Annotated in this window: 59 protein-coding genes and 1 tRNA gene (2 of these 60 cut by a window edge); 19 read left to right on the top strand and 41 right to left on the bottom strand. The window is 52.0% G+C overall.

The window, feature by feature from the left end:
• The 5 genes from O1Q74_RS06515 to prmB form a co-directional block, all read right to left on the bottom strand.
• Positions 1 to 431, bottom strand: the 5' portion of a protein-coding gene (locus O1Q74_RS06515; RefSeq protein ID WP_271878794.1) for an elongation factor P hydroxylase. It extends 115 nt beyond the left edge of the window; 431 of the gene's 546 nt are visible here — the first part of the coding sequence; it begins with the start codon at positions 429 to 431; its stop codon lies off the left edge, out of view.
• A gap of 28 nt (positions 432 to 459) precedes the next feature.
• A complete protein-coding gene (locus O1Q74_RS06510; RefSeq protein WP_271877266.1) occupies positions 460 to 1260 on the bottom strand; it encodes a sulfite exporter TauE/SafE family protein in 801 nt (266 codons plus the stop codon).
• A 9-nt stretch (positions 1261 to 1269) separates the two neighbouring features.
• On the bottom strand, positions 1270 to 2115 hold the full coding sequence (gene mepA / locus O1Q74_RS06505) for a penicillin-insensitive murein endopeptidase (protein ID WP_271877264.1): 846 nt from the start codon (positions 2113 to 2115) through the stop codon (positions 1270 to 1272).
• Between the two features lie 6 nt (positions 2116 to 2121).
• Positions 2122 to 3207, bottom strand: coding sequence for a chorismate synthase (gene aroC / locus O1Q74_RS06500; protein ID WP_271877262.1), 1086 nt, complete (start codon positions 3205 to 3207; stop codon positions 2122 to 2124).
• 200 nt (positions 3208 to 3407) lie between these two features.
• Complete coding sequence (gene prmB, locus O1Q74_RS06495; protein WP_271877259.1) at positions 3408 to 4340, bottom strand: 50S ribosomal protein L3 N(5)-glutamine methyltransferase; 933 nt, start codon at positions 4338 to 4340, stop codon at positions 3408 to 3410.
• A 171-nt stretch (positions 4341 to 4511) separates the two neighbouring features.
• On the opposite strand from prmB, the gene smrB reads away from it, so the two are divergent.
• The gene (gene smrB, locus O1Q74_RS06490) at positions 4512 to 5054 is read left to right on the top strand and encodes an endonuclease SmrB (protein ID WP_014699114.1); all 543 of its coding nucleotides are present in this window, start codon (positions 4512 to 4514) and stop codon (positions 5052 to 5054) included.
• Between the two features lie 87 nt (positions 5055 to 5141).
• Here the strand turns inward: smrB and sixA are convergent, their stop codons facing one another.
• Positions 5142 to 5624 carry a phosphohistidine phosphatase SixA gene (gene sixA, locus O1Q74_RS06485; RefSeq protein ID WP_271877254.1) on the bottom strand — a complete coding sequence of 161 codons (483 nt, stop codon included), beginning with the start codon at positions 5622 to 5624 and terminating at the stop codon, positions 5142 to 5144.
• A 1218-nt stretch (positions 5625 to 6842) separates the two neighbouring features.
• Here sixA and O1Q74_RS06480 point away from each other — a divergent pair.
• A complete protein-coding gene (locus O1Q74_RS06480) occupies positions 6843 to 7391 on the top strand; it encodes a Csu type fimbrial protein (protein ID WP_271877251.1) in 549 nt (182 codons plus the stop codon).
• Between the two features lie 87 nt (positions 7392 to 7478).
• On the opposite strand, the gene O1Q74_RS06475 is transcribed toward O1Q74_RS06480, so the two are convergent.
• Positions 7479 to 7619 carry a hypothetical protein gene (locus tag O1Q74_RS06475; RefSeq protein WP_271879018.1) on the bottom strand — a complete coding sequence of 47 codons (141 nt, stop codon included), beginning with the start codon at positions 7617 to 7619 and terminating at the stop codon, positions 7479 to 7481.
• On the opposite strand from O1Q74_RS06475, the gene O1Q74_RS06470 reads away from it, so the two are divergent.
• From O1Q74_RS06470 to O1Q74_RS06455, 4 genes are read left to right on the top strand one after another with little or no spacing between them, the layout of a single operon-like run.
• Positions 7589 to 8125 (top strand): Csu type fimbrial protein, encoded by a 537-nt coding sequence (locus tag O1Q74_RS06470; protein WP_271877248.1) that lies wholly within the window; start codon positions 7589 to 7591, stop codon positions 8123 to 8125. The two genes, O1Q74_RS06475 and O1Q74_RS06470, sit on opposite strands and share 31 nt — an antisense overlap.
• Positions 8126 to 8149: 24 nt before the next feature.
• Complete coding sequence (locus O1Q74_RS06465) at positions 8150 to 8923, top strand: fimbrial biogenesis chaperone (protein WP_271877246.1); 774 nt, start codon at positions 8150 to 8152, stop codon at positions 8921 to 8923.
• A 58-nt stretch (positions 8924 to 8981) separates the two neighbouring features.
• Positions 8982 to 11351, top strand: a complete 2370-nt coding sequence (locus O1Q74_RS06460) for a fimbria/pilus outer membrane usher protein (RefSeq protein ID WP_271877244.1) — start codon at positions 8982 to 8984, stop codon at positions 11349 to 11351.
• Positions 11352 to 11355: 4 nt separating this feature from the next.
• Positions 11356 to 12366: a Csu type fimbrial protein gene (locus O1Q74_RS06455; protein ID WP_271878792.1), complete on the top strand. Its 1011-nt coding sequence runs from the start codon at positions 11356 to 11358 to the stop codon at positions 12364 to 12366.
• Here the strand turns inward: O1Q74_RS06455 and fadJ are convergent.
• The 3 genes from fadJ to O1Q74_RS06440 form a co-directional block, all read right to left on the bottom strand.
• On the bottom strand, positions 12359 to 14542 hold the full coding sequence (gene fadJ / locus O1Q74_RS06450; protein WP_271877240.1) for a fatty acid oxidation complex subunit alpha FadJ: 2184 nt from the start codon (positions 14540 to 14542) through the stop codon (positions 12359 to 12361). The genes O1Q74_RS06455 and fadJ overlap by 8 nt on opposite strands.
• Complete coding sequence (fadI, locus tag O1Q74_RS06445; protein WP_271877238.1) at positions 14539 to 15852, bottom strand: acetyl-CoA C-acyltransferase FadI; 1314 nt, start codon at positions 15850 to 15852, stop codon at positions 14539 to 14541. Before fadI ends, fadJ begins: the two co-directional genes overlap by 4 nt.
• A 271-nt stretch (positions 15853 to 16123) precedes the next feature.
• Entirely contained in the window at positions 16124 to 16420 is a 297-nt protein-coding gene (locus O1Q74_RS06440) for a YfcZ/YiiS family protein (protein ID WP_271877236.1), read from the bottom strand.
• Between the two features lie 389 nt (positions 16421 to 16809).
• Between O1Q74_RS06440 and fadL the strand changes: the two genes are divergently transcribed.
• Positions 16810 to 18120 carry a long-chain fatty acid transporter FadL gene (gene fadL, locus O1Q74_RS06435; protein ID WP_271877234.1) on the top strand — a complete coding sequence of 437 codons (1311 nt, stop codon included), beginning with the start codon at positions 16810 to 16812 and terminating at the stop codon, positions 18118 to 18120.
• A 170-nt stretch (positions 18121 to 18290) separates the two neighbouring features.
• Here fadL and mqo read toward each other — a convergent pair whose 3' ends face one another.
• Together mqo and mlaA are read right to left on the bottom strand one after the other, a co-directional pair.
• Positions 18291 to 19874, bottom strand: coding sequence for a malate dehydrogenase (quinone) (gene mqo, locus O1Q74_RS06430; protein ID WP_271877232.1), 1584 nt, complete (start codon positions 19872 to 19874; stop codon positions 18291 to 18293).
• Between the two features lie 363 nt (positions 19875 to 20237).
• The gene (gene mlaA, locus O1Q74_RS06425; protein ID WP_271877230.1) at positions 20238 to 20999 is read right to left on the bottom strand and encodes a phospholipid-binding lipoprotein MlaA; all 762 of its coding nucleotides are present in this window, start codon (positions 20997 to 20999) and stop codon (positions 20238 to 20240) included.
• A gap of 402 nt (positions 21000 to 21401) precedes the next feature.
• Here mlaA and O1Q74_RS06420 point away from each other — a divergent pair, with 402 nt between their 5' ends.
• From O1Q74_RS06420 to O1Q74_RS06405, 4 genes are all read left to right on the top strand, one after another.
• Entirely contained in the window at positions 21402 to 22325 is a 924-nt protein-coding gene (locus O1Q74_RS06420) for a formate/nitrite transporter family protein (protein WP_271877228.1), read from the top strand.
• Between the two features lie 85 nt (positions 22326 to 22410).
• Positions 22411 to 22485 (top strand) — tRNA-Arg (locus O1Q74_RS06415).
• 163 nt (positions 22486 to 22648) lie between these two features.
• Complete coding sequence (locus O1Q74_RS06410) at positions 22649 to 23116, top strand: tyrosine-type recombinase/integrase (protein ID WP_271877225.1); 468 nt, start codon at positions 22649 to 22651, stop codon at positions 23114 to 23116.
• Between the two features lie 26 nt (positions 23117 to 23142).
• Positions 23143 to 23388 (top strand): hypothetical protein, encoded by a 246-nt coding sequence (locus O1Q74_RS06405; RefSeq protein ID WP_271877222.1) that lies wholly within the window; start codon positions 23143 to 23145, stop codon positions 23386 to 23388.
• A gap of 293 nt (positions 23389 to 23681) precedes the next feature.
• Here O1Q74_RS06405 and O1Q74_RS06400 read toward each other — a convergent pair whose 3' ends face one another.
• From O1Q74_RS06400 to O1Q74_RS06390, 3 genes are read right to left on the bottom strand one after another with little or no spacing between them, the layout of a single operon-like run.
• Positions 23682 to 24065, bottom strand: coding sequence for an HVO_A0114 family putative DNA-binding protein (locus O1Q74_RS06400; protein ID WP_271877220.1), 384 nt, complete (start codon positions 24063 to 24065; stop codon positions 23682 to 23684).
• Positions 24062 to 24259, bottom strand: coding sequence for a hypothetical protein (locus O1Q74_RS06395; protein WP_271877218.1), 198 nt, complete (start codon positions 24257 to 24259; stop codon positions 24062 to 24064). Before O1Q74_RS06395 ends, O1Q74_RS06400 begins: the two co-directional genes overlap by 4 nt.
• Positions 24260 to 24294: 35 nt before the next feature.
• The gene (locus O1Q74_RS06390; protein WP_271877216.1) at positions 24295 to 24429 is read right to left on the bottom strand and encodes a hypothetical protein; all 135 of its coding nucleotides are present in this window, start codon (positions 24427 to 24429) and stop codon (positions 24295 to 24297) included.
• Between the two features lie 372 nt (positions 24430 to 24801).
• Here O1Q74_RS06390 and O1Q74_RS06385 point away from each other — a divergent pair, with 372 nt between their 5' ends.
• Entirely contained in the window at positions 24802 to 25014 is a 213-nt protein-coding gene (locus O1Q74_RS06385) for a helix-turn-helix transcriptional regulator (protein WP_271878790.1), read from the top strand.
• A gap of 5 nt (positions 25015 to 25019) precedes the next feature.
• On the top strand, positions 25020 to 25877 hold the full coding sequence (locus O1Q74_RS06380) for a hypothetical protein (RefSeq protein WP_271877213.1): 858 nt from the start codon (positions 25020 to 25022) through the stop codon (positions 25875 to 25877).
• Here O1Q74_RS06380 and O1Q74_RS06375 read toward each other — a convergent pair whose 3' ends face one another.
• The 3 genes from O1Q74_RS06375 to O1Q74_RS06365 all read right to left on the bottom strand — a co-directional run bounded on the left by O1Q74_RS06375 (position 25878) and on the right by O1Q74_RS06365 (position 28025).
• Positions 25878 to 26669 carry an NPP1 family protein gene (locus tag O1Q74_RS06375; RefSeq protein WP_271877211.1) on the bottom strand — a complete coding sequence of 264 codons (792 nt, stop codon included), beginning with the start codon at positions 26667 to 26669 and terminating at the stop codon, positions 25878 to 25880. It abuts the gene before it with no gap.
• A gap of 207 nt (positions 26670 to 26876) precedes the next feature.
• Complete coding sequence (locus tag O1Q74_RS06370) at positions 26877 to 27632, bottom strand: hypothetical protein (protein WP_271877209.1); 756 nt, start codon at positions 27630 to 27632, stop codon at positions 26877 to 26879.
• 126 nt (positions 27633 to 27758) lie between these two features.
• A complete protein-coding gene (locus O1Q74_RS06365; RefSeq protein WP_271877206.1) occupies positions 27759 to 28025 on the bottom strand; it encodes a hypothetical protein in 267 nt (88 codons plus the stop codon).
• A 530-nt stretch (positions 28026 to 28555) separates the two neighbouring features.
• On the opposite strand from O1Q74_RS06365, the gene O1Q74_RS06360 reads away from it, so the two are divergent.
• Complete coding sequence (locus O1Q74_RS06360) at positions 28556 to 29095, top strand: hypothetical protein (protein WP_271877202.1); 540 nt, start codon at positions 28556 to 28558, stop codon at positions 29093 to 29095.
• A gap of 106 nt (positions 29096 to 29201) precedes the next feature.
• Here the strand turns inward: O1Q74_RS06360 and O1Q74_RS06355 are convergent, their stop codons facing one another.
• The 6 genes from O1Q74_RS06355 to O1Q74_RS06330 all read right to left on the bottom strand — a co-directional run bounded on the left by O1Q74_RS06355 (position 29202) and on the right by O1Q74_RS06330 (position 34957).
• Positions 29202 to 29732, bottom strand: coding sequence for an alpha/beta hydrolase (locus O1Q74_RS06355; protein ID WP_271877198.1), 531 nt, complete (start codon positions 29730 to 29732; stop codon positions 29202 to 29204).
• 120 nt (positions 29733 to 29852) lie between these two features.
• Complete coding sequence (gene dbpA, locus O1Q74_RS06350) at positions 29853 to 31235, bottom strand: ATP-dependent RNA helicase DbpA (RefSeq protein WP_271877195.1); 1383 nt, start codon at positions 31233 to 31235, stop codon at positions 29853 to 29855.
• 120 nt (positions 31236 to 31355) lie between these two features.
• Positions 31356 to 32090: a molybdate ABC transporter substrate-binding protein gene (locus O1Q74_RS06345; RefSeq protein ID WP_180777611.1), complete on the bottom strand. Its 735-nt coding sequence runs from the start codon at positions 32088 to 32090 to the stop codon at positions 31356 to 31358.
• Positions 32087 to 32857 carry an ABC transporter ATP-binding protein gene (locus tag O1Q74_RS06340; protein ID WP_271877190.1) on the bottom strand — a complete coding sequence of 257 codons (771 nt, stop codon included), beginning with the start codon at positions 32855 to 32857 and terminating at the stop codon, positions 32087 to 32089. The genes O1Q74_RS06345 and O1Q74_RS06340 overlap by 4 nt, the downstream gene beginning before the upstream one ends.
• A gap of 1 nt (position 32858) precedes the next feature.
• On the bottom strand, positions 32859 to 33896 hold the full coding sequence (locus tag O1Q74_RS06335; RefSeq protein WP_271877188.1) for a FecCD family ABC transporter permease: 1038 nt from the start codon (positions 33894 to 33896) through the stop codon (positions 32859 to 32861).
• Positions 33893 to 34957 carry an ABC transporter substrate-binding protein gene (locus O1Q74_RS06330; RefSeq protein WP_271877186.1) on the bottom strand — a complete coding sequence of 355 codons (1065 nt, stop codon included), beginning with the start codon at positions 34955 to 34957 and terminating at the stop codon, positions 33893 to 33895. Before O1Q74_RS06330 ends, O1Q74_RS06335 begins: the two co-directional genes overlap by 4 nt.
• Before the next feature lie 334 nt (positions 34958 to 35291).
• On the opposite strand from O1Q74_RS06330, the gene O1Q74_RS06325 reads away from it, so the two are divergent.
• Together O1Q74_RS06325 and ypdK are read left to right on the top strand one after the other, a co-directional pair.
• On the top strand, positions 35292 to 36317 hold the full coding sequence (locus tag O1Q74_RS06325; RefSeq protein ID WP_271877184.1) for an LLM class flavin-dependent oxidoreductase: 1026 nt from the start codon (positions 35292 to 35294) through the stop codon (positions 36315 to 36317).
• Positions 36318 to 36674: 357 nt separating this feature from the next.
• Complete coding sequence (gene ypdK / locus O1Q74_RS06320) at positions 36675 to 36749, top strand: membrane protein YpdK (RefSeq protein ID WP_099606229.1); 75 nt, start codon at positions 36675 to 36677, stop codon at positions 36747 to 36749.
• A 142-nt stretch (positions 36750 to 36891) separates the two neighbouring features.
• Here the strand turns inward: ypdK and O1Q74_RS06315 are convergent, their stop codons facing one another.
• From O1Q74_RS06315 to O1Q74_RS06245, 15 genes are all read right to left on the bottom strand, one after another.
• Complete coding sequence (locus tag O1Q74_RS06315; protein ID WP_271877182.1) at positions 36892 to 37740, bottom strand: prepilin peptidase; 849 nt, start codon at positions 37738 to 37740, stop codon at positions 36892 to 36894.
• A 108-nt stretch (positions 37741 to 37848) separates the two neighbouring features.
• Positions 37849 to 38595: a type II secretion system protein N gene (locus tag O1Q74_RS06310; protein ID WP_271877180.1), complete on the bottom strand. Its 747-nt coding sequence runs from the start codon at positions 38593 to 38595 to the stop codon at positions 37849 to 37851.
• Complete coding sequence (locus O1Q74_RS06305; RefSeq protein ID WP_271877178.1) at positions 38585 to 39079, bottom strand: type II secretion system protein M; 495 nt, start codon at positions 39077 to 39079, stop codon at positions 38585 to 38587. Before O1Q74_RS06305 ends, O1Q74_RS06310 begins: the two co-directional genes overlap by 11 nt.
• Positions 39076 to 40353: a type II secretion system protein GspL gene (gspL, locus tag O1Q74_RS06300; protein WP_271877177.1), complete on the bottom strand. Its 1278-nt coding sequence runs from the start codon at positions 40351 to 40353 to the stop codon at positions 39076 to 39078. The genes O1Q74_RS06305 and gspL overlap by 4 nt, the downstream gene beginning before the upstream one ends.
• A complete protein-coding gene (gene gspK / locus O1Q74_RS06295; RefSeq protein ID WP_271877175.1) occupies positions 40350 to 41336 on the bottom strand; it encodes a type II secretion system minor pseudopilin GspK in 987 nt (328 codons plus the stop codon). The genes gspL and gspK overlap by 4 nt, the downstream gene beginning before the upstream one ends.
• The gene (gene gspJ / locus O1Q74_RS06290) at positions 41333 to 41983 is read right to left on the bottom strand and encodes a type II secretion system minor pseudopilin GspJ (RefSeq protein ID WP_271877173.1); all 651 of its coding nucleotides are present in this window, start codon (positions 41981 to 41983) and stop codon (positions 41333 to 41335) included. Before gspJ ends, gspK begins: the two co-directional genes overlap by 4 nt.
• Positions 41983 to 42348: a type II secretion system minor pseudopilin GspI gene (gspI, locus tag O1Q74_RS06285; RefSeq protein ID WP_271877171.1), complete on the bottom strand. Its 366-nt coding sequence runs from the start codon at positions 42346 to 42348 to the stop codon at positions 41983 to 41985. Before gspI ends, gspJ begins: the two co-directional genes overlap by 1 nt.
• A complete protein-coding gene (gene gspH / locus O1Q74_RS06280; protein ID WP_334311407.1) occupies positions 42345 to 42911 on the bottom strand; it encodes a type II secretion system minor pseudopilin GspH in 567 nt (188 codons plus the stop codon). Before gspH ends, gspI begins: the two co-directional genes overlap by 4 nt.
• 221 nt (positions 42912 to 43132) lie before the next feature.
• Complete coding sequence (gene gspG / locus O1Q74_RS06275; protein WP_271877167.1) at positions 43133 to 43597, bottom strand: type II secretion system major pseudopilin GspG; 465 nt, start codon at positions 43595 to 43597, stop codon at positions 43133 to 43135.
• Between the two features lie 32 nt (positions 43598 to 43629).
• Positions 43630 to 44856 (bottom strand): type II secretion system inner membrane protein GspF, encoded by a 1227-nt coding sequence (gene gspF, locus O1Q74_RS06270; RefSeq protein WP_271877164.1) that lies wholly within the window; start codon positions 44854 to 44856, stop codon positions 43630 to 43632.
• A gap of 1 nt (position 44857) precedes the next feature.
• Positions 44858 to 46354: a type II secretion system ATPase GspE gene (gspE, locus tag O1Q74_RS06265; protein WP_271877162.1), complete on the bottom strand. Its 1497-nt coding sequence runs from the start codon at positions 46352 to 46354 to the stop codon at positions 44858 to 44860.
• Positions 46351 to 48303 (bottom strand): type II secretion system secretin GspD, encoded by a 1953-nt coding sequence (gene gspD, locus O1Q74_RS06260; RefSeq protein ID WP_271878785.1) that lies wholly within the window; start codon positions 48301 to 48303, stop codon positions 46351 to 46353. The genes gspE and gspD overlap by 4 nt, the downstream gene beginning before the upstream one ends.
• An 88-nt stretch (positions 48304 to 48391) precedes the next feature.
• Positions 48392 to 49270, bottom strand: a complete 879-nt coding sequence (gspC, locus tag O1Q74_RS06255) for a type II secretion system protein GspC (RefSeq protein WP_271877160.1) — start codon at positions 49268 to 49270, stop codon at positions 48392 to 48394.
• Positions 49271 to 49320: 50 nt separating this feature from the next.
• Positions 49321 to 51300: a glycoside hydrolase family 28 protein gene (locus O1Q74_RS06250; protein WP_271877157.1), complete on the bottom strand. Its 1980-nt coding sequence runs from the start codon at positions 51298 to 51300 to the stop codon at positions 49321 to 49323.
• 133 nt (positions 51301 to 51433) lie between these two features.
• Positions 51434 to 53002, bottom strand: a complete 1569-nt coding sequence (locus tag O1Q74_RS06245; protein ID WP_271877154.1) for a pectate lyase family protein — start codon at positions 53000 to 53002, stop codon at positions 51434 to 51436.
• Positions 53003 to 53541: 539 nt separating this feature from the next.
• On the opposite strand from O1Q74_RS06245, the gene gspB reads away from it, so the two are divergent.
• On the top strand, positions 53542 to 54111 hold the full coding sequence (gene gspB, locus O1Q74_RS06240) for a type II secretion system assembly factor GspB (RefSeq protein WP_271877152.1): 570 nt from the start codon (positions 53542 to 53544) through the stop codon (positions 54109 to 54111).
• Here the strand turns inward: gspB and gspS are convergent.
• Both gspS and alaC read right to left on the bottom strand, forming a co-directional pair.
• Positions 54108 to 54521 (bottom strand): type II secretion system pilot lipoprotein GspS, encoded by a 414-nt coding sequence (gene gspS / locus O1Q74_RS06235; RefSeq protein WP_271877149.1) that lies wholly within the window; start codon positions 54519 to 54521, stop codon positions 54108 to 54110. The two genes, gspB and gspS, sit on opposite strands and share 4 nt — an antisense overlap.
• Before the next feature lie 120 nt (positions 54522 to 54641).
• Positions 54642 to 55883 (bottom strand): alanine transaminase, encoded by a 1242-nt coding sequence (gene alaC / locus O1Q74_RS06230; RefSeq protein ID WP_271877146.1) that lies wholly within the window; start codon positions 55881 to 55883, stop codon positions 54642 to 54644.
• Positions 55884 to 56237: 354 nt separating this feature from the next.
• Here alaC and dgcA point away from each other — a divergent pair, with 354 nt between their 5' ends.
• Complete coding sequence (gene dgcA / locus O1Q74_RS06225; protein ID WP_271877144.1) at positions 56238 to 57218, top strand: N-acetyl-D-Glu racemase DgcA; 981 nt, start codon at positions 56238 to 56240, stop codon at positions 57216 to 57218.
• A gap of 42 nt (positions 57219 to 57260) precedes the next feature.
• A protein-coding gene (locus O1Q74_RS06220) for a D-amino-acid transaminase (RefSeq protein WP_271877142.1) crosses the window boundary here: on the top strand, positions 57261 to 57671 show its start. The gene runs 450 nt beyond the window's last position; only the first 411 of its 861 coding nucleotides appear in the window; it begins with the start codon at positions 57261 to 57263; its stop codon lies beyond the right edge, outside the window.

The following is a 57671-nucleotide window of genomic DNA, read 5'->3' as shown; positions in this document are numbered from 1 at the left end:
TGCATCACCTGCGCATGCACACGCCGCTGAAAATCAATGCGGTCCGGTTCGCAGTCGCCGTTCAGGTTGTCGCAACTGACGTTAAACGGAAAGCCTGCGGCGACGCAGAACAGCCAGTCGAAAGCCTGGGGTTTGATTTCCACTCCCTCAAACTGACTTTGCGTCGCCGCATCGCGACCATCAGGGCAGTACCAGTAGCCGAAATCAACCTGCAAGCGCCGCTGGGCGCCGGCAATACACCAGTGAGAAATCTCGTGCAGCGCACTGGCATAAAAACCGTGAGCAAACACAATCCGGTGATACGGGATGTCATTATCCGCTGGCAGGTAAATCGGCTCATCGTCGCCTTTTACCAGGCGAGTATTGTATTCATCGCCAAAGCAATCATTAAAAATATCAATCAGTTGTTGATAATGGTGCGTCGTTGTCATGTTATCTGTTGTTATCATAAAATTGTTATCATAAAAACTGTCCCAGCCAGACAGCAATCGCGTGACCGTGGCTGTCATAAATCAGCTTGCCGCTCATGGTGGCGGAAACCAGCACCAGCATAGGACGAATCAGCTTTTGCCCTTTCGTCATCACCATTCTGGCACCGAGTCGCGCCCCAATAATCTGCCCTGCCAGCATGACACCGCCAACAACCCAAACAACCTGACCGCCCAGCATAAAAAACAGTAGCCCGCCGAAGTTGGAGGTAAAGTTCAGGATCTTGGCATTCGCTGTCGCTTTAGCCAGATTGAAGCCATACAAGGTAACAAACGCCAGCGCATAAAATGACCCCGCACCGGGGCCAAAGAAACCGTCATAAAAGCCGACGCAGCCGCCTGCCAGAATCGCAAACGGAAGTGGCGACAGGCGACGCTGCCGATCTTCATCGCCTATTTTTGGCGTTAATAAAAAGTAGAGGCCGATGCCAATGATCAGCACCGGCAGCAGCTGGCGCAGAAAATCGGCATGAATTTGCTGGATCAGCCAGGCACCAAAGGTCGACCCCGCAAACGTCAGCGCAATCGCCAGTTTCTGCTCGCCCAGATTCACCGCACGACGACGAATGAAATACAGGCTGGCGGAAAAGGATCCGCCGACGGCCTGAAGTTTATTCGTTGCCAGCGCCTGCGCCGGGGATAACCCCGCCGCCAGCAGGGCAGGTATCGTTAACAAACCGCCGCCACCCGCAATCGAATCAATAAACCCTGCCAACGCCCCGACAAAAAACAGCACGGCCAGCGTTTCTGGCCCAAGCACTAACCAATCCATCGTTATTTGTTATCTCGCGGCAAAATGTTTGTCGAGCAATGCCTGACAAGAAGGAGGCAACGGCGGCGGTGTAGTCTTGTCCGGTGCTTCGCTACTAGGCTGTTTCGGTTGGAACCAACTGGTTAATTCGGCACCGCATCCATCACCGAGTGGCGGATCGCTTTGTTCCTGACACTCCAGGCTGTCTGCCGGGCAGCGTAAACGCACGTGCATGTGCGCACGGTGTGCAAACCAGGGGCGAACTTTACGCAACCAGTCACGATCGTGTCCGGCTTCAGCACACAACTGTTTTTTAATCGCCGGATTGACGAAGATACGCGTCACATCGCTATCCAGCGCGGCGGTTTTGATCAGGGTCGTGATTTCTGGTCGCCAGACGCGCGAATTAACACTCAGCCCGCTGGCATTCACCAAATCGATAGGCTGCGGCTTCAGCAACTGCTGCTCGCTCCAGCGCTGTCTGGGCAATTGCAGCCAGATGTCCACATCCAGCCCGGATTGGTGACTGGCGTGGCCGCTGCTGAAACGTCCACCGACGGGCATCCCCATATCCCCCACCAGCACATTACCCGAGGTCGTACGCTTCACCTCGTTACTCAGGCGGTGAATAAACGCCAGCAGATCGGGGTGACCGAAATAGCGGCGCTGATCGACACGCATCACCTGATAATCCAGCGACTGCAACGGCAGCGGCTGGGCACCGATGATACAGCCATTGGAAAAACTCCCAATCGACTGCGGCGTGCCCGCAACCGGATGCGTGATCTCCTGCCAGGGCGTTTTCGCCCACGCGGCGTTCGACCACAGCGGCGCACTCAGCGCCAGCGCGAGAACCCCGATTAACCCTTGTTTCATTATGTTTTACCAGCGAGGAACCTGACTGTTCACATCCCCACACTGTGCGCGTTGGCGCAGCAGGTGATCCATTAACACAATCGCCATCATGGCTTCGGCAATCGGCACTGCACGAATACCCACACAGGGATCGTGACGGCCGCGCGTGACCATTTCAGTCGCTTCACCCTGACGGTTGATCGTTTTCCCCGGCACCATAATGCTGGAGGTCGGCTTTAACGCCAGATGCGCGACGATGTGCTGACCGCTGCTGATCCCGCCTAAAATGCCGCCAGCGTGGTTGCTCTGGAAACCGTCCGGCGTGATTTCATCACGGTTTTCGCTGCCGCGTTTGGTTACAACCGCAAAACCATCGCCAATTTCGACGCCTTTCACGGCATTGATGCTCATCAACGCATGGGCCAGATCGGCATCAAGACGATCAAACACTGGCTCACCTAATCCGGCGGGGACAGATTCCGCCACGACGCTCACCCTCGCACCAATGGAATCGCCCTCTTTTTTGAGCGCACGCATCAGTTCATCCAGGGCGTCCAGCTTATCGACATCCGGGCAAAAGAACGGGTTTTGCTCCACCTGCTCCCAATCTTTCAGCTCGCAGGTAACATCACCAATCTGCGACAGATAGCCGCGCACCTTCACACCGTATTGCTGTTGCAGGTATTTCTTCGCAATCGCCCCTGCGGCAACACGCATCGCGGTTTCGCGCGCGGAAGAGCGACCGCCGCCGCGATAATCGCGCAGGCCATATTTTTGTTCATAGGTGTAGTCGGCGTGACCGGGGCGAAAAACATCTTTAATCGCGCTGTAGTCCTGAGAACGCTGATCGGTGTTTTCAATCAGCAGACCTATGCTGGTCCCTGTGGTCACACCTTCAAAAACGCCGGACAGAATTTTAACCTGATCGGGCTCACGGCGCTGCGTCGTATAGCGGGATGTTCCCGGACGGCGGCGATCCAAATCGTGTTGCAGATCCGCTTCCGTCAGCGGGATCCCCGGCGGTACGCCATCAACAATACACCCCAGGGCAATACCGTGGGATTCACCAAATGTAGTGACGCGGAAAAATTGCCCAATACTGTTGCCTGCCATCACAACTCCTTCGCATGTGTTCTGTTTCTGCCTTACCGCCTAAACTCGTCATACTTCAAGCTGCTTGTACGTTGGCTGCCCTTACTCACCCCAGTCACTTACCTGTGTAAGCTCCTGGGGATTCGTACGGTTGCCGCCTTCACGCAACTCGAATTATTTAGAGTATAAACGGTAAGACTAATGAATATCGTTATGACCGTTTAATCACGGTAAGCGCTAAAATGATCTTTGCAATCAACCAGCTGTGATCGCGTTAGCATAAACACGCCGTCACCGCCGTTATCAAACTCCAGCCAGGTGAACGGGATTTCTGGGTATTGATCGATCAGGTGCACCATGCTGTTACCCACTTCGCAAATCAGCACGCCGTCGTCGCTAAGATAGTCTGGCGCACAGGCCAGAATACGCCGCACCAAATCCAGACCGTCGTTGCCCGCTGCCAACCCCAGTTCAGGTTCGAAGCGGAATTCCTGCGGCAGATCGGACATATCTTCTTCATCCACATACGGTGGATTGGTCACGATCAGATCATAGCGAATCGCCGGTAAATCGCAGAACAGGTCGGATCGGATTGGCGTCACGCGGTATTCCAGACCGTGCTGCTGAATATTCTGCTCGGTTACCGCCAGCGCATCGCCGGAGATATCCACAGCGTCAACTTCCGCTTCGGGGAATGCCTGCGCGCAGGCAATCGCAATACACCCGCTGCCCGTACACAGATCCAGAATGTGATTTGGCGCAGTTGGCAACTGCTCATCGAAATAGTTATTGATCAATTCACCGATAGGAGAGCGCGGCACCAGCACGCGTTCGTCAACGTAGAATTCCAGACCGCAGAACCAGGCCTTGTTAGTCAGATAAGCGACAGGAATACGCTCATTGACGCGGCGAATCACGCGTTCCACAATGCGCTGCCGCTCACTGGTGATCAAACGGGACGTGTACATATCTTCAGGAATATCGAGCGGCAAATACAGGCCAGGCAATACCAGCTGTATGGCTTCATCCCAGGGATTATCCGTCCCGTGACCGTAATAGACGTTGGCTGCGTTAAACCGGCTGACAGCCCAGCGCAACATATCCTGAATGGTATGAAGTTCACTGACGGCCTCATCGACGAAAATTTTGTCCAAGGGTGTCCTCCGCAGACAGTTCTGAACGGGAAATTGGCGCTTAGTTTGCCATGAAGCCCGCGACAAATCAGCAGATATAACCGACTGAACGCGCCCCGATACAGACTTTTATTTAGCGACAGCAGGCAGACAAGGTAAACTGATCGAATGTTGACGCAAGATGAATGAAATATGAGTAATAAATATTCGCTGAATGACGACGAATTACAGCTTTTTCGCACGTCAATCACTGGCACAAAAAAGTTGCGTCAGGATACCTATACCCACAAACCGCTGCGCAGGAAAATAGGCGAATTACCGGCAAAACGGGCATTGCAGGAGCAGGTTGATGCCAGTTTCTATTTTTCGGATGAATTTCAGCCCCAATTGGATGCAGAAGGCCCGACGCGCTATGTCCGCCCCGGTGCCAGCCACTATGAATTGAAGAAACTCCGCCGGGGAGACTATTCACCGGAGCTGTTTTTGGATCTGCACGGTTTGACGCAGCTTCAGGCGAAACAGGAATTGGGTGCACTGCTGGCGGCCTGCCGACGGGAGCACGTTTACTGCGCCTGCGTGATGCACGGGCACGGCAAACATATACTGAAACAGCAAACGCCGCTCTGGCTGGCGCAGCACCCTGACGTGCTGGCTTTTCATCAGGCACCGAAAGAGTTTGGGGGGAATGCCGCGCTGCTGGTGTTGGTCGCACTGGAGGCACCTTCGCTTGAGTAACCCAGTCCTTTGTCAACGAACGATGAGGCGTGTAAATTCGTTACACGCCTCATACCGTATGAATTCAGGCGTTCGGTGTTAGTCGTATCAGGGTTTTGCGGTCAGCTGTGCCGGACTGACTTGCCAGTGCAGAACACCATTGCCCGATTCCGCCTCCACCAGCACACAGGCGACAGCGGACGTGGCGAACATCGGAGCCGTTTCATTTCGGCATAATTCGGCGACCAGGTAGCCCACCAGCGGCAGATGCGAAACAACCAGAACCGCCCCCACCCCCTCTCGCGCCAGCGTTTGCAGATAATAACCGACAAGCTGGGCATCTCCGCCGGGCGTCAGTTCATTTAAGCAATCCGCTTCTTCCGGCAGCGGCAGAACATTCTTCACCACGTCGAGCGTTTGCTGGGCGCGCAAATAAGGACTCACCAAAACGCGCTCAATATCAATATTTCTCTCGTTCAACCAATACGCCATCTGGCGAGATTCATCGCGACCAGCGTCGCTCAGTGGCCGAACGGCATCACTCGCTGCATCAAGTACCGCATCACCATGACGCATTATCAACACTTGCATATCACACCGCTATGTTAATGAAATATATGGTATATCCTCATAACCCTGTCGGTATGAGGATTGGCTTTTCTGCAATTGGGCATGCCCGTAACATAAGCCATATAAGGTATAGTGTCTTGCTGTAGGTTACCTGAGTTTCTCGCTATGTAAACTCGCCTGAGATCAGGTTTCGGTAGAAAAACGCATCCTCGCCGCCTCTTACCACAGGCAACCAACCGTAGTCAGACAAAATACGACCGAATACTGTTGCAAAATTAACCACCTCAATGCCGCGTTTTTAGCCGATCCGTCGCCAAAGAGTCAATTATCATTATGAATCGATAAAATCAGAAGGCGCACTCAGCTTTCGGCTTTTCTCAATAAAATATTGATAAATAAAATATTTAAAGACATTTGAGAGATCATTCCCCATCCGAAGAAAATGACCATAATTTTAAAATGGTCATTATAATCAATTACAATAAAACGAATAAATAAGATATAGAATTCAAAAAACAAAAACAAATCAGCATAAAAAACCAAAAAAATAAAAAAAGTCAATTTTTTACACCTTTTTAACACATATTAATTTTGTGATATTGTTAAAAAACCACTCTACTTCTATCTTTATCTTAAATAGCGTTTTTACTATTCGTTTTATATAAATAAGGTCATTACACAGAATATAACGTCATATAATAAAAATAGATTGCTCTTCTATACCCTAAATAATTCGAGTGGCGTGAAGGCGGCAACCGAGCGAATCCCCAGGAGCTTACACAGGTAAGTGACTGGGGTGAGTAAGGGCGGCCAACGCACAAGCAGCTTGAAGTATGACGGGTATATTTATGGACGAATGTGCAATTCAGGATAAAGTCCGAAGAACCTCTCTTTTATTTATATGCCCGCCATTATTCACACCATGGAAGAAAAAACAGTAATACATTTCTTTGTAGATTATTTTCACCATACGGAAAGCACTGAAAATAGTAGTGATATATATTTCAGCAGTGCGATATTTTGTGTCTATGGTTTAGGCTGTCAGGAAAAAGAATATCTCTTTTGCATTTTCCCAAACATGTCGAAACTATGCCCTATAAATACCCGTACTGATTCAAACGACTCGTTATGATTTTTTTCGTAATAGTCACCCATGACGAGCAGTTTTCACGGAAACCACGGTACTTTCGTGAAGACACTTTCGATGAAAATAAGTGAGAGACCTATAAAGGAATCGTTATGAATTCTAAACGTATCACATTATCTATTCTGGCGACACTATTCACCACATTCGGCCTATCCCCCACAGCCAGCAGCGTGACGATTAATGGTCAGATTCCAGTATCACTTACCATTACCGCCGCCTGCACGGTCAACAACGGGGGAGGCGCAGGTACCACATGGGGAACAATAGACTTTGGCTCCCACTCCGATCTGACTACCGCGATAGATAGTCAGGCAACCAGCATCGGGGGCAACGGAATTACGGTCAGTTGCTCTGTAGGCACCCCCGCATCATTAAAGATAGGTGCAGGTGCAAACGCCACCGCCTCGCTACGCAGGCTGGCACCGGGTACAGGAACGTATAATGTCCCTTACCGTTTATATAGCGACTCAACCCGCACCACTGAAATACCGCTGAGTAGTACCACCGGCATTGCCATTGTGGCAACGGGCAACCCGCAAATGGTTCCGATTTATGCGCGTATTCAGCCGTCAGATCAGACCGTTCTGGCACCTACTGCTGGGTCTTATACCGACACCGTCACTGCAACTATCGAATGGTAATTTTTACAGGCCGGCACGCTCACATGTCGGCCTTTTTAGGATCATTGATCCACAAGAAATTGATCCGCAAGAAAAGGAGCCGTTATGTCACCACGCCTTATACGCGTTATCGCGTTTACTGACTGCACTCTGCCGTTCACCCTTGCGTTGGGTGTGTTGCACATCGCCATTCAGGCCCGGTAACCATTGGTATTGCGATGCGTTTTCCATCGGCATTAATTTTTTCATTTCTGCTGTCCGCCTCCATCATCCCCACGGTGGCGATGGCGCTCACCGTTAGCAGCACATTCGATGTCACGGCAACGATACAAAGAGGCTGTGTTTTTGGCACTAGCACGGCAAATAGTCAGCCCAATATGGGCACGCTTGACTTCGGAACGCGCAGCGCCACGGCGACCAACGTGGATGTCGCCAGCACGAGCGGCGGCGGCTCGATTGTTGCCACCTGCACACCAGGCACAAGCGCCACCATTGAACTGAGCTACGGTGCCAATGGCGGTAGCAGCGCACAGCGTTATCTGAAAAATGCAGCAGGAACACGTCTGTTGGCCTATCAGCTTTACCACGATGCTGCACGCACGCAGGTGTGGGGAACGGGAAGTCTGGCGCTCAGTATTGTCTCCTTTCCCGCCACAACCCAGACCTATACCGTCTATGCCCGCTATTTTGGCGGCACGCCTCTGCCTCCCGCAGGGGTTTATACCGATAACGTGACCGTCAGCCTGACTTATTAAAAACACAACAGGGTGAAGAGGAAAATGACATTTTTTATTCGGGCAATGGCCTTTTTATTAAGCGGTTTCAGCGCGTTTTGCTTTGCCGCCAGCTCTATCCTCGTGTGGCCGATTTATCAGGTGATTGAAGCCGATGAGAACAGCTCAGCGCTGTGGCTGGAAAACAAAGGCAATGCGCCCGTCGGTTTGCAAATCCGCATCATGTCCTGGAAGCAAATAGACTTTCAGGATCGTTATGCCGAACAAAGTAATGTGATTGCTACACCGCCGTTCATGACGCTGGAACCGGGTAAACGCAATATGGTGCGCCTGATTCGCGTCAACTCAGCCCCCACCAATACCGAACAGGCTTACCGCATCATCGTTGATGAGATTTCCGCGCCCTATCAACAAAATGCTCCGCAGATGGGGCTGCAATTCCAGATGCGCTATCTGCTGCCTCTGTTTCTTGATGGTGAAGGCGTCTGGACGCATAGTCGGCCAGAGAAACGACGCGCCAACGCCGAACCGACGCTGCCCGTACTCAGTTGGCGAATCAGCGCGGTGGGGGGGAGAAACTATCTGTATGTCCGCAACCGTGGCGTAGTGCACGCCCGCCTGAGTAACGTCTATTGGTCAGCCGACCAGAGCGGGAAAGGAAGCCGAATAAAGATAACCGACGGCTTTTTAGGCTATGTGCTACCGGGGCAAGAGATGCGCTGGCCGTTACCTGCTGGCGTATCCACCCCGAGCGCAGCGATGCAGCTCTTCACCAATCTGATCGATATCACCGATCCCATACTGATTAAACGCGAATGATGGATCGGTTAATAACAGAGGCGAGTCTGTTGGCTGTCCGGCCATGGTGAGATGTAGCATGACGCACAAAACAGGTGCCTTTCTCCTGCTCATGTGCGCCCCGCTTGCGCTGTTTTATTCTGCGACCCTTCTCGCGGAAGAGTATACCGATCTCCCCGCGCCCCCCAGCGCGATGCCCTCGCTCAGCGAATCCGTCTATTATTTAACACTTTCCGTCAACGGACAGAGCGATAACGCGGTAGTCCCTGTCACGTATCGTGCCGGGAACTATTATGTGGATGCGGCCGCGCTGCGCCAGAATCACATTCGCCTGTCAGAGCAAAGCGTGGGGCTGGTCAATATCAGCGATCTGCCAGACGTCACCGTCGATTACGATCAGGCCATACAGCAGCTAAAACTCACCGTGCCCATGCACTGGCTACCCGAGCAATCCGTTGAAGGCGGAGGGCAGGATACGGCACGTTTCCCCGCCCGCAGTAGCCCCGGCCTGCTATTCAACTATAACCTTTATTACACCTCGCCCCGCGGCAGTTCAGATTCGCTCAGCAGTTGGATGGAACAGCGCTTTTTCAGCCCCTACGGAACCTTATCCAATACGGGGATCTACTATTTCACATCGGGCAACAGCACCTCGCAGCAAGATGGCTATCAGCGCTTTGATACCTATTGGCGCTATAACGATAACGAACGCATGATCACCTATCAGGTTGGCGACCTGATTAGCAACGCCCTGACGTGGAGTAACTCGGTACGCATGGGCGGCCTGCGTGTCGCCCGCAATTTTGGCCTTCGCCCGGATATCGTGACCTATCCAATGCTGCAATACACCGGTACGGCCGCCGTACCCAGCACGCTTGACTTGTTTATTAACGGTTATAAAGCCAACAGCACGAACCTGAACGCGGGTCCGTTCACCCTCACCAATACGCCTTACCTGAATGGCGCAGGGGAAGCGACGGTGATTACCACGGACGCTCAAGGGCGGCAGGTTTCTACCACGATTCCTTTTTATGTCTCCAACGCGTTGCTGAGAGAGGGATTGAGCGATTTCGATCTGTCCGTTGGTGTTTTGCGCCGGGACTATGGCATACGGAATAATTCCTACACTGACGACCCTGCCGTCAGCGGTATCTATCGCTACGGATTGACCAATAAACTGACGCTATCGGCACATGGGGAGGCCGTACAGGATCTGTATCTGCTCGGCGCAGGGGGGGATTTTACCGTCGGCCGCTGGGGAACGCTGAGTTCTTCCTACAGCCAGAGCGAAAAGGAAGCCACCGGACACCAATACACCACAGGCTATTCTTACTACAGTTCCGCCTTTGGCCTGAGCGTTCAACACGCTAAACGCAGTGAGAAGTACCGCGATTTAGCCGCCGTACTCACGGAAGGCCGCCTCAGTCGGGAAAGCTATCAGGCGACGCTCAGCAGCCAGTTGTTTGGTGAAGGCAATGGCTCATTCGGCGTGGGTTACTTCGACATCCGCGCGTACGACTCAACCCGTACCCGTCTGCTGAATCTCTCTTTCAGCCGTCAGGTCTGGCAAGACAGCTCCATTTACCTCGCCTTTAACAAGGCACTGGGAGAAAACGGCTACAGCGCCCAGCTCCAGTTCGTGATGCCTTTTGGTAGAAACGGCAGCATCAATGCCGGCGTTCAGCGCGATAGCAATGGCGATTATTCACCGCGCGTAGGGGTAAACCGCACCGCGCCGACAGAAGGTGGATTTGGCTGGAACGCCGCCTATGGCGCGGGAAGAAACCCTTATCACCAGGGCTCACTGAACTGGCGCGGCCCTTATGCCATGATGGCTGGCGGAACCTATGGCAACGAAGGCGATACCACGCAGTGGGGGGAACTGAGCGGCTCGCTGATCTACATGAACGGAGGGCTTTTTCCCAGCAACCGCATCAACGACGCCTTTATTGTGGTCGATACCGAAGGATACCCCGATGTCCCGGTAAAATATGAAAACCAATTGGTAGGGAAAACCAACAAAAGCGGCCACTTACTCGTACCATGGGTGGTATCCAACTACCCCGCGAAACTGGAAATCGATACGTTACAACTGCCAGCCAACGTCACCACACCACAGGTGGAATCACACGTGTCGGTCAAAGAAGGCAGCGGCACCATCGTGAAATTCCCCATTCATGTCGTGCGTTCCGCCAACATCAGGCTGCGCAATTCGGAGGGCAACCCGCTCACCATCGGCACCTGGATCACCGACGAAATCAGCGGTGACACTACCATCAGCGGCTACGATGGTCTGGCCTACTTCGCCAATCTGGGAACCGCTAACCGCTTACGTTTTAAACAAGAAGACGGGCGGCTTTGCCGGGTGGAATTCTCACTGCCGGAATCACAGACCATGATGGCAACCATCGGCCCACTCACCTGCCAGACGACTGACCCAAAAGGATAACATGATGCTGACCACGATACCGACAATCCAGCACGTCTTCCCCGCCAATCGGCGATCCGCCTGCTGGCTACGTCTGGCTTTCTTGCTGGTAGCGCTGTATTACGCGCCTTCTAGCTACGCCGACTGTACCATTCCCCCGAGCTCTACCACGTTGGGGCCATATGCATCTTCCATTGTCGGCGTTAACGGCACACCGCAGGTCGTCCAGTCAGGGAGCGGTTTTCGCTGTACGGGAAGTCTGTTGAGTTTAGTCAGTACCAACACGATTACCGCCACCATACAGGCTGACAGCAACCCCAGCGGTACCACCATGCGAATGCGCAGGGGGACAAGCACCGATTATGTTCCCTACAGCCTGTGTATAGATTCTGGTTGCGGGACGCTCTATAACATCGGTTCGACCTACACATGGTCCCGCACAACACTTTTGGATCTATTCGGTCTCTTCAATTCACCTGATGGCACCATGCCACTCTTTATCCGAACCAGTATAGGCAACAATGTTGCCGCAGGGAGTTACACGGATACGGTCACCATCAAATGGGATTATAGTATTTGTACCCTTGGTCTACTGGGACTGTGTGCGTATGACACAGGAACATTAGTTTCCACCCTCAATATCACCATGAATATCACCAATGATTGCCAGATCACCAGTGCACCGAATATCAGCTTTGGCACAGCGGCGTTTCCCGCCGATTTTGCGGCAGTCAGCAATAGCCTCGGAGTGCGCTGTACGCTGCTGGGCGCGTATACCGTCAAGCTCGTCAGTACGCATCCCGACGATGCCAACTGGCGCAGAATGACGGCAACCGTCAGCGGCACCCCTTACTACCTGCAATATCAGCTCTACCGCACCGGTAATATCGCCTGGACCGAAACAAACGATTACAGCGGAACGGGTACGGGGATTACACAGAGTATCCCGTACACCGCCCGCATTAACGCCAGTCAGGCCAGCAAACCGGAGGGGGCGTATAAAGACACGGTGACGATCAACGTCACGATCAACTAGCGCTACCGTCCACATCGGTTGGCGGATAAAACGTCAGCCGTTCTTCCCGCATCGCGAGCAAACGTTCACAGGGGGCAAACCGATCGCCATACTGCTGTTGCAGCACCAGCAGCGTTTTCACCACCGTTTCCATTCCCAGACGATCCATGTAGTGGAATGGCCCTCCGAGGAAAGGGGGAAAACCAATGCCAAATACCGCGCCGATATCACCGTCGCGGGCACACTGGATTACCCCTTCGTCCAGACAACGCGCGGCCTCATTTAACATCATCATTACACCACGCTGACTGATGAGCGCGGGGTCGATATGGGCTTTCGGCGTCACATCCAGCAGCGGGTAAATCGAGCTATCGACCTCTCTCTCCACGTGCCAGAAACGGCGCGTTTTATTGTATCGATAGAACCCTTTCCCATTCTTACGTCCTTTGCGCCCGTCTTTCAGGATCGCATCAAACGCGGGCGGGGAGGTGAAGCGTTCGCCTAGCTCTTCACGTAATACCGGCACAATTTTGGTCGCAACATCGATGCCCACTTCATCAAGCAGCGCAAGCGGGCCGACGGGGAAACCAAAACGCACCAGCGCATAATCAATCGATTCAATCGGCTCCCCTTCCAACAGGCAGTAAGCCGCTTCGTTGATATAAGGCGCCAATATGCGGTTCACATAAAAACCGGCGCTGTCGCCCACGACGATCGCGGTTTTCCCCTGCTTTCTCGCCAGGGCAACCGTCGTTGCAACCGTCTCTGCACTGGTGTGAGCATGAGGAATCACCTCAACCAGCGGCATTTTGTCCACCGGACTAAAATAGTGCAGGCCAATAACCTGCTGCGGACGACGCGCGCCCTCCGCAATCTGGTGGATTGGCAGCGATGAGGTGTTTGACGCGAATATCGTATGCGGCGCGGCGTGATCTTCAATCTCCGCCACCATTTGCCGCTTCAGCGCCAGATCTTCAAAGACAGCCTCAATGACAATATCCGCATGTTCAAACCCGCGATAGTCCGTACTGCCAGAAATCAACGTCATCAACCGCTGACGCTCCGTCGGCTTCATTCGTTTACTCTGGACGCGCTTGGTCAGCAGTTGCCAGTTGTATTTCAACGCATGGTTGATGCCCTGCTCATTGATATCTTTAATACGCACCGGCAACTGCCCGCGCGTCGCCGTCACACTGGCGATCCCTCCCCCCATCAACCCACCGCCAAGAATGCCGACGTGGTGAATCGGCTTGGTATCAGAAGCCGCACCGGTAGTTTTCTTTAACGCGTTGGAAGCAAAGAACAGGTGGCGCAGCGCGGCAGATTCTGGCGTCATCACCAGCTTGCCGAACGCCCGCGCCTCCTGTCGGTATCCTTCTTCACGGCCCTTTTCCACTCCCCGGCGTACCACCTGAATAATTTTTTCGGTAGCCGGATAGTTGCCGTGTGTTTTCGCACGGGTTTTACGCTTCACCATCTTGAAAAGTACATGGCGAATGCCCGGACTGCTCAGCAGGCGCGACCGCCAGCCTAGCGGCTCCACTTTACGTTTTCCTTTTTTGAGCATCTCGACTGCGGTATCCAGCAGGATATCGTGCGGAACTGCCTCATCGACCAGCCCCTGCCGTAACGCCTGATTCGCGCGGAGATGGCGACCGGTCAGAATGAGATCGAGCGCGCTATCCAGACCAATCAACCGCGGCAAACGCTGCGTTCCGCCTGATCCGGGAAGGAGTCCAAGCTGCACTTCCGGTAACCCCAGCACCGTTTTTTCATCCAGCGAGCAAACGCGATAATCGCAGGCTAATGCCAGTTCCAGCCCGCCGCCCAGACAGGCACCGTGAATCGCGGCCACCACGGGGAACGGTAATGCAGCAATCTGCTCAAAGGTTTCCTGCCCCTGCTTTGCCAGATTTTCAGCCTGTTCAGCGCTGCGGCACTGATTCAACATGGTGATATCCGCACCCGCGATAAACGAATCAGGTTTGGAGGAAATCAGGATCAGCCCCCTGAGCGTCGCATGTTGTCGCGCCTGCTCGAAGACCGAAAGAATCTGCTGCGCAAATTCGCTTTTTAACGTGTTTACCTTCTCACCGGGCACGTCAATGCCGATCACACCGATATTATCCGGCCGAATCGTGAGGGAAAAGGCAGAGGGGCTTTCCGTTATGGCAGAGAAAGGCTGTTGATCGTTCATGGCGCCACCTCCAGTACCATTGCCGCACCCAGCCCGCCCGCCGCGCAGGCGGTGGTTAATCCCAGTCCGCCGCCGCGACGGCGCAGTTCATTCAGCGTTTGGGTAATCATCCTCGCGCCGGTGGCCGCAAAGGGGTGTCCATAGGCAATGGAGCCCCCCAGCACATTGAACTTAGCGCGATCTACCTCACCCAGCGCGGCATTCCTACCCAGTTGATGACGCGCGAACTCATCGCTGGCAAACAGTTTGAGGTTTGCCAGCGTCTGAGCGGCAAAGGCTTCGTGCATATCAATGAGCGTCAAATCAGCCAGCTTCACTCCAGCCCTTGCCAGCGCAAGCGGAGAGGCATAAGCCGGCCCCAGCAACATATCGCGCTGCACGCCGATGGCGCTGAATGCATAGCTGCGCAGGTAGCCTAACGGCGTAAGCCCCAGACTTTTCGCTTTGGATTCACTCATCATTAAAACGGCCGCCGCGCCATCCGTCAGCGGCGTACTGTTGGCCGCCGTGACCGAACCATGCCGGCGGTCAAACGCCGGGCGTAAACGGGAATACTGCTCCAGTGCGGAATCATGGCGCACATTGTTATCTTCGCTCAGCGCCTTCTCATAAGGTGGAACGTAAGCCGTCATCACTTCATCGCGCAGCACGCCGGATTCCCAGGCTTGAGCCGCCAGCTTGTGCGAACGGTGCGCCAACTCATCCTGCTCTTCACGCGTGATGCCGTAGGTTTTTGCCATCTGTTCAGCGGTGTCGCCCATACGCAACCCGGTGGAATACTCCGCCACGGCGGGGGCAACCGGCAGCAGGTCTTTCGGGCGCAGGCCGCTTAACAGCTTTAACTTCTGGCCCAGCGTTCTGGCTTTGTTCATATCCACCAGCGTTCTGGCCAACGCTTTGCTGACACCAATAGGCAGCACAGAAGAGGAATCCGTGCCACCAGCAATACCGACTTCCACCGTACCCGCCATAATACTTTCTGCCACGTTGGCAACCGCCTGAAAACTGGTCGCACAGGCGCGTGACACGCTGTAGGCATCGGTATGCACACTCATTCCCGTGCCAAGCACGATCTCTCTGGCGATATTCGGCGCTTCAGGCATTTGGACAACCTGTCCGAACACCACTAGCTCGATCAACGCAGGATCGATACCGGTGCGAACCAGTAATTCACTGGTGACGAGCTTCCCTAATTCGAGGGCCGGTACGCCATGGTAGGCCGTTGCCTGCCGGGCAAATGGGGTGCGTAATCCGCTCACGAACGCAATGCGATCGCCACGGCGGGTTATCAGAGGTAATACCTCACTCATAAACACTCCTGTTAACCGAAAATACTCCCGTTAACCAAAAATACTTCCGTTAGCCAAAAATAAATTGCGCGCACAACAGGTCAGACCTGATTTCATTGTTAACCAGATGGTTACATTACGCAAAGTCACGCAACACAAAAGTGTGAAGAGCAGCGAGTAGCAGCGAACAAAAGTGAAGAAATAGCAGCAACAGAAGGAATAGAGGCGAGGTAATGCATTAGTGGAAACCGTGACGGGCAGAAGCCACAGAAGGCTCCTGCCGGGACAAAAATTAACGCAGGCCGAGCTGGAAAATCATCGTTTCAGCCTGGCAACTGAACGTAAAATCGATGTCCAGTTTAACGCCACCGTCTACGTCTTCCAGTGTGCTAACGATGTCGCAAGGGTCAGACTCTACCGCACGCGCTTTTGCCGTCAGGGCGGCCAGCGCCGCTTCCGCGTCAGAACGATCGCCGAAAACCTTGCTGTAAGACGCTGTGCAATCTGTGTTATCCATGATTGTGCCAACATCGACACAGCAGCAGGCTGCGGTTTCTTCAGCACTGCATTTGTTGATTACGTTCGCCATGCTACTTTCCTCTTACTCTTAAGACGCGGGAGATTATGATCCAGTTCAAATATTTTCTATCTTCTTTATATTTTACTCCCTCATCCCAAAGCAGTGCCAGCACTTCATGCCAGCCAGTAATTTTAGTGATATCAATCACATTAAGGTGTTATACGGCAGTAAAAACCGAGTAATATCTCTTCACACAAATTAACTAAAACGTTAAGCAGATCTAAATTTTGCATCATTTTGGAAATATTCTTAATACACGAACGCAACATTATCGTATTCCCAACTTATACTTTGGCAACTGGTCTGATTTGTCAGGCTGAGTGCGCCCCCTACAATGCGCGTCCCTTGTTACCCCGTGTAACAACGTTAAATAACAAGCATATAAAGAGGTTTTGGTCATGAACCAGAAAAACCTGTTCAAACAATCCACAATTGCTGTTGCGGTGGCACTGTTTTCAGCAAATGTGTCAGCAGCTGGTTTCCAGCTAAATGAATACTCTTCATCGGGTCTGGGACGTGCATTTTCTGGTGAAGGTGCCGTAGCCGATAATGCGGCCTCCGGTAGCCGTAACCCGGCGACCATGACCATGTTTGACCGCCCGTCCTTCTCTGGTGGTGTTACCTATATCAACCCGGATATCGATGTTCAGGGCAAAAACTCCCTGACGGGGCAGAATACCAGCGCCAAGAATATCGCGCCGCACGCCTGGGTACCGAACCTGCATTTCATCATGCCGCTCAATGAGCAGTGGGCAATTGGTGCCTCTGCGACCACCAACTACGGTCTGGCGACGGAGTTCAATGATAACTATGCCGCGGGCTCTATCGGCGGGCAAACCGATTTGGTGACGTCGAATCTGAACCTGAGCGCCGCCTACCGTCTTAACCAGCATTTCAGCTTCGGGCTGGGTGTCAATGCTGTCTATGCTGATGCCAAGATTGTTCGCCGGGCAGGTGAATTGGCAAATGTACCTACCGCTGCGGGTGGATTACAAGGGGTGGTCGCTGGCCCTTCCTCAGAAGTGGCTCGTCTGGAAGGTAAAGAATGGGGATACGGCTGGAACGCAGGTATTCTGTATGAAGTGGACGAAAATAACCGATTCGGCCTGACCTATCGTTCTAAAGTCGATATCGACTTTAACGGCGATTACAGCAACAACCTCCCAACAGCAGCAACAGCATTGAACGGTACTGGTGGTGCGAAAATTCCTGGCAAGCTAACGCTCAACCTACCAGAGATGTGGGAGGCCTCAGCCTACCATCGCGTAGCACCGAAGTGGGCAGTGCACTACAGTCTGGCCTATACCAGTTGGAGCCAATTCCAGGAACTGAAAGCGACGGGCAGCAACGGCCAGACTCTGTTCCATAAAGATGAAAGCTTCCGTGATGCTTACCGTATCGCACTCGGTACCACCTACTATCATGACGATAACTGGACGTTCCGCGGCGGTATCGCGTTTGATGATAGCCCGGTACCCGCTGACAAACGTTCTATTTCCATCCCGGATCAGGATCGTTTCTGGTTGAGCGCAGGTACCACCTATGCATTTAATAAAGACGCGTCTGTGGACGTTGGCGTGTCCTACATGCACGGTAAACAAGTTGATATCAGCGAACCTATCTCTGATAGAGCAGGTTCGCCAAGCTACACGTTCAGCTCCAAAGGTAAAGCCTGGCTGTACGGCGTAAACTTCAACTATGCGTTCTAAAAACGATGCGTTCTAAATAAGAACAGACGTTCTTATTTCTCTACCGCATAGAATGTGATAAAGCAGGTAAGGCAACTTACCTGCTTTTTTATTGCTTGCATGTACCGATGCGAAAGCACAAAAAAAGGCCGCTTTCGCGGCCTTACATCGTTATTTCTGGCTAATACCGATTACTCAGATTTAACCTCAATATAGTCCAGGCCCAGCGTGCTGCTGGTGTAACTGCGGATTTTATTGGTCATTTCAATATTACCGTTCAGCTTCTGACCATAGGATGGAACGATCTCTTTCAGTTTGCCCTGCCATTCTGGCGTCGCCACTTTATCTTTAAACACTTTTTCCAGCAGGCTCAGCATAATCGGCGCGGCGGTAGACGCGCCCGGAGAAGCGCCCAGCAGTGCCGCAATCGAACCATCCTGAGAGCTGACGATTTCCGTACCCAGCTTCAGTACGCCGCCTTTCTCATCATCTTTCTTGATAATCTGCACGCGCTGGCCAGCAATCGCCAGTCTCCAGTCTTCTTTCTTCGCGTTAGGGAAGTATTCTTGCAGCGAGGCAAAACGATCATCGTCATCCATCATGACCTGACCGACCAGATACTTCACCAGATCGAAGTTATCCAGACCGACGTGCGTCATCGGCATAATGTTGGAGAAGGTCACGGAACCAACCAGATCCCACAGCGAACCGTTTTTCAGGAACTTGCTGGAGAAGGTAGCAAACGGCCCGAACAGTAGTACTGGCTTACCATCAAAAATACGCGTATCCAGATGAGGAACGGACATCGGCGGTGCACCCACGGAAGCTTTACCATAAACTTTTGCCATGTGGCGCTTCACGATTTCCGGGTTTTCTGTCACCAGGAACTCGCCACCAACCGGGAAGCCACCGTACAGATCGGCCTCAGGAATACCGGATTTCTGCAGCAGCGACAGTGCTGCCCCACCCGCACCGATAAAGACGAACTTCGCCTTAATCACGCTCTCTTTCTCGCCGTTCTTCAGATCGGCGTAAGTCACGCTCCAGGTGTTGTCCGCATTACGCTTGATATCACGCACTTCTGAATTCAGGTGCAGCGCAAAGTTGGACTTGGTTTTCATCGCACCAACCAACTGGCGGGTGATTTCACCGTAGTTCACGTCAGTACCGATAGGCATGCGGGTCGCCGCAATCTTCTGAGCCGGATCGCGACCTTCCATCACCAGCGGCGCCCACGTTTTGATCGTATCGGGATCGTCAGAGAACTCCATGCCACGGTACAGCGTGCTATGTTGCATCGCATCATAGCGGTGTTTCAGGAAAGCGGTGTTCTCATCCCCCCAGACAAAGGCAATGTGCGGCACGCTATTGATGAAAGAGTGCGGATTATTCAGCACGCCATTTTTCACCTGATAGGACCAGAACTGGCGTGAGACTTCAAAAGACTCGGTAATTTCCAGCGCTTTACTGATATTGATTGGGCCATCGGGATTATCCGGCGTGTAATTGAGTTCCATAAAGGCCGAGTGACCCGTACCGGCATTATTCCAACCGTTAGAACTCTCTTCCGCCACGTTGTCCATACGCTCAACCATATCGATAGACCAATCGGGTTGCAGTTCCTGTAAATACACGCCCAGCGTAGAGCTCATAATGCCCCCGCCGATCAGTACCACATCCGTTGTCTTCTCTGTCGTTTTAGCTTCTTCAGCCATCACCAGTGGGGCGTTAATCACCACGCTCAGGCAGAAGAACATAGCAAGTAGTTTTTTCATGCTTATATCTCTATTTTTATCAGTGCAGGTAAATAGAATTCCAGGCATTCATTAACACACGACCGCACCACCATCAGTCAAAGGCATCATTTTTATGACCTTTTTGTTAATCACCTTGCTAACAAAAAAATCAGCATGCTGACACATTTCAGCCGTGACGGGCATCAGTAGCGGTTAACGACGTTGCATTATTGTTATCTGACGAAAGGAAATAAATTTTAGTAAGTAAATAAATGGACAACAAAGTAATAACTTTTGAGAAACAAACCACAGGAGCAGTAGGGTAACAATAAGTTTAGCCATGTTTTATAAAAGCAACAGGCACCCGAAGGTGCCTGTGAAAGGGGGCGATACGATGCAACACTATTTCGCTGAATCGATCTCGTCGAGCGAGTCTTCAATCGCTGCCGCATTCGGGTTCTTCTGCGGGGTGATTTGCCCATCACTGGCAAGGAAATCATGCCGCTGGAAGTAGGCTTCACGCATCATCAGGTAAGGATCGGAAGAGTTACGCAGCAGACCGTCGGAATCTAACAATTGCGCTCGCCTTTCTATTCCTTCGATAGCCCATTTGCCCGCAGACATCCAGAGCGTCAGATAGCTCAGCATCGGATACAGCGTATCCACTACACCACCGCCGTCTTCACGGGGTGTCACGCTACCATAGCCGGGCACCACGACATAAGGCCCGTACCCCACGCCATAATTACCCAATGTGCTACCAAAGCGGCGAGACTCTTCTTTCGCCAGTTTCGGATTCGCCATTGACGCAACGTCAATCAGACCGCCCATCCCAAGTAAGGTATTCAGGAAGAACCGGTTAAAGTGAATCATCGCTTTATACGGTTTACCTTCAACAAAGTAGTTCACCATCGTTGCTGGCTCTTCCAGGTTGCTGAAGAAGTTTCCCAATCCGTTACGCGCAGGCGTCGGCACATAATCGCGCCAGGCAACAGCCGCAGGACGCACCAGATAAGGATCCAGAACGTCATAGTTAAAGCTGAACATGGTACGGTTAAAGCCTTCAAGCGGATCGGAACGACCTTCTTGATCGCGATCCCCGGAACTGGCGCAGCCGATCAGTAACACGCTGGCAAACACCACCCCACTCAGGCGGTAATTCATATCTGTTCTCCCTGATTTATAGTGTGCTATACCCGCGACCGAAAATGGGTATTCCCAGTATCAGCCCCAGCCTATCAGGCTGAGCGACAAGGACGGGATATCGGCCAACAGTGTAACATTTTATGGCTCCATCGCTACGTTGGCTTACGTATTACTGCATTTTCAGAGGTTTGCCATTTTTCTTATCGGGGCAACTCGCGGCATCGGTACGACACGCGTTCCAGCGTGGACGACAGCACGGTATTTCATCGCTCCCTTCACAGCATAGCACTCCCAGCCTAAATCAGTGAGCCACCCTGCCCATCCAATAATGTAAAAACTGACTACGCTTATCATCAGAGTTGTCGGTGTTCGCACCTCAACGTCAGTACCGTTAACCGCCCACTCGTCGAGAGAATCGCGATGAATCCATCTTCAGAATCCAGGCAAATCCGGCAAGAGAAAGACGTTGCGGTAGAGAGTGAGGAAAGCACGCAAGGAAAAGCGATCGATGTGGATGAAGATCATTTGCCTTCTCCTGCCGCCGCGATCCATGAAGAGATCCGTCAGGAGGGACAAAAAGAACTGGAACGCGATGCGATGGCGCTATTGTGGTCGGCAATTGCCGCAGGGATTTCCATGGGTACCTCATTCATGGCAGTCGGCATGCTCCACAACCCGTTGGTTGATGTACCCGGCGGCTTTCTACTGGAGTGTTTCGGTTACACCATCGGCTTTGTGATTGTCATTATGGCACGCCAGCAACTGTTTACCGAAAATACCGTCACGGCGGTGCTTCCCATCATGCATAAACCCACACGCAGCAATCTCTATCTGCTCGGTCGATTATGGTTCGTCGTGCTGACTGGTAATCTGATCGGTACAGCTTTGGCCGCCCTCGCCTTCACCTACATGCCCGTTTTTGATGGCGAAACGCGAGAGGCATTAGTTGATATCGCCATGAAGGTCATGAAAAACTCGCCAACAGAGATGTTCGCCAATGCCGTCGTCTCCGGCTGGATTATTGCTACTATGGTCTGGATGCTGCCGCGTGCCTACTCCGCCAAACTGTGGATTATTATCATCATGACCTGGATGATTGCTTTCAGTAACCTCACCCACATCGTCGCTGGTGCCTCAGAGATTTTCTACCTTGTGTTCATTGGCCAAATATCTTGGCAGGCGTTCATTTGGCCGTTTGCCTTGCCCACGCTGGTGGGGAATATCATCGGCGGCACCTTTATTTTCGCACTCATCAGCCATGCGAAAATTCGTAGCGACATGAGCCATCCATACCGCACAAAAACCCCAAAAAGGCATAAAAACGAGGAAAAAGAATGCCCGTAAGCACGCCGATTGCCGACACTTTGAGCAAACGCGCCGTTAAGTGCTTATTCTCAGAGTGAAAATGCGTATAATAGCTTGGCTTCACGTCTCCATAGTTAAATGGATATAACGAGCCCCTCCTAAGGGCTAGTTGCAGGTTCGATTCCTGCTGGGGACACCATTCGCAAGTTCGCACACCTCCGCCGAAGCCCACAAAATCCCTGTAAAAACAACAATCACACAAAATCATCGTTCGTCATCGTTCGCTAAAGTTCGTTGACTGCCTCAAACTTTTGCGGGCATATTGTGGGCACAGTTAAAAATGCCCGCTAGATTATGCCCACATGCTGACCGTCAAACAGATAGAAATCGCCAAGCCCAAGGATTCGGGCTACCGCCTTGCAGACTCAGGGGGATTATTCCTGTTTGTTACTCCTGCCGGAAAGAAGGTCTGGCGGTTGCGCTACCGGTTCGACGGGAAAGAAAAAACGCTGGTCATAGGTGAATATCCCGACATGTCTCTAACAGAGGCAAGAGCAAAAACAGCAGACGCAAAGATACTGGTAAAGTCTGGCTCTGATCCGGCAGAGGCAAAACAGCAGCGCAAGAAGAAAGAAAATCACAGCGACCAATTCGGCGTTATCTTCAAAGAATGGTATGCCCACAAGCGGCAAGTGTGGTCAGAGGGATACGCACTGGAACTGGGCCGCATGTTCGATGATGACATTCTGCCGATCATTGGGCATCTGCGCATGAAGGCGAATACAAGGCAGCGACGTGTCACCCGTTTGATTATGCCCTTTCCAGCCTGAATCGCGGTCATTATGACCATGACCCGTTGAATAGGCTGCGAGTGCTCCATGCGCTGGCAAAGGCTGAAGCGAAAGGCTATTTCCAGCCTAATGATCAGCAAAATTTAGAAATGTGGCGCTGGCTGGTGGCTTACGAGTTCATAAGGGAACAGCGGCGGATCAACGGTGTGCACAGTGCCACAGACAACGGCAGCATTACCCGTATTGATGGGCGACAGTTTAATGTATACGTGATCCACTACATGCCAGAGGAAGACACTACGCAGGAATAACCCCTACGTGCGAGAAAATGTGTTAGTTCAGTCAGTTCAGTTGGTTCAATTTATTAATTTCATTGTTTTATAAGGAAAATTTTTTCTATTTTGAACCCACACTGAACCAACAAAAATCACCGCTGAACCAACGCAATAAGGGCTATGTTGGTTCACATAAACCCAGTGCTGGCGCGGCTTAGCAGCCCGTGAACCAACTGAACCAACCGAACTGACACCTTTCTGCTGATCTATAGGGAAATTTGGCGGGAATAAAAAGACAGGGAGCAACAGCCCAGCAAGCTGGGCTACGTTCAGGCGGCTTTCGGTGAAAACTTCTCAATAAACTCCTGTTTCACCTGAATATCAAAATCAGTGAACATGGCTATCGGCTTAACGCTTCTGCCCACTTTTTCCAGCCTTACAAAACCATGCGAATTCAGTGTCTTGAGCGTCACGGATAAATTGCTTTTCTGACGACCAGACATTTCCGCCAGTTCGGTGAGGGTTTCGGGTTTTTGTTCATCCATAAGTCGCAGCAAAGCGATATTCTCATTATTGAGTACCTGCGCCAGCGCGTTCATGGAAGTAAACCAGACTTTCGGCTCCCCTTCTTCCGGCTTGTACTGACCTTTGACGATGGCAAGCATTCTTGCGCGGATCACGGCTTCAGGCATAACGCCAATCAGAGCTTTCATCGTATTAACCTCTTTTTTTCACGTTCTGCGATAACTTCATCTATTCGGGTAAAGAAATCTTCAAGTAACTGCGCGACAGACACAAACTCATACGGATAACCTTTATCCACAGGCGTTCGGTGTACATGGTCATAGACCAGACGACCCGAAAATTTCCCTTTCTTGGGCGGCTTAATGGCGTGTGCGTTATCCATTCCGAATACCCGTGTATTGTGCTTGTCATGCAACGTCAGCGCATACCGTGCGGGATGAAAGCCGTCGCTTTAACTTCCCAGGCATCCACTTTCCACCAGTATCCATCTTCTCGGTATACCGTCTCGCCATGCAATGACAGCAGGTAATCTAAAGCACTATCACGTTCCATATGTCACCCTACTATTGTTATGACCCAATCATAACAATAAGTATCCGCATGTCAAATCCAGCCAGACAATAATCCACATCCTTCTTGCCCCATTCATCAATACGCGCTAAATTCGCGAAAGATACCGGAGTATGCCTTAAAAGCTGCTCCGGTATTTTTTTGCCCAAAATCTGCCATAACCTCCAAGCCTGCATGGTTCGCCCAGCAGGCTTTTTTAATGGATAAATACGATGGAACCCAACGAATTAAACGATATGCGCCGCTATCTGGTTGATCACTTCAATCAACGGAACACGCTGGCATGAGCGAGAAAATATTACGTGAAAAGCGGTATGTGAAAAAGTCTCCCTTGATCGCGGCACATTGCGCGTGATGTGGGAAAACGACCAATTCCCTGCACCGTTCAGCATAACCGGAGGCCGTGCTATTGGCTGGCGTGAAGCTGATGTCGACGAATGGATCGTCAAACAGTCTAGAGCGAAACGCCGCGCGGCGGTGATCGCCCGTAGAGCCATGGAAAAGCCAGAACCGATCCTGCCAGAAGCAGTGAGCATGTTGGCACAACCTCTTTTTGAGCAGGAGTAAATACGATGTCATACGGCTTAATTGATATTACGGCACAAACGCGCCAGCAAGGGTTACAAGGTATGCAGAAGGCGGCAGGGCTGGAGCAGCAGCGGGAGGCCGCTAATGAACAGCTTAAATCTCAGCAGAAAAACGCCGACAGAAACTATGACATGGCGGTTAACACCCAGAACTGGCAAAAGCCTACCGATGAACGCGATTACAATAACCTGCTTCAACAGCAAGGTATCGAGCAGGAAAACAAAGTTCAGGATCGCGCACTGGACAAACGCCGCGTCGATATTTCAGCGGGAACCCTAGCCGTTTCCCAAGCGGGTGAAAAGCGGCAGCAGCGCCAGCAGCAACTACAGGAAATGACCACACGCTACGGGAATCCGGCTGAGGGCATCACGCTATCCGCCCGCGCCAACGATAAAGACACCGCAACCCGTTTATGGTCACAGCTTCCCCCTGATGCACAGCAGTTTTACACCGCGCTAAATCCTGATTTTCTGACCAATCCCAATGCCGCACAAAGCGCCTTATACCTCAAATCACGCGCACCCGCGCTGATGTCAGGGCAAATCAACCCAGATGACCCGAAAGTGATTGCCGCCACCAATAGCATTCTTCAGCCTGAATTAGCGATACGACCTGATGAACTGGCCGATGATGGCAAGCCAATGAAAGCGCGGGAGCTGACTCACATCATGCCCGATCCGCGCGGTGGCGATAATTTTTACTTTGGCGTGACCGTGACACGGGAAGATGGTTCCACCTATCAGGCTCCGATCACACGTAACCGCTCTACCGGCCCCAACGATCCACCGTTGCCGCTGCTGGAGCACAGAGAGGCATGCTTAACCATACCTCTTCGATCGTGATTATTTCGACGCCGCTATACTGGCATCTGTAAATTCCGGGTAACCGGCTGGTCGGCCATTATTCAAGTTATTCAGAAAATTATTGTCTTTAAGCGGAATAGAGGCTGAATCGTAGTCAAACGAGTTTAATCGGTTACGCAACTCTTGATTATTAATGCCATCACCATACATTGAATACCAGCTTATAATATCTGGTGTAACAAATTTATTGTATGGATTTTCCGCCTCTTCATTCGTTTTAGAAAAACGGAAGGCATGGGTTAATATGCCGTCTTTGTGATAAACAAATTTTAGATGACCATCCTGCTTATCTATACTCGACGCATCTTTGGTCGTTAATTTACCATGTGCACTGTAGCTACCATGTGTCACGACGCCATTCTTAGTCCAGATTGCAACATGTTCCCAATCATGACGATGGCCCGAATTTATTCCACTTAATATCTGGTCTTTCAAAAAATAGAGTGCATAGAAGCTACCGCAATAGCGAGAACCACCGGAATTAACACAGGCGTATCGGTGCAATGTATTTGATGAGTCGAGAAAGTTACTCCATCGGCACCCTCCCGTTATATTTCCTGATGGCTTCAATCCGCCATTCTGCAAACCGTTACGGCTTATGCCAGCACTTGGAAGACAGCCATCCGTATCAAAGTCAAATACCGGCGCAATCGCTCGCGCATCAATTCCTGATGGCAAAGCCTGATTCAGTTTAGGGAAATTATCTGCATGTGAAGAAAAAGTCGCGAACAATATTGAGCCTGCCAGAATCGTTTTTTTTCCTGAAAGCATATTAACTCCTTTATAAAAATAGTCCTTTTAAAAAAATGCAGCCATAGTCATGGACCATGGTTAAAGTGTAGGAAACAACACTTGTAACAAGAAAAAAAAGAAAAGGAAAATCATTTATTTCCAACAATAAAAACACATATATTTAGCCTGCAAAATAATTCAGATATTTATAGATAACATCAGGAAAGCCCCTACCGATTAGAGCTTTTATTCTCCGACCACGTTATAACGCTGCGTTGCCGTATCGAAACGATATTCCAGCAGAATATCGCCTCCGCCGTGGGAATAACAATTCAGCATAATGCTGCGATTATCTCCACCATTTTCAATATTCATATAAACCGGGGTCATGAAAAAGCCAAACTGACATTGCTGAAAATCAGGCTCAAGAAGCTGATCGACATTGCCATTCTTCTTGTTAATCGCCTTAATTCCCTCAACAACCATCCCCGTATCGCTGTTTTGATACACACCAACGAAGCTGTGAGTCGCCGTTTGCCCCCAGAAAGGAATATCGACTTGCCCTTCGATCTTGGCAGGCTGCGTGCTATCGTCAAAGGATGCCACACGGCGTAAGCTAACATCATAGCGCGCTTTCCCGTTCGACCACACGCCGCGGAGATCCTCCCCCGTTTCCGTCAATGCAAACGGGCAATGTGTTATGTCGGTGTCAGACTTAACACCCTGAACGATATACTTATCATAATCCTGCGGGGTATGGATTTCGCAAAGCTGAAGCGACGTTCCCGAGATGCGCCCATACAAAGGGATCGGCGCTCTGTATTTATCGTAAAAATAACTGCCCAGAAGGTTCTTCTCTTGGTCGATACTGTATTTCTGCAATGAGAAATGTACCGGATAAGGCCCGATTTGGCCCTCGTAGTTACTCACGACATACCAGCCGGCATGTGCGGTTGCCGTCCACAGTCCACAGGCTATTAAGGTTGATACCGCTAATTTCATCATATTCACCTTGTCTACCCGTCATCCTTCAAGCTGCTCGTGCGTGGGTTTATCTACAACTCGCATTGTGTTGGTTATCTGTAAATCATGAAGCAAAACCGTTCAAAAACGGCTTAGTTTATCAGGCTAATCATGGTGGCAGCAGGAGCAAATTTCCACCTCAGACACCGTCATCGCTGTTGTTCCCTCGCAATCCCATTCAATACGCAAGGGGAGCGATTCTGGCCCTGAGTGGTGCAAATATTTATTAACCGGACTTTCCGTCATACCGGTAATCACCTCGGTAGCGATGAGTTCATCACCAACAAAAACGCGGGCTGTCGCTTGTGACGCTTCACGCGTTTCACCAGATTGCCTATACAGATAGTTAACCGTTAGTTTAATGCTAGACATAAGGCTCCTTAAGACAGGAAAAAGACGAGGAAAACAGTGTATAGCGTTCCCCCGCGCTTGTAGAGCACATACGTTTCAAACGATATCACTGCATCATGCTAATACCATGATAATTTGCTATTTTTCAAAAATAGAGACATTTGGTCACATAAGATCGCACGATTGGTAATCAAAAGGTTAAATCTTATACCTTTTGGATATTAATGAAGCAGAAAAAACAGCCGATACCTTTTGCGATAGGTTTTTTTTAATGCAATTGCATTTTGCATAAATAGTGCTTGGCATAAATACTGTTTTACATTAACCGTGTTCTGAATGAACCACTTCGTTAACGTCATAGTGTTGAATAACAGGAAATTATACTCAGCAGATTGATGCCTCTTCTTTTCCAGGGAAGACGATTTCCCTGCAAGTGTTGATAGCCTGATATTTCAGCGATTGCGGTATTCGTACGTGGTTTTAACACACTAAAGTAACTCACTGGTAAAAGCCATTACCAGCATTAAATAGATATAAGAAGGAGTTATACTGTGGTGATCCCAGATATTCAAATAGTGAATGCAACAACCCCAGCGACCATGCCTCCTATTGGTGCTGCAGCCAACCCAACGGTCGTTGCAGCTATCAGCGCGGGAAATAAAACTGACACATCAACAAACTCCGACTCTCAAAATATGCAAGGCTCGAACGAGAGCACCAAAGTCACACTGTCTTCTCAAAAGAAACGGGCGTCTGAGGAGAATGATACCCTCCAGCCTGAACAGATCAAAACACAGCAGAAAGCCGCCACCGAATACTCTCTGGCAATGACAGGCATTCCTTTGTACAACGGCAAACTCATTTCCGTAGTTAAATACCCGGATGGCAACTCCGAAATGTTTGATGCTTTTACAGGAGAACGTATTACACAAGAAGATCTGGCACTCATGGGGGCACTTCATAGTTCCGGTGGGGAACAAGTATTACATTTTGAGAGCAAAACATCCTATAGCAATTTATCTGCGGCCGAAGTTTATCAGCAGATTCAGGAAATGTTGCACGGTTCGGGCAACATGGAAGAAGTGTCTTAATAAGAGATAAATGCCAAGACAAATAAACTCGTTGCCTTGGCATTAAAGAAAAATATAACGTTACCATTAATAATGGAACACGGCTACTCGATAGAAAATTGGCCTATTAACGACTAGCAATGAGTTTCTCTGAAAACTCAGCTAATCTTGTCAGGCCGTACTCCCATGAGCCAAACCCCGCATCTGCATTAATATGCCCCACCTCACCGACATCAATCAGTTCACTATCCCACGCATGCGCCCAGTATTGGGCGCGAATAAAACTCATCAATGGATCGTTATGGCTGGCAACGGTCAGTGCCGGAACCGGCAGCGGCGTAGCATGAATACGCTCGTCAATCTCAAAGCGCATGGGTTCGGCAGGCGCAACCAGCATCACACCAGCAATCCCTTCCTGACCTTGTTGCACCACATGACAGGAAGCCAGTGCGCCAAAGCTATGGCCGATCAGAATCACGAGCTGTGTACAGACGCTAAGCTCACGGCGGATCGCCAACACCCAACGATCCAGATCAGCCTGATACCATTCCCGCTGGCGTATACGGTGCCAGTGAGGAAAACGCCGTTCCCAATGGCTTTGCCAATGCTCGTCATCGCTGTCTCGCAGTCCCAGCACCAGCACCAGCACCAGCACCATTGTTAGCTGCTGGCTCGCTTCCGTCAGCCGCCGATCGATTTCTGTTGTCTGTACGCACTTAACACCCCGGTCTGTTACCCAGCGACGTCATCTTACACTGCCTGGTATATCAACCACTGGTTACTTTAACAATCTGGCCTTACAGCTTTTTCCTTTGATTTTACCTTTCTGGAACTGCTGAAACGCGCGTTTAGCACTGGCTTTACGGATAGCGACATACGCATGCAGCGGAAACATATCAATCTTCCCGACTTCTGCTGCCGTTAATCCCGCATCGCCGGTTAATGCGCCGAGGATATCGCCGGGACGGATTTTCGCTTTTCTGCCCCCATCAATACACAGCGTCATCATCTCAGGTTCCAGCGTAACCTCACCACTGCGATCAAGGCTATCCGCCGATGCCCATTTAATGCGCATACCGAGATAGTCTTCAATCAGATTAGCGCGGTTCATTTCCTGTGGCGTACACAGGCTGACGGCCAGCCCCTGCATACCCGCACGACCCGTTCTGCCAATGCGATGAACGTGGACTTCAGGATCGAAAGCCAGCTCAAAATTCACGACCAGTTCCAACTCTTTGATGTCGAGACCGCGGGCCGCCACATCGGTTGCCACCAGCACACGGCAACTGCGGTTAGCAAAGCGCACCAGAACCTGATCGCGATCGCGCTGTTCCAGATCGCCATGCAGCGCCAATACGCTAATCCCCCGCATATCCAGCGCGTCAAACACGCTTTGGCAGTCGCGCTTGGTGTTACAGAACACCACACAGGACGAAGGCTGATGATGACCCAGAATCGCAATCAACAGCGGCAGGCGCTGCTCTTTCGTCGTCTCATAGAAACGTTGTTCGATGGCCGACTCTTCCACATCATCAGCAACCTCAAAACGCTGCGGCTGACGCTGAACGCGCGCGCTGATCTGTTCGATCTCTTCCGGGTACGTGGCGGAAAATAACAGGGTTTGACGATCGGACGGCGTATAAGAAATCACATCATCAATCGCGTCAGTGAAACCCATGTCCAGCATGCGATCTGCTTCATCCAGCACCAGCACTTTCAGGCTATCCAGAGACAGTGACTGTTTGCGTAAATGGTCCTGAATACGTCCTGGTGTCCCGACAACAATATGTGGTGCGTGAACCAGCGAGTCGAGCTGCTGACCCATCGGCTGACCGCCGCATAGCGTAAGAATCTTAATGTTTTGCGCAAAACGAGCTAGACGACGCAGCGCTTTGCTGACCTGATCGGCCAGTTCACGCGTCGGGCACAGCACCAGCGCCTGCGTGGTAAAGTCGCTCACGACAATACGATCCAACAGCCCGATGCCGAATGCCGCCGTTTTGCCGCTACCGGTCTTCGCCTTGGCACGCACGTCTGCACCGCTCAGAACGGCTGGCAGCGTCGCCGCCTGAACAGGCGTCATTTCGGTATAGCCCAGTTCATTAAGATTGGATAACTGCTCTGCTGGCAGCGCGAGGGAAGAAAAAGAGGTTGTACTCACAGTGATTACTCTACCAAGGACGAGATAACGAAAGGTGACGCCGAGCCAAAGAGCGACGCAAATATGCCGCAATCATAGCAGAGTTCGTCATCGTTGACCGATTTACCTCTCGCTCCACGGCTAAAACAGTGAGGCGAATCCTTTGTTCACCAGAAAACTCTGCCCTTCAGGCGATAAAAGGTAGTTCGCCAGCAGCCGCGCCTCACGCCGAGCCGGTTTCATGATAGCCAACATGTATTCGGCATCGATACGATACGGATCGGGCAAATGAACCACATGCAGATCAGGTTGATTAAGCAGTAACGGCAGATAGCTGGCATAGCTAATATGCATATCGCTCTGCCCGCTCCGAATCAGGTAACTTGCGGCCGTCATGCCCGCCGGGATCGCCTGATCGAGCCCCCCGCCCACCAGCGGTTTCGCCTTGTCACGCAATTGATTCCCCCAGCCCCGATGTAAACGTTCGATGCGATCAAAGAGCTGGAACGCATAGTCCCCGCCGGGATCGCTGCCGGGCGTGGAAGTTGACAGCACAAAACGTGGGTCAAGGAGCGCCATCAGCCAGGATTGCGCGGTGAGCTCCGGCACGTTACGCATCACAATACAAAGATGGTTGCGCGTAAACACAGTGGTTTCCTCCGCCAGCCCCAGCGCTTTCAAGCGTAAAGGATGCGCGCAGTTTGCCGATGCGAAAATATCTACCGCGTCGCCATGTATTATTTTTTCACTCAGCAGTCCCGCTGGGCCAAAAGTCGGCGCGACATCCACCGCATAGCGTTCGCCGAACGTCGCCAACAAAGGCGTCAAGGCAAGGCGCAGGCTACCAGCCGCATATAAGCGAAGGGGATCGGTCATGGTAGCTCCGTCATCGTCAATATCGGTATCAGCGCACGATAAGGCTGCGGTGACATCTCCACGCAGACCTGCCACATAGGAATGCCGTACAAGCGCGATAGCGTTTCCTCCGTCACAACCTCATCACAGCGACCATAAAGGTAATGCTGATGATCCATCAGCAGCAGCGCCTGCTCCGCAATGGCCAGCGCGTGGGAGGGATCGTGTGTAGTCAGCAGGATGCTCAGGTGCTGCGTTTTAGCCAGATGCTTCAATAACCGCAGCACCTGCGCCTGATTTTGCACATCAAGCGCTGCCGTCGGTTCGTCCAGAATCAGCATTTGACACTCCGAGGCTAATGCACGCGCGATAAGCACGAGCTGCCGCTGTCCGCCGGACAACGCGCTAAACTCACATTCAGCAAGGGACGCGATCCCCAGCATGGTCAGCGCATTCCGGGCAACGGTGATGTCATGCGCGGAAGGCATGGCAAACAGCCGCACATGCGCCGCACGCCCCATCAGCACCATATCCAGAACACTGTAGGAAAACGGCGGTGTAAATATCTGCGGCACAAAGCCAATGTGCCCCTTGCGCTGGATCGTCCCGGAAAGCGGGGATAAGTGCCCCATCAGCGTATTCAGCAGCGTCGTTTTTCCTCTGCCGTTCGCGCCCAGAATCGCCGTAATCTCCCCTTCCCGACAGCACAAATTCAGCGGTGCAAAAAAGCCCTGCCCCTGGCGGTAGCCATACACCAGCCTTTCTGTCGATAACCTGATAGCAGGCATGCTAGCGTCCCCTCTCCTGCCGCTGCGTTTTATATAACAGCACGGCAAAAAGTGGCGCGCCAAGTAGCGCCGTCAGAATGCCTAACGGAATCTCGGCTTCACTGAGCGTGCGCGCCAGATCGTCCACCAGCACCATAAAGCCGCCGCCCAGCCACAATGACACCGGCAGCAGGCGACGATGATCGGCCCCCACCAACCGACGTGCGACATGGGGAATGACCAGCCCAATCCAGCCGATACTGCCGCTGACCGCCACCTGAGCGGCGACTATCGCGGCACACAAACTCAAAATCAACCAGCGCAAGGGCTGCACGACAACGCCCAATGCTTGCGCATCCTGTTCACCCATCGACAATACGTTGATGTGCCAACGCAGTCGCAGCAATAGTCCGCCCGCGAGACCTAGCGGCACCGCCGTTGCGACCAGCGAGTTCCAGTGTGCGGTGGCAAAACTGCCCAGCAGCCAGAAAACGATGCTTGGCAGCTTCTCTTCGGTATCCGCCAGATATTGCATCAGGCTGACCAGCGCGCCGAAAAAGCCGCTGAGGATGACACCGGCCAGAATCAGGATCAGCACGTTCTGCTTACCGAATGCGGCGGCCATCATGAAAATCAGCAAGAGCGCCAGCATGCCGAACGTAAATGCAGACAGCAGCAAAAACAGCGGCGTCCAGCTTAATAAAATCGCTAACGTGCCGCCGAAGGCCGCGCCAGCAGACACGCCGATAATATGCGGATCGACCAGCGGGTTACGGAAAACGCCTTGCAGCGTGGCCCCGCTCAGCGCCAGCGCCGCGCCCGCACACCAGGCTAATAGCACGCGAGGTAGGCGTACACTCCACACCACTTGCCGTTCGATATCCCCAAGCAGTGGTTTTTTTCCGAACAACAGATCGTTGCCAGACAGCGGTTCGACAAGAATCTGGACGATGCGCCACGGGGATAAGCTAAAACGCCCTATCCCCAGTGAACACACGGCAATCAACAGCGTGGACATCACCACCGTCAGCAGCGTGATCCGGTAGGTACGATAACTCATTGCGCTGCGGAGGCTTCCTCATGGTAGTCCATACGATAGAAGCGTTGGTAATACTCATCGGCGGCTTTTTGCATATCGATATCGGCAAAACGTTCAGGGTACAGCTTTTTCGCCATCCACAGTTCGCCAATCGCCAATGCTTCTGGCATCGGGTAACCCCAGGCTTTGGCGTATTCTGGCATCAGATACACACGATGCTGTTTCACCGCATCAATTGCCTGCCAGGCTGGATCGTTGACGATCTGCTTCACGACATCCGGGTAGCGGTCCTGTACGAAAATCACCTGCGGATTCCAGCTCAGTACATTTTCAATCGACACCTGTTTGAAGCCTTTTATCGATGCGGCCGCGACATTCAGCGCTCCCGCATGCGACATCATCAGGCCGGTATATTTCCCGGAACCGTAGGTTGTCAGGTCTGGGTTAGCCATATACACGCGGATTCGCTTCTCTTCTGGAATAGACGCTAAACGCGCGCTCACGTTTTGCCGCTGCGTAAACGTATAGTCAATCAGCGCCTCCGCCTGTTTCTGGCGCTCAACCACATCACCAATCAGCCGAATCCCTGCTTTGAGCCCTTCGTTATACGCCGTGTTTTCGTCGCTCATCGTAGGATTGATTTTGTCGGCTTCTCCCGGTTGATCCTGACGCAGCGAAATCGCCACGACAGGAATTCCCGTCCGCTCAATCTGCGCAATCATTTCCGGCGGTGCATAGTTAGCGACAAAAACCACTTGCGGCGACAGTTTCAACAGGCTTTCAATATTCACCTGAGTGAGATCGCCCGGCACCGGCAAATCCGCCAGACGCGGAGCCAGCCGCAAATAATGCTCACCCAGTTGTTTCTTCCAACTGGAAAGCACACCAACCACACTCTCTTGCGCATCCAGCTGTACCAGCAGGTTTAAGGTTTGATGCTGCAACACCACCACGCGATTAACATGATCAGGGATCGTCACATTACGCCCGAGCTGATCGGTCACCTGACGCGCCGCCCATGCGTTGGAAAACACCAAAAACAGCCCGGTAAACCACAGCGTGTAGCCAAATTTCTTTATCATGTTGGTATCCTGATTTTCGTTATGCATTAAATAATATAACGACAACGAAAAAGAAAATACTGATCTCGCTCATAATAATATTTAGATACCAATTTTGGGGTAGATAAGCCTGAGTGCGTTTTTCCTAAATAACAGGTGTGCTCTTTACGTGAACGCAGCCAGACATCCCAACCAAAAAGATTATTTATTCTGCTAACGTTTGGTCAGATAAACTGAATTATTACGTTAAAAAAATGATATTTATTCTCACTATTAATCGCGTAGAGTGATCCCATCATTGAATTTGTATACTCTTGCTGTGCAGAGCGAGCCTGAATATAAGGATAAATACCCTATGAAGAAGATCGGCTTTTTATCATTCGGCCACTGGGCACCCTCACAGCAGTCTGGCACGCGTTCCGCGGCTGATGCCTTACTGCAATCTATCGACCTCACTGTCGCCGCTGAGGAACTGGGCGCTGACGGGGCTTATTTCAGGGTGCACCACTTTGCTCGCCAGTTAGGTTCACCCTTTCCACTGCTGTCTGCGATTGGCGCGAAAACCAAAAGCATAGAGATTGGCACTGGCGTCATCGACATGCGCTACGAAAACCCGCTCTACATGGCTGAAAACGCCAGCGCCGCCGATCTGATCTCTGGCGGACGCTTACAGCTCGGCATCAGCCGTGGTTCGCCTGAGCAGGTGATCGATGGCTGGCGCTACTTTGGCTACCAGCCTACAGAAGGGGAATCAGAAGCGGGCATGGCACGGCGTCACACCGAAGTCCTGCTGGATGTACTGCGTGGCGAAGGGTTTGCAAAACCGAACCCGCAGCCAATGTTTCCGAATCCACCGGGTCTTTTGCGTCTGGAACCTTATTCTGATGGATTACGCGAACGCATCTGGTGGGGGGCAGGCTCGAATGCCACGGCAGTCTGGGCAGCGAAACTGGGCATGAACCTGCAAAGCTCAACGCTAAAAGACGATGAAACAGGCGAACCTTTTCATATCCAACAGGCACAGCAAATTCGCGCCTATCGGGCCGCCTGGACTGAAGCGGGGCATACACGTACGCCACGCGTTTCCGTCAGCCGCAGTATTTTTGCCCTGATGGATCATCGCGATCGCGCCTACTTTGGCGGTAGCAGTAACGATAGCGACAAAGTGGGTTTTCTGGATGAAAAAACGCGTGCGATCTTCGGGCGCAGCTATGCCGCCGAACCGGAAGCACTCATCCAGCAGTTAAAACAGGATGAAGCGATTGCCGAAGCGGATACGCTCTTGCTCACGGTGCCGAACCAACTGGGCGTGGATTACAATGCGCATGTTATTGAAGCGATCCTGAAACATATAGCCCCCGCAATGGGATGGAGAGAATAGGTCTGCTGTCTGACGCACTAAGGCCTGCTCAACAGGCGTCAAAAACCGAAGATAACAGCATCAGGAATCGGGGGAATTGAGGGCTATTTTCACGCCTATTCCCCCGTTTTTTCAGACGCTGAAAGGGCTCAACGCTTTTTAATGCTATTTTGAAAATATAGTTTCTGGACCTCTTGAATTCCCCCCCTCACTCGGCGTAGATTTAGCGCCGATCCCGTCATAACTGGTGTGATTCTGGTGATGACAACGGGAAAGATTACCCTTCGGTGACATAGCCGGCTGTGTAATGATTTCCTTCCATAATAAAACGCACAATCGGGATCGTTGCTGGCGTGGTTTCTGCTGGAGAATAAATCGGTGAAGTATTTTTTTATGGGTATCTCATTCTGTTTAGTCGTTTGGGTGAGTACCTTTATGCTGATGGTAGAATAACCTGTCATTTGCCCGACAAAGATTTATTCATTGAAGGGCACACACAGAGATAAAAAAGGCTGATGGTATTTATACCCTCAGCCTATTTTTATGCCTGCCGATCTTCATTCAGCCAATGATTCGGTATTACCTTCGTTATGCTCTACAGATTGAATCCGTTCATTACTACGCCGAACACGCCGCCTATTGCCAGCCAGGGGCCAAAGGCCAGCGGCTTAGCCGTATCCTCTTTACGCAACCCACGCCAAATAAGTGTCACGATCAGCCCACTCAGCGCCGCCACCAAAACCAAATTCGGCAATGCCTGCCAGCCCAGCCAAGCTCCCAGCGCGGCCAGTAACTTAAAATCACCATACCCTAGCGCCTCTTTGCCTGTGGCGTATTTAAATACCCAGTAAAGTAGCCACAGGGACAAATAGCCCGCCATGGCACCGACCACGGCATCACGTAATGGAACAAATGTCTCCGACAGGTTAAACAATAGCCCTATCCACAATAGCGACAGCGTAAGCACATCCGGCAGCAGCAGCGTTTTTATATCAATAACGGTCAACACCACCAGAAAGGACAGCAGGATCAACGCCCCCAACAGCGCCATACCGGGTAGCCACAGCAACCCCGCAGCCAGAAAAGCCAGCATGGTGATGACTTCCACCAACGGATACTGCACAGACACCGGCTGATGACAGCAGCGGGAGCGACCGCGTAGCCACAGCCAACTGAATAACGGGATGTTATCTTTCACCGCAATCGCCCGCTGACAGTGCGGGCAAGACGAAGGCGGCCACCACAGATTGTAACGCGCCTCAACACGATCAGAATCGGTAATCCTCGTCTGGAGTTCGATGTCCTGACGCCAACGCCGCTCCAGCATGATCGGCAGGCGGTAAATCACCACATTCAGAAAACTGCCAACCATCAATCCCAATACGCCAAGCGCACCAAACCACCATGCTGGAAACACCTGTGCGAACTCCCTTAAATCGTCCACGTTAGTCCCTGATTGTTGATAAAGAAAAGAGATAAGTTAGCGATCCATTTTTTGCAGCCAGCGACACCGTGATGACAACAAGCGTTTCTATTACAACGCTCGTCCTTGTTACAACAGGTATCCCTGAAAATTCAGCGTTCTGGCACCTTGTTCATCCGCTTTGCCAGTGGTCGCCAATAATTTTTTCATGGTCGCAGGCAAGCCGTTTCCGCTACTCAGTTGCCCCGTAAAACGGTATTCGCCTTTCGGGGTGACGCTGCCTTTACCAGACAGTTGCAAATGTGAGGAGGTCTGCCGCAGGCTCGCTTCAAGCGCCCCTTGCTGGCAGCGTAATGTAACCTGAGGTGTCGCGAGCACAAGCCCACCCAGCGGTGTTTTCACCCGCGCGCCAGGCCAGGTTATGTTGGCATCCAGAGACTGGCAGCCAGAATGGTTGACCGTCGCTTCTTGCAGGTTCAGTTGCACGTTTCCTTCTGCCCCGATTGGCACGATAAAACGCAGATGGCGGAACAAATAGTCCGCTGGCACAGAAAGCCGCCATTGATAAAACTGTGGCTGCTGCCAGCCGCGAATGATCCCGTGGCCTACAATGCCTTCTGGGTTTTGAAACGCAATTTTCAGCGCGGGCATAAAACCCGAGAAAGTGATGTTCCAATGCACATTGTCCAACGTTAACGTGCGCCAGCTAACCCGTTGCAGATTCCCCTGCCACAGCGTTCCAGCAGCTTCCGCTGCCACCATGCCAGCCGGCAGCGGCACCGCAGTAAGCAAACGGGCAGGCGCATAATATGCGAGGAACAGCCCATAGGCCAGAACCAGAGCGACACCCGTGCCAATGCCGGATTTACGCTTCATCCGCCCGTTCCAGCATCAGTCTGGTCACATCCACGACTCCAGGACTTTGCTCGACGGCATTCACATCCAGCGACAGCACTTTCACGCCGTTTTTCTGTTCCAGTTCGCTAAGCCAGCGCAGCAGGCTAGTAAAGTCGCTCTGGGCCAGCGTCACCGACGCCTGATTGCCCTGCGGTTGCAAGCGTACAACAGTCAGCCCGTAACGTTTGGTACTTTGCGAAATCAAAATCGGCAGACTGACACCGCGCTGACTATTCTCCCCCTGTAACTGATTGCCCCGCGGAATCGATGAGGCCTGTTTTTGCATCCAGTTGACGGTCTGTTGCTCGCGAGAAATCGTGCGTTCCCACTGTTCTTCCCGCAGTTGCCACGGCTGAAAAATAGCGTAATACACCAGACAGAGCAGGAGCACCGCCGCACACACGACCATCAGTTGACGCTCACGCTGGCTCATCGCCTGCCAGCGTTGCCGTAATTCATTCATTGCTGGCTCCTTAACGTTAAGCGGCCTTCAACCCGATCGTTTTCCTGCCGCATCTCCCCCGCCTGTACCTGATAATAAGCGGCTGCCTGCTGCTGAAACTGCTCTAACTCCTGATACGACGTGGCCTGCAACGCCAGCCGGAATTCTCCAGCGGAACCATCATAAGACAGTGACTGAATTTTGATGGCGCTATTCTGCGTCATCAGTTGCTGTAAGGGATTCAATTGCTCCAGTAGCCCTTTCCCCGCCCCTCCGGCTGCCGTGCTTTGCAGGTGCTGCTGCATCTGCGCGCGTGGGTTAACAACATTCGCCTCGGAAGGGAAAATCTGCCGATAGACGCGAACGCTTTCCTGCCGCCAATGCTCGGCCTGCTGATAAAGCTGATAGTGCGCCCAGCCAGCATCCGCCACGACCAACAGAAGGTAACAGGCAAAAGCAATCCCGACGCCACGCCACGGCAGCAGCGTGTTTTGCCAGGCTTTCTCCGGCGCATAATCGCCTTGCCGCAAATCGACCGAAGCAGGTAGCTGCGCCATGGCCGCCAGCGTGAAGAGATCCGTTTCGGGCTGGGCTTTCCACTCGCCCTCCTCCTGCCAGTCATACTGCGATAGCTCACCGCCTACCGATGCAGCACTGTAGCTGTATATCGCTGGCAGCGGCATAGACGCTTTCAGCAGGTCACCGCACCAGGAGGACTCCGCCGCCATGGTGTGGCCCGTCGGCTGGCGAAATAACCACATGTCATCATGCTGTAACGCGCTCCAGCCATCCTGATGCTTCGGCAATACGCGGGCATCGGGCAATAAGGTATCGACGTTGAGCCTCAGCGCATCACACTGCGATAGCCAACGCTGCATCCGGCTTTGTTCCACCACGGCGACCGTGCCGTCATCGCCATGAATTTCCAGCACGGCAAAATGCAGCTTTTCAATTTCCGTCGCCAGTTGATCTTCCAACATAAACGGCACGACTTGCGTTAGCTGACGCCGAGCCTGCCGGGGCAGCGTCAGGGCATAAAACGTCACGTCAGTTGCCGGAACCAAAACACGGGTGAAAGCCACGGACGGATACACCGCCAGCGCCTGACGAACCTGCTCTACGCTACCGCGTCCCTGACTCAGTAAACTTTCCCCATTGGATGAACGCACCTGCCATTCAATGTCTCCCAGTTCCTCTACCGGAAGACGTACAATAAGGCACGGATGTCGGACAACCGAACCTCGATTTAATGGGGCCTTCGCGGCTTTTCGCTTCCATTTTTCCGCTATTTTCATGGATTCACCGTCCTATATCCTCCATATTGTCGCTGCACGACCTGTACCTTTTGTCCACTCAGATGAAGCAAACTGCGCTGATGAAAATCACTGTCGCCAACACGCACCTGGAGTTTTACAAAGAACCATTCACTTTTCACTGCCAGCACTCGCTGCGCGGTATTTTTACTATTCGGGGGCAATAACCCGGTTTGTTGCAGGACCTCAAGGCCTGCCCATCCCGTACGAGGCCGCTGCTGCACCAGCGCTTTCGCCTGCGACATCGTCATTTCATTCAGGAATAAAGCAGATAACAGCGGGGCATCAAATTCAGTCAATGTGTTGATATTAATCGACATCGTATCCATCGGCAGCGCACAGACATAGGGCAATAACCGGCGATAGAGATCGCTGTCCATGCCATAAACTGCGCGTAATTCGCTGATTTCACTCATTCTCTGATTGGCAGTACGATAAGGCACTGGCAACGTGGCGTAGAGCTCATCTTCTGCACCGTTCGCCGACGGATAGTTATCCACGTCAATCCAGTCGCGCAACGCCGCAGTAATTTTCTCTGCACGATCCGCATCTTCGCCCAGATTTTTCAATAGCAAGCGGAAAACCTGCGCCGGATAAGGTGTCTTCACCACCGTGCTCTCGTTATCCACGCCTTGATTGATCGCATTCACATTAAAGCAGGTGCGCGCATCGCTAATCTGGCCGATGATTTCCCCTCCCTCCACCGGGAAACGATGCCCCGGCTGAGACCAGTTCTGCCCGACAAACGTGCGCCCCGGCATATTCTTCGCGTCGCTCAGTAATATCTGCCCGCTTAGCGTTTCCGCCCCCAAGGCATACCATTTCGCTTGTTGACGGCTCAAATGGCTTTCAGTGCGCAAAAACGCTTTGCCAGTGCGTTCCGTAATCACCGCAGCAATCGTCACCATTAATGCCAGAATCAGGAGCACCACCAGTAGCGCCGCGCCACGCTGACGCGACCTCATTTAACTGGCCCGGTGGTAATCAAGAACATACGCGACATTTCTCCGTAATCCCTTAAGGTCAGCACCACTTCAATCCCTTGTGGCAATTGCGTACTGTTATCCCAGCGATCGCGCCAGGTTTTATTGCTGAAAAAACGCAGGCGGAAACCGTCGACCTGCGTGAGAAGCGGTTTTACACCAGGATCGATCCCTTCAATGGGGTCAGGCACCACGTGGGTTAACCGTTCCAGAGTATGTTCCCGTAGCCGATAGGCCACAGGCTGAAGTTCAGAGCGTGGCAGTATGCCAAACGGGTTCTGCCAGCCATTACGCATAAAGCTGACGCCCCAGTCATCGCTTTTTAGCTGATCGCGACCGGCGTAAAATATCGAGGTACTGCCTCTGCTGCCGCGCGCGATCATCTGGGAGAAATCGCTGTCCATTTGTGAAAAGGCGCGCTGTATTTCGGCCAAACGCTCGGCCTTGCGCTGCGAAATTTCATCGTTACGCATCACCCCGTTCAGAACCTGAAAGGCACTGACGCTTAGCGCGGCAAAGATCGCGATCGCCAGGATCATCTCCAGCAGCGTAAACCCCTGCTGGCGTTTCTGGCGTCCTGCCTCTCGGCTCCGTCTTATTTGATCGCATGTCCCTATTTTATTAAACATTATTGCTTCACCACATAGGTACGCAGCGAAGCATCCGCGGCAAAAGCATCTTTATTACGCCGCACTTCCACATCCAGCGCTTTGGTCTGAGGGTCACCCGTCTCTACGCCTTGCCAGCGCCAATGCCAGCGCATGCCCGCGAACTGCGTTTCGCCTCTCACCCACGTGGCTTCCGGCCAGCGCTGTTCCAGTCGCAGTTGTACCTGCTGGTTTTCCGCCACCCAGCCAGCAAACGTCTTCTCTTCCAGTCGGCTCAGACTGCTTGCCTGTCTGGCTGTCGTTTGCAACACCGCAATGCCTGCAAGCGCGAAAACGCTTAGCGCGACCAGCACTTCCACCAGCGTCATCCCTTTTTGTCGTTTCATCGTTTCTTACCCTGACTCATCGACGTTAAAAATCGTCCGGTTCCATCCACCTGGAGCCAATTCGAGAGCGCTTTGTCTTTAGACGTAACGAGCAGACGGAAAGGCGTGATTTCGCCGCCGGGTAAAATCAGGATATCGGGGTCGTCGCCACTCTGCGTTTTCTCGACTTTCTTCCCATCAGCCTGCACTAGCTCAAGCCGGAATGCATCAGGCAGCGTTGCCGTTGTGCTCACCCGATGTGGTTGCCACGGCTGCCACTTGTAGCCCTGCCAGCGATCGCCGCTCGGGATCGGCATCCCTTCCGATGCCTCGGGTCGCTGGAGTTGATAAAACTGCCAGCGATCGGGATAGATGCGAACACCCAACATGTAGTCGTTAACCTGACTGCTTTCCGCGGCAAACTCTAACTGCGCCTGAAAACGAGCCAACTGCCACGCGCTGTCATTCTGGCGTTCGGGAGGAAACGCCATGACTACCATGCCAGCCGCGATGCCCGCCAGTAGCACGACCAGCATCATTTCCAGCAGAGTGAACCCCTGCTGCTTCCTCGTTTCCCGCTTCATTGCGCTTTGCCGTCCTTTTCCCGCCGCCATCGATAGCAACTATCCACAATTCCGTCTGCAACAGTCACCAGTAAAGACGGGAATATCGCCTAATGCCGATCGTTTAAGCATTGAGATACACGGGGCGACCACAGGGGTGAGGCCTCCCTGCGGGAACCTCCCCCTGTGTTTCCCCTAACAACGGGCTTAAGTCATCAATATTAGGTATACCGCCCATGTCTTTATTTCTTATCCAGGTTCCAGTTGCCGATATCATCTTCTGTTCCCGGCATGCCATCTGGCCCCAGAGAGAAGATATCCAGTTTGCCGTGCTGGCCGGGATTCATCAGTTGATACTCCGAACCCCATGGATCCTGCGGCAGGCGGCGAATATAGCCATCGGCTGGGTAGTTACGTGGCTCCGGTTGCACCGTCGGCTTCGTCACCAACGCTTTCAGTCCCTGCTCGGTGGACGGATAACGGTTGTTATCCAACTTATACATGTCGAGTGCGCTTTCGAGAGACACAATATCGCTGACGGCTTTTTGCCTGTCCGCCTTCTCCTTATTCCCCATCAGATTGGGCACGACCAGACTCGCCAGTACGCCAAGAATGACGATCACCACCATAATTTCCAACAGGGTAAAACCACGTTGGCTATGCTGACCATAACTATGCTTACCATAACTACGCTGAGACTGTTGCATCCTTACTTTTCCTCGTTCAATTATTGGTTCTCTTACGAACTCATTAACGTATTCAGTTGCAGAATCGGTTGTAAAATAGCCAGTACGATAAACAACACCACCGCCGCCATGCTGACCACCAGCAAAGGTTCAAATAACCCCAGCGCCAGCGTCATCTGCGAACTGAATTCCCGATCCTGATTATCCGCCGCTCGTTCCAGCATGCTGTCCAACTCGCCGCTACGTTCACCGCTGGCGATCATATGGCGCATCATGGGGGGAAAGAGCGCCGTCTGTTCCAGCGCTTTGTGCAGGCTGACCCCCTCACGTACCGCATCCGTCGCCAGCGCGAGCCGATGGCGGGCATAGTCGTTACTCATCACATCGCCGCTAATGCGCATCGCCTGCAACAGTGGCACCGCACTGGCGTTGAGAATACTAAGCGTCCGCGCGTAACGCGCCGTATTCAGGCCACGAGCGATACGGCCAAGCAGCGGTAAATACAGCAGACGTCGATGAAAACTGATACGTCGCTTTTCTTGCCGCAACATCACGCGAAGCGCCATAAACGCGGCCAGCAGCGCCAACACCACCCACGGCCCGAACGTGCGCACCGCATCGCTCATCCCCATCAACACGCGGGTAGAAAGCGGCAGCGCCTGCTTCATATGAATAAACTGCTCGACGACTTTCGGCACTACGACGGACAGCAAAATACTGACTACGGCAATCGCAACGACGGTTAGCACGCAGGGATAGATCATCGCCTGCTGGATGCGGCTGCGCATCTGCTGGCGCTGCTCGGTGTAGTCCGCCAGCCTATTCAGCACTTCATCAAGGTGGCCGGAGGTCTCGCCTGCGGCGACCATCGCGCAATACAACCGCTCAAAGCTGCCGGGAAAACACTTCATCGCATCGGCCAGCGAATGACCTTCCATCACCTTACTACGCACTGCGGCCATCAACTGGCTCAGATGCGGCTTTTCACTCTGTTTCGCCACCGCATCCAGCGCCTCTTCAAGCGGCAGCGACGCCGCCACCAGCGTAGCCAACTGCCGAGTTAATAACGCTAAATCTGAGGTGCTGATCCGAATTTTACGGCGGAGGGAGAATCCTGTAGAACCAGATTTCTGCTGGTCGCCGCGGCCTTCATCAACCGACAATGGCACCAGACCGCGCTCCCGCAATAGCTGACGAGCCTGTCTGGCGGAGTCGGCCTCCTGCGTGCCGCGGCATTTTTTCCCCTGTGCATCCAGCGCCTGATAGTGGTACTGTGCCATATCATTCCTCTTTGGTTACGCGGATCACTTCTTCCCAGGTCGTGAGCCCCGCCAGTACCTTTTCCACTCCGTCCTGACGGATAGTGGTTCGACTCTGCCCCAGAATCTGCGCAATCGCCATTTCACCGTCACTGCGATGGATCGCCGCGCGAACATCGTCATTGATCAAGACCAGTTCATGAATGCCGATACGTCCCCGATAGCCGGTATAGCTACACTGCGAGCAACCCACGGGGTTATGCAGCAGCGTACCCGGCGCGATCCCCATCTGTGCAGCCTGGACCGGGTCGACCGGATGCGGCTGGCTACAGTCAGAACACAACGTTCTAACCAGACGCTGGGCGAGCACACCCAGCAGAGAGGTTGAAAGTAGGAAAGGTTCGACACCCATATCCTGCAAACGAGACAGCGCGCCCAGCGCGCTATTGGTATGCAGTGTGGATAACACGAGGTGACCAGTCAGCGATGCCTGCACGGCAATCTGCGCCGTTTCACCATCACGAATTTCCCCTACCAGCACCACGTCCGGGTCCTGACGCAAAATGGCACGCAGCCCGCGGGCAAACGTCATATCCACCTTGGTATTGACCTGCGTTTGCCCAATGCCTTCCAGCTCATACTCGATGGGATCTTCCACCGTCATGATGTTACGTTCCGAGGCATTCAGGCGACTGAGCGCGGCATAAAGCGTGGTACTTTTCCCCGACCCTGTCGGGCCGGTGACCAGAATAATACCGTGTGGGCGATGGATCAGGCTGTCCAACCGCTGCCGATTACGCTCTGACATGCCCAACAGTTCAAGATCGAGCTTAACGCTATTTTTATCCAGCAAACGCAGCACGACGCGCTCACCGTAGTTCGACGGCAACGTGGAGACACGCACGTCAATCGCCCGCCCCCCCACTCTCAGCGCCATGCGGCCATCCTGCGGGATACGTTTTTCTGCAATATCCAGCTTCGCCATCACTTTGATACGCGATACCAGCAGTGACGCCAGCTTACGCTGTGGACGCAGGATTTCACGCAGTACGCCGTCGACACGGAAACGGATCAGCAAATAGCGCTCATAGGTCTCGATATGAATATCCGATGCCTTATCCTTAATCGCTTCGGTTAACATCGCATTGATCAGGCGGATAATCGGCGCATCGTCATCGGCGTCAAGCAAATCGTCGCTGTCTGGCAGCTCTTCCACCAGCGTGTAGAAATCCATCTCATTACCGATGTCTTCCATCAAACGGCGCGCTTCTTCCGAATCGCGCTGATAGCTAATAACTAATTGCCGCTCAAACTCGTCTTCCGTCACGCGTTCAATCTTAAGCGAACGGCCCGCAATACGACGCGCCTCCAGCAAGGCGGCCGCTGGCGTTTGCGCGACGCAAATCGTCTGTAGGCTCGCGTCATTTTCCCGCTGCAACAATAGAATTTGCTGCGATCGCGCATAGGCAAAAGGCAGTACGGGGCGTAATTCTATAATCTGGGAGGCAACGTCACTCATTTCCCGCCCGCCGGATAAAACGCCACGATAGAGGACTGAACCTGACGGAACGTATAAGCGTTCCCACCTTCCGGCAAGCGTAGCAAATCGTTACTCAGAATCCCCCCTTCACCGTTACTCACCTCCCTCTGTTTATCTTCTTCAGCACTGAACGAGCGATACTTACTGGCAGAGGCACTCTGATATTGGCTGCGATCGCGAATAATCGAAGGACGGATAAACAGCATCAGGTTACGCTTTTTCGTTTCCTGACTGTTGGAACGGAATAGGTATCCCAGAACGGGAATATCCCCTAACAACGGCACTTTACTGGCCGACTCATTGGTACTTTTATCCAGCAAACCGCCCACCACTACGGTTTCGCCGCTGCTGACCAGCACCGCGTTATTCACGGTACGCGTATTGAATGTGGCCCCGAGGTTAGTACTGCTGCTGGAGGCCGCATCTGCCACGCTGGAGACTTCCTGTTCGATTTCCAGCAGAACGGAGTCACCTTCGTTAATTTGCGGCTTCACCTTAAGTTTGATACCGACCGTTTTACGCTCCACCGTTTGGAAAACGTTGTCACCGGATGTCGTCTGCGACCCTGCCAATACCGGCACTTCCTGACCGACGTTAAACGTCGCTTCCATGTTGTCCAACGTTACGATACTGGGCGTGGCCAGAATGTCGTTCTTGCTGTTGCTGGACAGCGCCGTCATCAGCATGCTCCAGTTCCCCTGATAGAAACCTGCGGCAATGCCGTTGAAGCTGCTCAGTGCACTCGATGTTGCGGTATTAAGCGTCCCATCACGCCGATACTGATCCGCACCCACCATCATTGTCGTGATCGGTAACCCGGTATTCGTAAACTGCGTCGTTCCGGCATTTTTATTGGCCCACTGAACGCCAAGATTCATCCCATCGGCATCCTGTACTTCCGCGATAATCGCTTCGACCAATACCTGAGGACGACGGATATCCAACTGTGCGATCACCTGCTCCAGATCCCGCATGATGTCAGGCGCAGCATTCACGATCAGGGAATTGGTTTGCTCGTGTGCCTTAATCGAAATATCTTTGCGCAGTGCAGGCAGCGCATTTTGCTGGTCGGTTTGGATGCTGTCACCGACGCCAGTGAGCACTTCGACCAGATCGGCGGCCTTGGCGTATTTGAGATAGATGACTTTGGTATTGCCCTGCACCGCCTGCTGGCGATCGAGCTGCTTGATCATATCAATCACGCGCTGGCGTGAATTCGGTTCCCCACGCACCAGCACCGAGTTGGTTCGTTCATCAGCCACCACATTCGCGGTCAACATCCCTGGCAAGGCGGATTTCTCATCCATCTTGTTCAGTTCATTCACCATCTTCACCACTTCCGTTGATGAGGCGTAAGAGAGCGGTATGCTGGTCACATTCCGATCGCCCGTCTGATCAACCCGTTCGACAATCGTCATCAACCGCTTGATCACTCCCGCGCGCCCCGTCATCAACAGCACGTTTGACGGTTCGTAATGCACCACGCTTCCGGCACCGGCGTTGTCGTTCAACTGGCGTAACAGCGGTGCCAGATCGCGGGCAGCGACGTTGTTCACTGGCACAACACGCGTCACCACTTCATCACCAATGCCAGGCTGATCATCAGTAGCCAGCGGCATAGACGTCGATTTCGCATCCTTCGAGCGAATAATTTTCAGGACGTTGTTATCCATCGGAATCACGGTAAACCCATAGACATCCAGCACGCTCAGGAAGAACTGGTAATACTGTTCTTCATTCATCATGTCATAGCTGCGTACGGTAATCGTTCCGCTGACTGACGGATCGATAATGACCGTCTTATTCAGATTCTTACTGACGGTATTGATAAACTCCTGAATATCCGTGCCCTTAAAGCTAGCGGAAAATTCGGCGCCCCACGTCAATGATGACGCCATCAGCAGAACACTTCCGCTGAGCAATAACATGCTCTTGCGGCGTACCTGACCAAACCATTGGTTTTTATGTTTTGAAAAAACCTGATGCTTAAAAAATCCCTGTCCCTTGCTAAACAAATTAGTGGTCTCCATCCAATCCCAGATATATATCCTGCCGTTGACCATCACGCTCGACGGTCAAATTAAATTTACTCATCCCTGCCAGTTGCGCCATCGCCTGCTGTGCCTGATCCGCATCGCGTAAATCCATGCCATTTAATGACACAGCGAGATCGTTATCCTGCAAGCCTGCGCGGTAGAAAAGATCGGGATTTTTGCCGGGGTTTAACTGATATCCTTTCAGGACTTCTTCTTCTGTGACGGGAGAAATGGTGAGGTAATCCTGCGCCGAGACGGGATTTTTTTGTATCTCTTCTTTCACCTGACTAAATGCGCCAGAAGATGACGGTGCGTCAGCCGCTTTTTCTTCCTGAGATAAGTCTTCCTGATACAAATACAGCGCCTCATAACGTCCCTGATACTGGAGCACGACACGATCGGCAGAGATAGTCACAATTTTGGCTTCATAGCCCGGAATAGCATCACCAACATTGCGGCTGTATTGCTGACTATCTTTAGCGATGATGGCAATCGAACGTCTGGCGTCTTCACTCGCCAGAACCCCCGTCAGACTGATGTTTAATGATGTCAGCGGAATATCACCGGATAACGCGGCGTCATTAGCCGCAGAAGCATCCGCATTGGGGACATGGCCGAACAACGTAAAATCGCCCGGCGTCGCGGGCTTTTCTTTCGCCTGAGCAGGCGTCACCGACACGCCAACAAGGCGTGAATCTTCAGGGAGGAGAAAGCGCCAGGTCAATACGGCCAACTGCTGACAAATCAGCAGCAAAATCAGCCCCAACACAATACGTCGGATGAGAGGGGCTGGCAGTGACCGGAGAGTGGCAACCAACGAATTAAAAGACGGTTCTTTGAAAACTTGCAATCGTGCCATAGATAATCATCCATAATACTCCCCACGCCCATTGACGTGGGGAAAATGCCTTATTCCGTTGCGGCTTCTCGGGTGAGGGTTTCATCACCGCTGGTCGCCAGCGCGGCATCATTATTTACACGGTCTTCGAGCCGGATATTTTCAATATGACCGAAATTCCAGGCTCCCGGTACATTCTCAAAAATGACATTTTTAAATTCACTATTCTTCAGGAACGTAATGTCCGTGGCTTTTACACTTCTGAATTTTACATTCTCAAAATGCAAGCCTTGATGATAAGCATCACGTCCGAAAGAGAACTTATATGCATCAGCCATCTCAGCGACGGTCATCCCATCGACCAGAATACTGTTTTTCTTCGCTGAACCATCCACCGTGACGTTGGAAACGGTCACATCACGGAACTGTGCAGGTTCAGCCGCAGGCTGGGTATCGTTCACGTCCGCTTTATATTTAATCGTGAACACGAACGGCTCGTTGACAATATCACGCATCGCGTTATTACGGAATACCACGTCACGCGAGCCGCCACCATAATAAGGTCGACTCTTCATGCGCAGGCCAACGTCCGTCTTATTCATAACGTTATCTTCAGCAACAATTTTTTCAATCCAGGCACCAGTATGGCTACCCGTGACCACCGCACCATGACCGCGACGGAAGTAGTTATTGAAGATCCAGGCACCGCTCTGCGCTTTTTGCCCCAGCGTCACCACCTCAGCACCGTATCCTGCCGCAAAGTTTACGCTGTCATCACCGGTATCAAAAAAATTATTGAATACCATGACGTTTTGGCTATTGCCGAATTCAATACCGTCTGCATTATTGGCATCGTACGTCGTGTGTACCAGCGCATTCATCGCCACATTTTCGGATTCCAGCACCATCACACCATGATAGGCTGGATTCAGAATCGTCAGCCCTTCCAGATACATGTTACTCACGCCGCGCAGCGTCATCAGGCTGGAGCGTCGGTTTTTGTACGCTTCATCCAGTGACATTCCTTCATCAACGGCTTTTGCCGTTTGGTCTTTTGCCAGAATACCGTCACTGCCAACATTGGTCGCTTTGCTCGCACGATAGAGCGGCAATTCATTCTTTAATTCATCAGTTTCAGTAATGTTTGTATCGCTGGCTTTGATGCCACGTGTCCATCCGTTGCCATCTATCGTACCCTGCCCGACGATACGGATATTTTTAAAGGTACCAGCATGGCTACTGCCCTGATCGTCCGCTTCCAGTACGTTAATCAGCGAAGGGGGACGTTTCGGTAATTTAGGTGAAGTGTAAGGGTAGAGATAATAGCCACGAGCGAGCGGGTAATCGTCGCCATTTGCCGACCCCAACAACGTCGCCCCTTTCGCAACCTCAAACGTCATGTCGCTATGCAGGAACAGTGCGCCAGTTTTAAACGTTCCCCCGTCAACCACGACTTTACACCCTTTCGGATACGCGGCAGGCGTACAATCATCAATCGCCTTCTGAATCGCCAGCGTGTCATTAGTGACGCCATCCCCTTTCGCACCGTAGTTGGTCACATTCAGTGATGCTGGCGTCGCCGTCGTTTTCTGCACGACGGTTTCACTATCTACGGATTCTTTGCCATCGTCATAAAGCGCACGCACCGTGAAGCGGTATTCCGTTTCCGGCGACAGGTTCGTCACCTTAAAATTATGGAAGCTGACGCGCACATGCCAGTTATTGGTATCAATCGTGTTGTAGAAATTATCGATATAAGGCTTGGCGGGGGAATGGGTGTTCTGGTTATCAATCGTGCCGCCCAGCAAGGTTCCATTCATATAGACACGGTAATCCTTAATACCGGCAGCAGGTTTGGTCGGTTTTTCCCAGGCCAGTACCACGCTGTTGTCATCATAGGCCAACGTCGGCACGTTAAGATTTTGTGGTGCCGCAGAACGATCAACACCCACATTTGGCGTTGAGTCGCTATCGCTGCATCCGGCAATCAGGCCGCTCAGAACAAGTGTCGCGCAGAGCGTCAGGCGAGCACGAGGTAAAAAGTCAGTCATAGCATTTCCTGTATTTTTATGTCACCCGACCTATTTCTCCCTACGGCAGTAGTCATTACCACAGGGAAACACACATCGGCTAAGAGTTTACAGATGAAAAATTAAATAAAAAATAATGAGTGAAGTCGGGTGCCTACGGCAGAGCAATTTCCAGTTTTCCCGCCCCGGCATTTTCCAACACATATTTCTCAACGGTGGCGATGGATTTCCCTACGCTATACGCATAAGGTGGGCTCCACTCCAATTCATTGGTGCAGGTTTCCAGTGCCCATGCGGGTGCCGCTTTCCCAGCATTTGTGGCTGCGGCCTTCTCGGCGTCTTGCAAGGTGCCACATTTATCTACTGCGATTTGATTCAAATTGCTTGCTGGATTGCCATTGAACCAGGAGCCGTTGTCTTTAAATTTGCTTCCCTTGTAGGCACCAATAATCAGCTTTTCATCCGCACCGCCGCCCTGGAAATTAAACACGTTACTTTCGGAAAGAATGGAGGAATCGAACCCCATCCCAATAGCGTACAGAATGGGGTAATTCGTATCCGTTGCCCCACGATGGTAGTTGTTGAGCAAATGCACCTGACCAAAACGCACTCTCGGCGAGCGCTGCACGCTGTTGTCCCATAAATTCCCTTCAAAGGTGATCCGATACTCCCCTTTATCACCGTCACCGGAGCCAATTAATACCGTTTTGTCATGCTGAGCGAAAATGTTGTAGGAAATCGTCAGGTAATCGGCTCCATCTTCGATATCCAGCAAACCATCGTGGCGCTGGATATGCTTGCCAAATAGCACCGGCTCCTGATAATCAGGATGTTCACCATCCGTAAAGGTGCAGTGATCTACCCAGACATTTTTGCTGGCATTAATCGATACCGCATCATAACGGGCATTCCAGTTTCCTTTATCGCCGTCACTGGCGTCCCAGGCTGGGGCAAAGTCGCGCGGAGCCTGGAACGTAATATTACGGATAATGATGTTGCTATTATCGGTTTTGCCAAACGTGTGGCTTAAGGTATTGAGGGATAAATAGCCTTCCACCAGTTTCGCTTCGCTACCCACGCCTAAAATTGTGGTATTCGGCGGAACCTGAAATTGAATTTGTGCCTTCTGGTTGTTGGCATACTGCGAGCGTTGACCATTTTGCTTCTTAAGCAGGCTAAGCTCAGCGCTAGCCGCCGCAGCATCGCTGCCACCCGCATCCACCGTCGCTTTCAACTGCGCCATATAATCCTGATCGAACGCTTTGACATATAAATCAAAATCAAACGTTGTTTTATTCGGCTTGGTTTTATAATACTCAGCATCCGCATAGCGTCCATTACCTAAATCATCGCCGCGGATAGTGCCTTGCCAGTAGATAATTTTGGGCTCTAATTTTGCCCTCAACTCCGCATCGGTATCGCCTGCGATATAACGAGGGCTGCGGATATTATTTAACGCATCTTTTAATTCCTGGCGGCTGGTCACGACATAAATGCTATTTTCATGTGCGCCTTCGCCCCCCGTTGTTGCATAAAATTTACCATCCGTATTCTGATATTGTGCAGTCCAACCAAACGGTGCTGTTTTCACCTGCAAATCTGGTGGTGCCGCTTCTGCCACTGGCTGCTGACTATTATCACACCCGGAAAGCACGAGCCCAGAAAAGGCAATAGCTACCGCACAGGTGCGTAAACGACCAGTCCCAATAACCGTTCTAAACATGTTATCCCTCAGTATTTTTTAATTATCAAAATAGAAAAATAAATCCGCACAAAATCCTGCGATATTAATCGCATACTTTAAAATTGCTTTTATTCGTCATTTAGCGGCATTTCGATACATTCCTTATTGATAAAAAAGCAGCGCAATACCTGTAGTAAAAACCACATAATAAAACTGCCGATTTAACACTCAGGATGGTTAATTAAATGATTATGGTGCCCCCACATTTATTGGCTATCTTTATTGACTATCAAAAACCAAAAAGAAACGTTATACCCACAAGAGTAAAACATGGTTTCATTAAAGCAAATTCGCACGTTTTTTTTGCGACCCGCATCAAGATTCCATCTGTTATTATTATGATTGCAATAGTTTTTAATCAAAATGGAGGAACTGTCACATAACCGAGAGATTCAATTTTCTGGCTCTTTCTATTTTTTGCAAAATAAGGCAGACGGCCCTCTCCTACTCACTCCACTTTCGTTTATGATGTGAGGCTACACGGCCTAAGTACCCCCCTAAAAATGAAGGATCAGCGCGTGGATAACGCACCGGACGCACCAACACACTCACAGCCAGCACTGCTTGCTAAATATCCAATGCCAGGGTATTTGATGATTATTTATGCTCTGCTTTTTATCGCGCTTGGCTGGTTCAGCCATCAACGTTGGGGGAACCCTACATCTCCTACGACCGCGTTGGCTGCTCAAGCCGCGACCTTGCCTGCGGCAGCAGAGCAAACGCCAGCAACAACCACGGCGACACCTCATCAAGAAGAAGCCCATGTCGATACGCCTGCACCGCCAGAGAAAAGGACCACACTACCGTTACCTGCCATCAGCAATGGTGAGATTCCCCCGCTGACCTACAGTGCTCACGTTTACACATCGGATGAAGCCAAGCGGAGTATCACGCTCAACGGACTGCAATTCCGTGAGGGCGATTCGCCAATAGAAGGGTTGGCCATAGAACAAATCCAGCAGGACATGACCATTTTCAGCGTCGAGGGCGAGGTGTTTATTCTGGAGGCGTTGGAGGATTGGCCGGGCGGAAAATTCAACGAGAATGAACGTTCCGCCGACGATGAACGTGGAAGCGCCGCGCCTTAACCGTGACTGCGAATAGCATCAATAAATGGCGTCAACGTACGGTTAAATTCCGAACATTGCGTCTCTTTGGGCGTACTGTCTTTTAATAACCCTTGATACAGGCTTTCACTGCGCTGCGGTAAAGCCTGATAGCTCGCAACATTCCAGCCTCGTTGTTTCGCCACAGTCAACGCAACATTGGCAATCGTCGCATCATTGGGAAGATCGCTGCGATTACACTTCGATTTGAGATAACGGGTAGCCGCTACCAGCGATGACAACTGATTCAGTTGATCGTTAGGAGAAACCGTGACCGCAGAAGACTGGCCTGCCACCGTTCCTTTGTGGACAGACGATCCTGTTTGTTGGCACCCGGCCAGCACGACGCACAGCAGCGTTAACGCAGAAAATTTAGACAGAGATAACGACATGACAAACTCATCCTGATTGAGATTAACGGTAGGCATTCTAACAAATGGTAAGCGGCTGTCACGGCATGTTTATGCGGCTCTCAACACAGAGCGAGAGCCGCAGTTATCAGAAAGTCGCTATCAGGCAGCGGAACCCTTGCCTGATAAGGATTTGGTGGTCGGTAAGATACCGTCAGCGCGGAACATAGTCTTAATACCGCGCACCGCCTGCCGAATACGATCCTGATTTTCAATCAAGGCAAACCGAACGTGGGTATCGCCATAATCGCCAAAACCGATACCGGGGGAGACGCAAACTTTCGCTTCCGACAGTAGCCGCTTAGCAAACTCCAGCGACCCCAGATGCGCGTAGGCGTCAGGAATTTTCGCCCAAACGTACATAGACGCTTTAGGTTCATCAACCATCCAGCCCGCCTCATGCAGACCGCGCACCAAAACGTTGCGGCGCTGGCGATACTGCTCAGCAATATCCAGTACGCATTGCTGATCGCCTTCCAATGCAGCGATCGCGGCAACCTGTAACGGCGTAAACGTGCCGTAATCGTGGTAGCTCTTAATCCGCGCCAGTGCACTGACCAGTTCAGGGTTGCCGACCATAAAGCCAATACGCCAGCCCGCCATATTGTAGCTCTTTGACAGCGTAAAGAACTCCACCGCGATATCCTTCGCACCGGGAACCTGCATGATCGACGGTGCCTTCCAGCCATCATACACGATATCGGCATAGGCCAAATCATGGATCACCAGCACGCCGTACTGTTTCGCCAGTTCAACCACGCGTTCAAAGAAATCCAGCTCGACGCACTGCGCCGTCGGGTTCGACGGGAAACCGAGAATCATCATTTTCGGCTTCGGAATACTCTCGCGGATAGCGCGTTCTAATTCATTGAAGAAATCGACGCCTTCCACCAGCGGCACAGAACGAACCTGCGCCCCGGCAATCACCGCACCATAAATGTGAATCGGGTAACTGGGGTTTGGCACCAGCACCGTATCACCATGATCCAATGTTGCCAACATCAGGTGCGCCAATCCCTCTTTGGAACCAATCGTGACGATCGCTTCGCTTTCAGGATCGATATCAACTTCATAGCGATCGGCGTACCAACGGGAGATCGCACGACGTAAGCGTGGGATACCTCGGGATGTCGAATATCCGTGAGTATCTTCGCGTTGTGCAACCGTACAGAGTTTTTCCACGATATGAGGAGGTGTCGGGCCGTCAGGATTACCCATACTAAAATCAATAATGTCTTCGCCACGACGACGGGCAGCCATTTTTAATTCAGCGGTAATATTAAATACATACGGGGGAAGACGATCGATGCGCGTAAAACGGCGCGGAGAAGTAGAATCAGCCATAACATCCTCAAAGTAACGTGAGCGCCCGGACCGTCCGAGCGACGCAGTGCCGGTAAAAAGGCACTCTACTCAACATCATTCAAATCGCAGCAAGCCCGTTTTTGTTGATTACGGCAGTACATACAACCTGAAATGTGATGAGCGTATTCAAGCTATCTCAGATAATTCACCCTGTCGATACCACGCTTAATAAATTTTTTCTTCCCGACATGAAGCCTCATCGATTTCCGACTAAAAGTGCGAAAAATGAAGAATACATGCCGGAAGAAGCATTACACTTGATGACCCGCTCAGGCCGTGCAGACAAGGCGCTTATCCCCTGAAGCATAGGACGGTTAACCCGAGAGTAAGCTTATGACCGAGATGCGATATTTCACCGAGAGTTGGCCAATAGAGGGCGCATTTACCATATCACGCGGCAGCAAGCGTCAGGCAGATGTCGTTGTGGTAGCGCTCCAGTCCGGCAACGTGGTGGGCTACGGAGAATGTGTCCCTTATTCACGCTACGGCGAGTCCCTCGACAACGTAATGGCGCAAATTGGCTCACTGCACAGCGACGTCCGTAACGGTTTAGATCGGGAGATGCTACAAACCATTCTGCCCGCAGGTGCGGCACGCAACGCGCTGGATTGTGCGTTCTGGGATCTGGAGTGCAAACAGCATCAGCAGCGCATTTGGCAACGTTTGAATCTCCCCTCGCCGCTGGCGTTGGAGACGGCCTATACCCTATCGCTGGATACGCCAGATCGTATGCGGCACGCCGCGATACATCATGCCAATCGCCCTCTTCTCAAATTAAAACTGGCAGACGCAAACGATCTGGCCAGAGTTGCCGCCGTTCGCGAAGGCGCGCCATTAGCCCGTCTGATTGTGGACGCCAATGAGGGATGGAACACCGAGCGCTATCTGACGCTGGTGCCTGAACTCGCCGCACTGGGTGTAACGATGATCGAACAACCTTTCCCGGCAGGCAAAGATGATGTGCTGGCAGACCTGCCACGCCCGATTCCCGTCTGTGCCGATGAATCCTGTCATGACAGTCAGTCGCTGGCCGCTCTAGTCGGCCGCTATGACATGATCAACATCAAGCTGGATAAAACCGGCGGGCTAACGGAAGCCCTGCGCCTGCGCAACGACGCACAGGCGCAAGGATTACAAATTATGGTCGGCTGCATGGTGAGTACATCACTCTCAATGGCACCCGCCTTTGTCATCGCGCAAGGCACCGCCGTGGTCGATTTGGACGGTCCGCTGCTTTTACAGCACGACCGCACTAACGGGCTGCACTATAACGGTAGCGAAATATTACCGCCCGACGCATTATTGTGGGGATAACGCGCGTTAACCTGCATTGAGCAACTATTAAGGAGTGTTGTGATGCAACGTCTTGTTTATGTTGATGGACAGTATCTCGAAGAAAATGAAGCAAAAATTTCTGTATTTGATCGTGGTTTTCTGTTTGCCGATGCCGTCTATGAAGTGACAGCAGTCATCGATGGCAAGCTGGTTGATTTCCCCGATCATATCACTCGCCTGCAACGCTCCTGCCGCGAGCTCTCACTCACGTTGCCCGTCACTCCTGAGGCACTCAAAACCATTCATGATGAGCTGATCAATAAAAACGATCTGCAAGAAGGCGCGATATACTTACAGCTTAGCCGCGGCAATGCCGGCGATCGTGATTTCTATTTCCCTTCTGCTGACGTCAAATCCACGCTGGTGTTATTCACTCAGGCACGTTCGCTGGTCGGTAACCCGAAAGCCACAACCGGCCTGCATGTTGTCACC

This window comes from Pectobacterium sp. A5351, assembly GCF_028335745.1.
Classification (GTDB): domain Bacteria; phylum Pseudomonadota; class Gammaproteobacteria; order Enterobacterales; family Enterobacteriaceae; genus Pectobacterium.
Note: the sequence above shows the minus strand (reverse complement) of the source record. Positions and strands in the feature narration are given on the sequence as shown.

Coding starts and splice junctions, on each gene's coding strand:
- gspI (WP_271877171.1), bottom strand. CDS start 42,348: ATGAAACGACAAAAAGGGATGACGCTGGTGGAAGTGCTGGTCGCGCTA.
- gspS (WP_271877149.1), bottom strand. CDS start 54,521: ATGTCGTTATCTCTGTCTAAATTTTCTGCGTTAACGCTGCTGTGCGTC.
- O1Q74_RS06470 (WP_271877248.1), top strand. CDS start 7,589: ATGCGTTTTCCATCGGCATTAATTTTTTCATTTCTGCTGTCCGCCTCC.
- fadI (WP_271877238.1), bottom strand. CDS start 15,852: ATGAGTGAGGTATTACCTCTGATAACCCGCCGTGGCGATCGCATTGCG.
- aroC (WP_271877262.1), bottom strand. CDS start 3,207: ATGGCAGGCAACAGTATTGGGCAATTTTTCCGCGTCACTACATTTGGT.
- gspH (WP_334311407.1), bottom strand. CDS start 42,911: ATGAAGCGGGAAACGAGGAAGCAGCAGGGGTTCACTCTGCTGGAAATG.
- O1Q74_RS06370 (WP_271877209.1), bottom strand. CDS start 27,632: ATGAAATTAGCGGTATCAACCTTAATAGCCTGTGGACTGTGGACGGCA.
- O1Q74_RS06400 (WP_271877220.1), bottom strand. CDS start 24,065: ATGAAAGCTCTGATTGGCGTTATGCCTGAAGCCGTGATCCGCGCAAGA.
- gspE (WP_271877162.1), bottom strand. CDS start 46,354: ATGAGTGACGTTGCCTCCCAGATTATAGAATTACGCCCCGTACTGCCT.
- O1Q74_RS06385 (WP_271878790.1), top strand. CDS start 24,802: ATGTGGGAAAACGACCAATTCCCTGCACCGTTCAGCATAACCGGAGGC.
- gspG (WP_271877167.1), bottom strand. CDS start 43,597: ATGCAACAGTCTCAGCGTAGTTATGGTAAGCATAGTTATGGTCAGCAT.
- dgcA (WP_271877144.1), top strand. CDS start 56,238: ATGACCGAGATGCGATATTTCACCGAGAGTTGGCCAATAGAGGGCGCA.
- gspF (WP_271877164.1), bottom strand. CDS start 44,856: ATGGCACAGTACCACTATCAGGCGCTGGATGCACAGGGGAAAAAATGC.
- O1Q74_RS06380 (WP_271877213.1), top strand. CDS start 25,020: ATGTCATACGGCTTAATTGATATTACGGCACAAACGCGCCAGCAAGGG.
- gspL (WP_271877177.1), bottom strand. CDS start 40,353: ATGAAAATAGCGGAAAAATGGAAGCGAAAAGCCGCGAAGGCCCCATTA.
- mqo (WP_271877232.1), bottom strand. CDS start 19,874: ATGAAAAAACTACTTGCTATGTTCTTCTGCCTGAGCGTGGTGATTAAC.
- O1Q74_RS06250 (WP_271877157.1), bottom strand. CDS start 51,300: ATGACTGACTTTTTACCTCGTGCTCGCCTGACGCTCTGCGCGACACTT.
- sixA (WP_271877254.1), bottom strand. CDS start 5,624: ATGCAAGTGTTGATAATGCGTCATGGTGATGCGGTACTTGATGCAGCG.
- O1Q74_RS06480 (WP_271877251.1), top strand. CDS start 6,843: ATGAATTCTAAACGTATCACATTATCTATTCTGGCGACACTATTCACC.
- O1Q74_RS06375 (WP_271877211.1), bottom strand. CDS start 26,669: ATGCTTTCAGGAAAAAAAACGATTCTGGCAGGCTCAATATTGTTCGCG.
- O1Q74_RS06395 (WP_271877218.1), bottom strand. CDS start 24,259: ATGGATAACGCACACGCCATTAAGCCGCCCAAGAAAGGGAAATTTTCG.
- mepA (WP_271877264.1), bottom strand. CDS start 2,115: ATGAAACAAGGGTTAATCGGGGTTCTCGCGCTGGCGCTGAGTGCGCCG.
- mlaA (WP_271877230.1), bottom strand. CDS start 20,999: ATGAATTACCGCCTGAGTGGGGTGGTGTTTGCCAGCGTGTTACTGATC.
- smrB (WP_014699114.1), top strand. CDS start 4,512: ATGAGTAATAAATATTCGCTGAATGACGACGAATTACAGCTTTTTCGC.
- O1Q74_RS06355 (WP_271877198.1), bottom strand. CDS start 29,732: ATGGTGCTGGTGCTGGTGCTGGTGCTGGGACTGCGAGACAGCGATGAC.
- O1Q74_RS06310 (WP_271877180.1), bottom strand. CDS start 38,595: ATGAAGCGTAAATCCGGCATTGGCACGGGTGTCGCTCTGGTTCTGGCC.
- O1Q74_RS06340 (WP_271877190.1), bottom strand. CDS start 32,857: ATGCCTGCTATCAGGTTATCGACAGAAAGGCTGGTGTATGGCTACCGC.
- gspD (WP_271878785.1), bottom strand. CDS start 48,303: ATGTTATTGCTCAGCGGAAGTGTTCTGCTGATGGCGTCATCATTGACG.
- O1Q74_RS06245 (WP_271877154.1), bottom strand. CDS start 53,002: ATGTTTAGAACGGTTATTGGGACTGGTCGTTTACGCACCTGTGCGGTA.
- O1Q74_RS06460 (WP_271877244.1), top strand. CDS start 8,982: ATGACGCACAAAACAGGTGCCTTTCTCCTGCTCATGTGCGCCCCGCTT.
- gspJ (WP_271877173.1), bottom strand. CDS start 41,983: ATGTTTAATAAAATAGGGACATGCGATCAAATAAGACGGAGCCGAGAG.
- O1Q74_RS06330 (WP_271877186.1), bottom strand. CDS start 34,957: ATGATAAAGAAATTTGGCTACACGCTGTGGTTTACCGGGCTGTTTTTG.
- O1Q74_RS06390 (WP_271877216.1), bottom strand. CDS start 24,429: ATGGAACGTGATAGTGCTTTAGATTACCTGCTGTCATTGCATGGCGAG.
- O1Q74_RS06420 (WP_271877228.1), top strand. CDS start 21,402: ATGAATCCATCTTCAGAATCCAGGCAAATCCGGCAAGAGAAAGACGTT.
- O1Q74_RS06475 (WP_271879018.1), bottom strand. CDS start 7,619: ATGAAAAAATTAATGCCGATGGAAAACGCATCGCAATACCAATGGTTA.
- fadJ (WP_271877240.1), bottom strand. CDS start 14,542: ATGAACGATCAACAGCCTTTCTCTGCCATAACGGAAAGCCCCTCTGCC.
- O1Q74_RS06465 (WP_271877246.1), top strand. CDS start 8,150: ATGACATTTTTTATTCGGGCAATGGCCTTTTTATTAAGCGGTTTCAGC.
- alaC (WP_271877146.1), bottom strand. CDS start 55,883: ATGGCTGATTCTACTTCTCCGCGCCGTTTTACGCGCATCGATCGTCTT.
- O1Q74_RS06440 (WP_271877236.1), bottom strand. CDS start 16,420: ATGGCGAACGTAATCAACAAATGCAGTGCTGAAGAAACCGCAGCCTGC.
- O1Q74_RS06305 (WP_271877178.1), bottom strand. CDS start 39,079: ATGAATGAATTACGGCAACGCTGGCAGGCGATGAGCCAGCGTGAGCGT.
- gspC (WP_271877160.1), bottom strand. CDS start 49,270: ATGGCACGATTGCAAGTTTTCAAAGAACCGTCTTTTAATTCGTTGGTT.
- O1Q74_RS06345 (WP_180777611.1), bottom strand. CDS start 32,090: ATGACCGATCCCCTTCGCTTATATGCGGCTGGTAGCCTGCGCCTTGCC.
- O1Q74_RS06325 (WP_271877184.1), top strand. CDS start 35,292: ATGAAGAAGATCGGCTTTTTATCATTCGGCCACTGGGCACCCTCACAG.
- O1Q74_RS06455 (WP_271878792.1), top strand. CDS start 11,356: ATGCTGACCACGATACCGACAATCCAGCACGTCTTCCCCGCCAATCGG.
- gspK (WP_271877175.1), bottom strand. CDS start 41,336: ATGAGGTCGCGTCAGCGTGGCGCGGCGCTACTGGTGGTGCTCCTGATT.
- O1Q74_RS06335 (WP_271877188.1), bottom strand. CDS start 33,896: ATGAGTTATCGTACCTACCGGATCACGCTGCTGACGGTGGTGATGTCC.
- O1Q74_RS06410 (WP_271877225.1), top strand. CDS start 22,649: ATGCTGACCGTCAAACAGATAGAAATCGCCAAGCCCAAGGATTCGGGC.
- O1Q74_RS06365 (WP_271877206.1), bottom strand. CDS start 28,025: ATGTCTAGCATTAAACTAACGGTTAACTATCTGTATAGGCAATCTGGT.
- fadL (WP_271877234.1), top strand. CDS start 16,810: ATGAACCAGAAAAACCTGTTCAAACAATCCACAATTGCTGTTGCGGTG.
- O1Q74_RS06510 (WP_271877266.1), bottom strand. CDS start 1,260: ATGGATTGGTTAGTGCTTGGGCCAGAAACGCTGGCCGTGCTGTTTTTT.